Genomic DNA, 57350 nt, shown 5'->3' with positions numbered 1-57350 from the left:
AAGCCATGAGTCAGGCAGAACAACCCCTGATCAGCCATCTGGTGGAGCTGAGAACCCGCCTGTTGCGGTCGGTGACGGCCATCCTGCTGGTCTTTCTGGCGCTGATCTACTTCTCCAACAACATCTACGACTTTGTGGCGCAGCCGCTGTTGAGCCAGCTGCCGGCAGGCACCAGCATGATAGCGACGGATGTGGCGACCCCCTTCCTGACGCCTATCAAGCTGACGCTGGTGGTCTCCTTCTTCGTGGCGATTCCCTATCTGCTCTATCAGGCCTGGGCCTTCATCGCCCCCGGTCTGTACCAGCATGAACGGCGCCTGATCATGCCGTTGGTGGTCTCCAGTGCGCTGCTGTTTTACGCGGGGATGGCGTTTGCCTATTACGTGGTGTTCCCGCTGGTATTCGGCTTCTTCACCAGTACCGCCCCCGCCGGGGTGACGGTGGCGACCGACATCGCCAGCTATCTGGACTTCGTACTGACCCTGTTCTTCGCGTTCGGGGTGGCGTTCGAAATTCCGGTGGCCACCATCCTGCTCTGCTGGACCGGGGTAACAAGTCCCAAGAGCCTGCGGGAGAAGCGTCCCTACGTTATCGTCGGGGTGTTTGTGGTCGGCATGCTGCTGACGCCGCCCGATGTCTTCTCCCAGACGCTGCTCGCGATACCCATGTGGGGCTTGTGGGAGCTGGGTCTCTTCTTCGCCCGTTTCTACGTGAAAGAAGAGAGCGAAGAGAAGCAGGAACAGACTGAAGAGGGGAGCTAAGGCTCCCTTCCTCTTTTCATGCTCCCGTTCGAGGCGTATGGTAAGGCCCCATTCGGTAGATGGTTTTCAAATACCTGATATGTATTCCTTTTGTCTGGAACTCTTCATCCCATGATCGATATCGGTTTAAACCTGACCAGCAGCCAGTTTGCCGGCGAGCAGGCTGAGCTGGTGGCCCGTGCTCGTGCTGCCGGAGTGGAAGCGCTGATCCTGACCGGTACCGATCTGGAAGGCAGCCACGAGAGCGCCGAGTTGGCCGCCCGCTGGCCGGGCTACTGCTTCTCCACTGCCGGGATCCATCCCCATGACGCCAAGAGTGTCGATGAGGCGACCCTGCCCGCCCTGCGCGAGCTGGCGGCGCTGCCGCAGGTGGTGGCCATCGGCGAGTGTGGGCTCGACTACAACCGCGACTTCTCCCCCCGCCCGGTGCAGGACGCGGTATTTGACGCCCAGCTGGCGCTGGCCGCCGAGCTCGGGATGCCGGTGTTTCTCCACTGCCGCGATGCGCACGCCCGTTTCATCGAGATCCTCCATCCCTGGTTGCCGAAACTACCGGGAGCCGTGCTGCATTGCTTCACCGGTTCCGATGAAGAGCTGGACGAGTGTCTGGCGCTGGGGCTGCATATCGGGGTGACTGGCTGGCTCTGCGACGAACGTCGCGGCCAGTTGCTGCGCGAGCAGGTGGCCCGCATTCCGGCTGGCCGCCTGATGATCGAGACCGACGCCCCCTATCTGGTGCCGCGGGATCTGAAACCGCGCCCGAAACGCAACGAACCTGCTTTTTTGCCGCACATCGCCCAGGTGGTGGCGGCCTGTCGTGGTGAAGCGCCCGAGGCCTTGCTGGCCCACACCCGGGCCACCTCCGCCGCGTTCTTCCAACTTCCTCTCCAGGAGTGATTCATGGCTACAACTCTTCCGGGCGCCTTTCCGGGCCGCCGCCTGCGCCGTCTGCGCAAACATGATTTCAGCCGTCGTCTGGTGCGCGAGAACGTACTGACCGTCAACGATCTCATCTATCCGGTGTTCGTGCTGGAGGGGGAGAACCGTCGGGAAGCCGTTCCCTCCATGCCGGGGGTGGAGCGTCTCTCCATCGATCTGCTGCTGGAAGAGGCTGCCGAACTGGTAGAGCTGGGCGTGCCCGCCATTGCCCTGTTCCCGGTCACCCCGCTGGAGAGCAAGAGCCTGATGGCGGAAGAGGCCTACAACCCGAACGGACTGGCCCAGCGCACCGTGCGTGCTCTCAAGGCCCGCTTCCCGGAGCTGGGGGTCATCACCGACGTGGCGCTCGATCCGTTCACCACCCACGGTCAGGACGGCATCATCGATGACGAAGGCTATGTGCTGAACGACATCACCACCGAGATCCTGATCAAGCAGGCGCTCTCCCATGCCGAGGCCGGGGTAGATATAGTCGCGCCGTCCGACATGATGGATGGCCGCATCGGTGCCATCCGCGCTGCACTGGAAGAGAACGGCTTCATCAACACCCAGATCATGGCCTATTCCGCCAAGTACGCCTCCTGCTACTACGGCCCGTTCCGCGATGCGGTCGGCTCCGCCGGTAACCTTGGCAAGAGCAACAAGGCTACCTACCAGATGGATCCGGCCAACAGCAATGAAGCCCTGCACGAAGTGGCGCTGGATATTCAGGAAGGGGCCGACAGCGTGATGGTCAAGCCGGGCATGCCCTATCTGGACGTGATCCGTCAGGTGAAGGATCAGTTCGGCGTGCCGACCTTTGCCTATCAGGTGAGTGGCGAGTACGCCATGCACATGGCAGCGATCCAGAATGGCTGGCTGAAAGAGAAGGAGTGCATCATGGAGTCCCTGCTCTGCTTCAAGCGGGCCGGGGCCGACGGCATCCTTACCTACTTCGCCAAGCGCGTGGCGCAGTGGCTGAAGGAAGATGCCCGCTAAGCGGGATGAAGGGAATAAACGAGAGGGGGAGCCGATGGCTCCCCCTCTTTGTTATGGCTGGCTGATTACAACTTGGTCCAGGCATCGCTCCAGGCAGTGCCGGTACCCGGTGCATAGTGGCTGCTGGAGCCGCCACACCAGCCGCTGTAGGGCCAGGGTTTGCACTCATAGTTGCCACCGGCATTGCTGACCCGATCACCGGCCTGATAGCTGGTGTTGGGGGCGTAGGCCGGGTAGTCACCATCGTTGCCGCCGTTGTCGCTTTCTTCAGCCAGGGTGACCGGGAAGCGCTGCACCACCGGCTGCTGGCCATCTGCCAGACCGCTGATCACGACTTCGTAGCTGCCATCGGTCACATTGCTACCCTGCAGTACCAGAGGGCTGGTGCCGTTCACCTTGCTGCTGTTGGTGCCATGGCTGCGGCCGTTCTGCTCCAGAGTTGCAGAGATCTGCACCGGGTTGGCGGTGGTGATGTTGAAGCGGATGGTGACCTGACCGTTGACAATGGTGTAGTCGGAACCCATGGCGCTGACGGTGAAGTCGCTGCTGCCGATCACCGGCGGCTTCTCGCCACCATCGCAGTCGCTGTCTCCCTGCAGACGCCAGACGCCCCACTCACCGGTCGTACCCGGCTCGTCGTTCTGGGTCCACCACTCGGCGCGCCAGCTCTTGCCGTTGTGGCTGACGATGTCGCCGCCGACGTAGGTCTTTTTGGCATCCCAGCTGTTCTGACAGATGGCGCCCTGCTCCCTGACGGTCACGTTGCGCAGCTGGGTTACCTGCTGGTTGGCACTGTCGCTCACCTGATAGGTGAGGGTGTAGCGGCCTACCTTGCTGCTGTCGACGTTGCCGCTGACCTGAATGTTGGCGGTCAGATCGCCATCTTCCTCATCGTGGGCGCTGACGCCGGCCATGGCGTTGAACGGCGTACCGAGCTCGATAGTGGTGTCCGCAATACCGGTAAAGACCGGCTTCATGCTGTAGACCTCGACGGTGCGAATCTGCTCGGTGGTCTGGTTGTCGCTGTCGCTCACCTTGTAGGTGAGGGGATAGAGGCCGATGCGCTGGGTATCGACGCTCCCTTCCACCTGGATCTGACCGGTCAGATCGCCATCTTCCTTGTCACTGGCGCTGACGCCGGCCAGCGGGTCAAAGCGGGTGCCGTGCTTGACGCGGGCATCGCTCAGGCCACTGAACACCGGCTTGCCGTTCTCGTCCGGCGGGGTGATGTTCTGATCGTGGATGAAGGGGCCGTAGCTCTTGATGAAGGCTTCGTTGTAAGCCTGACCGGCCGCGTTGCGACCCATGTCCCAGTTGATGGACCAGGTCATCACGCCGCGCAGGGGCTGACCCTGACTCTTGAGGCGGTTGAAGGCGTCGAAGAGATCCTGCGGATTCTTGACGTAACCGGTGGCGGCCGCATCGATATTGGCCGGGATACCGAATACCAGCTTGTCGTGGGGGATCTTGTAGTAGCCGCGGCTGCCGTTGATGAGAGAGTCCGCCATGTAGTAGATGAACTCCTCTTTCAGGGCATCGTTGTTCTGGGCGATCCAGCCTACCCCGTCGATCCAGATGCCGTCGCCACCCTGGTTGTAGAACTGGGGATTGATCCAGTCGTAGTAGCCTTCCAGTGCCCGCAGATAGGGGGTATAGAGACCGCTGGCGGTCAGGTAGGGGAACTCAGGCGCCATGGTGATGAGGAAGTTTTTCCCCTGCGCGCGGTAGTGGTCCTTGACCAGCCGCAGGGCAGCCGGGATCACGGTCTGGTTGTTGGCGGCAGTGATGGCGGACTGCTCCAGATCGATATCCAGACCGTCGAAGCCATAGGTCTCCACCAGACGGATGATCTCGTCGGCGAAGGCCTGCTCCTGACCGGTACGCAGCTCGATATGGGCATCGGCACCGCCCAGCGCCAGCAGCACGGAGCGGCCTTGGCTGTTCAGCAGGGCAATTTGCTCGATAAACTGGCTCTCGCTCATGCCGGTAGCCGGGTCGAGCTTGAAGGTGGGGATGGGATCGCTGCCATACACCTTCATGAAGGAGACATCGACCACGTTGTATTGCGGATTGACCTGGTCGAGCTTGACGCAGGGAGCGGTACCGCCCTGATAGCCAGAGCCACCGCACCAGTTGTGCCAGTAACCCACGACGACTCCGGATTGGGGATTGACCATGGCCTGACCGGCCGAGGCGGCCTGCGCCATGGGGGCGCCCATGCCGAGCAGACAGCCCAGCAGGGATAACTTCAATTTGTTCATCTTGATATCTCCATACAGTACAAACGGAGCGTACAGCTATGGCCGAACGCTCCTGGGGGCAGCCCCGCTGTCATAGGAAATCTCCCTTAGACCGGTGGCTTTGCGTCGTGCCCTTTCGGGTCACTTTGCCTTTTTCACCCGTTCTCCGTGCGGCACGGAGAATCAAGTGACCTGAGTAACAGGCTGCTTATGATATGCACTTAAAAACAAATTAATCAACGTATGTACATGATTTGTTTTAGTTATTAACTTATTGATTAATTATTTTCCAAGTATGGAAAAGGCCGGTGATAGTCTGTTGTGACGTACTCCTTTGTCGATTGGATTTGGTCTGCTCCCTTGTTGTTCGAGAGTTGAAAAAGCCGTAAAAAGAGCAAAAAAGTACCGATTATTCATGCTGTTGCCGTCCAGTGTCTGGCAGAGAGGTGTTTGAGCTCACAAAGAGGGGAAAACCGTGCCGACAGGCGGATTGAAGCTTGATTATTGCGTGACTTGGCCACATGTTAGAGAACCATGAAGAGCTGCTAAAGCGGTCTGTTCAAGACCAAACAAGAGGTAACCGGGATGAATAACCCTTTGCTGTCAATGGATTCGCTGCCCCCTTTCAGCCAGATCCAGCCTGATCATGTACAGCCCGCCGTGACGCAGGCCATCGCCGATTGCAAACAGAAGATCAAGGATGTGCTGGCGCACTCCGAGCCCCACACCTGGGACAGCCTGATCGCCCCGCTGGAAGAGGTCAACGACCGTCTGGCGCGGATCTGGTCACCGGTCAGCCACCTCAACTCCGTGCTCAACAGCGAACCACTGCGCGCGGCCCACGATGCCTGTCTGCCGCTGCTCTCCGAATTCCAGACCTATGTCGGTCAACACGAGGGGCTCTATCAAGCCTATCTGGCGCTCTCCGAGAGCGATGATTTCCCGCGGCTTGGCGGCGCCCAGCGCAAGGAGATCCAGAACACCCTGCGCGACTTCCGCCTCTCCGGTATTGGTCTGCCTGCCGAGGCGCAGCAGCGCTACGGCGAAATTCAGGCCCGCCTCTCCGAGCTGGCTTCCCGCTTCAGCAACAACGTGCTGGATGCGACCCAGGGCTGGCACAAGCTGGTGGCCGATGAGGCTGAGCTGGCCGGTCTGCCGGAGAGCGTGCTGGCGGCGGCTCGCCAGATGGCCGAGTTCAAAGGCAAGGAGGGGTGGCTGTTCACGCTGGATATTCCCTCCTACCTGCCGGTGATGATGTATGCCGACAACCGCGAGCTGCGGGCCGAGATGTATGAAGCCTTCACCACCCGCGCTTCCGATCAGGGGCCCAATGCTGGCAAGTGGGACAACTCCGCCATCATGACCGAGCTGCTCACCCTGCGCAGCGAGCTGGCCCGGTTGTTGGGCTTTGCCAACTATGCCGAGCTGTCGCTGGCGACCAAGATGGCTGACAAGACCAGCCAGGTGGTGGATTTCCTCACCGATCTGGCGGCCAAATCCCTGCCGCAAGGCAAAGCAGAGCTGGAAGAGATCCGCGCCTTTGCCGCCGAACAACACGGCCAGAGCGAGCTGGCAGCCTGGGATCTCGCCTACTACGCCGAGAAGCTCAAGCAGCACAAATTCTCCATCTCCGACGAGCAGCTGCGCCCCTACTTCCCCGCCAACAAGGTGGTGAAGGGGTTGTTCGAAGTGGTCAAGCGGGTGTTCGGCATGAAAGTGCGCGAGCGCCTCGGCATCGACACCTGGCATCCGGATGTGCGCTTCTACGACATCTTCGATAGCGAGGACGAACTGCGTGGTAGCTTCTATCTCGATCTCTACGCCCGCGAGCACAAGCGGGGCGGAGCCTGGATGGATGTCTGCCTGGGTCGTCGCTACCGTCAGGATGGGTCGCTGCAAAAGCCGGTCGCCTACCTGACCTGCAACTTCAACGGCCCGGTGGATGGCAAGCCTGCGCTCTTTACCCATGACGAAGTGGTCACCCTGTTCCACGAATTCGGTCACGGCATTCACCACATGCTGACCCGGATCGACGTGGCTGGCGTGGCCGGCATCAACGGCGTGGCCTGGGATGCAGTCGAGTTGCCAAGCCAGTTCCTCGAGAACTGGTGCTGGGAGTCGGAAGCGCTGGCCTTTATCTCCGGCCATTACGAGACCGGCGAGCCGCTGCCTGCCGATCTGCTGGAGAAGATGCTGACAGCCCGCAACTTCCAGGCCGCCATGCAGATGCTGCGTCAGCTGGAGTTCGCTCTGTTCGACTTCCGTCTGCATCAGGAGTTTGATCCGGCCAAACCGGACCAGATCCCGGCGCTGCTGGACGAGGTGCGCAGCCAGGTGGCGGTAATGACGCCGCCGACGTTCAACCGCTTCCAGCACAGCTTCTCGCACATCTTTGCCGGCGGTTATGCGGCGGGCTATTACAGCTACAAGTGGGCGGAAGTGCTCTCTGCCGATGCCTTCTCCCGTTTCGAGGAGGAGGGGATCTTCAACCCTGCGACCGGCCAATCCTTCCTGCAGAACATTCTGGAGAAAGGGGGCTCGAAGGAGCCGATGGAGCTGTTCCGTGCCTTCCGCGGCCGGGAGCCAAAGGTCGATGCGCTGCTGCGCCATAGCGGGATTGCTGCATAACCTTTCATCCCCGCCGTAGCGGTGAGCTTCAAGCAGATACGCTTTTGCGGCATAGTGGGATCAAGGCGTGATTTTTGCCATAAAAAGGGACCTTTTGGTCCCTTTTCTCATGCCTTTTTAATATCTTGCTGAATGCATGTTTGCACTGCCCGCGCCTCTTAAGTAGAGTCGTGTTCTACATCTTCAAGGAGAGAAAGCCCCTTGCCATGAGGCGAGCACTCGATTCCGTCTATCAAATCATCTCCAGTCTGGCTCATTCGAGTGGTCAGGGATATTTCGATACCTTTGTGAGTGAAATCGCCGCGGTTGTGATGGCTGATGTCGTCCTGATCACAGCATGGGAACCAAACGCTGCCCAATTCAGGGCGCAGGCCGCTTATCCCTCCTGTCTTGAACCCGAATCCCTGCAACTGCCGCTAACCGGCTCGCCCGATGCCATCACCTGGCATGAGGGAGAAGCCTGGTTCAGCGACCGTCTGCTCCAGCTCTTCCCCCATGTGCCCCTCGCACAGGAGTGGCAGCCTCAGGCCTATGCCGGCATCGTGCTCAAGAACGCCGATGGCGAGCCCATCGGCATCTGCAGCCTGCTCTATCGCCAGCCGCAGGCCAACATGGGTAAGGTGATGGGGTTGCTCAAGCTGCTGGGGCCGTTGGCCGGTCGCGAGCTGGCCCTCCTGCTGCAGCGAGCGCAGCAACCGCTGCCCGATTCGCCCCATATGCTGCAGAGCATGCTCTCCCATGCGCCGGTCGGGATCGGCAAGCTGGACCTTGCCGGGCGAATCCTCTGGGCCAATCCGGCCATCGAGAAGATGCTGGGATACCCGCTCGATGAGTTGCTCCATCGCACCATCTCCGACATCAATCATCCCGAAGACTGGATGCGCAGTGCCGAATACTATGAGCAGATCTATCGTGGCGAGCGCAGCAGCTTCACCCAGGAGAAGCGCTACTTCTGCAAGGGCGGGGAAGTGCTGTGGGGGCGGGTGACGGTGACCCTTATTCGCGATGCTCTGCAGCAGCCGGATTATCTGATGGTGCTGCTGGAGAATATCGATCCCCTCAAGCGCCACGCCGAACAGCTCAAGCTATCCCACCGGGTCTATGACAACCTCTCCGAGGCGATCCTGGTGTGTGATGACGACAGCCGCATCATCTCGGTCAACCCGGCGTTCGAGCAGATCACCGGCTACAGCAGCGAGGAGGTGTGTGGCCAGCGCCCCAGCATCCTCAAGTCCGGCCTGCACGATCAGACCTTCTATGCCGACATGTACCACGCGCTGGAGCGGGTGGGGGTGTGGCGCGGCGAGGTGTGGAACAAGCGCAAGAACGGCAAGCTCTACCCGCAGCAGCTGATGATCAGCACCCTGCGAGAAGGGGGAAAGATCCAGCAATATATCGCCATTTTCAGCGATCTTTCCCAGACTAAGCTCGCCGAACAGAAGATCGCGGCACAGGCCAACTACGACAACCTCACCAGCCTGCCCAACCGCTGGCTGTTTGGTCGCTGTCTCGGCCGTTTCTGCGAGCGGGGCGAACGCTTCGCCCTGATGGTACTCGACCTCAACAACTTCAAGGCGGTCAACAACAGCATGGATCACCATGCCGGTGATGCCTTGTTGCGGGAGGTGTCGGATCGGTTGGTGAGCCGGGTGCGCACCGAGGATCTGGTGGCCCGCATCGGTGGCGACGAGTTCGCCTTTCTGGTGCCGGGCATAGTGACCCGCCGTCAGGCAGAGGTGTTTGCCAAGCAGGTGATCGGCAGCTTCGCCCGTCCCTTCATGCTGGCGAATCAGCACCTCTACGTGACGGCGACTGTGGGGATGACCCTCTGCCCCATCGATGGCAGCGAGAGCGACGAGCTGCTGCGCAACGCCGAGCAGGCGCTGTTTGCCGCCAAACGGCAGGGGCGACTGATCGGCACCTACTGCTCCACCATGCGGGAAGAGGTGCGCCAGCGCCATCAGATGCAGCAGGATCTGGCGGAGGCGATCAAGCAGGAACAGCTGACCATGGCCTACCAGCCCATCTGGGACAACCGCAGCGGGCGGGTGGCCAAGCTGGAGGCGCTGGTGCGCTGGTATCACCCCCAGTGGGGACAGGTTTCACCGGCCGAGTTCATCCCACTGGCGGAAGAGGCGGGGCTGATCCAGGGGCTGGGTTCATTGGTGCTGTGGCAGTCGTGTCGGGATCTGGCGCGTTTGCAGCGCTCCGGTTTTCCTGATCTGCAGATGTCGATCAATCGCTCCACCATGGAGTTCCAGACCATAGATCCGGAAGCGAGCGAATGGCTCAAGGTGATCCACCATTTTGAGCTCGATCCTGCCGACATCGTCATCGAAATTACCGAATCTCTGCTGATGGAGAGCAGCGATCAGCACAGGGTGCGGATCGATGCCCTGCGCGAGGCGGGTTGCAAGCTGGCCATCGATGACTTCGGCACCGGCTACTCGGCGCTTAACTATCTGCGCACATTCCCGGTCGATCTGGTCAAGATCGACCGATCTTTCGTGCGCCATATCCCCTTCAACGAGCAGGATCGCATGCTGCTCGACGGCATCATCAACATAGTGCACAACCTCGGGATGCAGGTGGTTATAGAAGGGGTGGAGACTCGCGAGCAGCTCAACTTCCTCTGCCAGAAGGGGTGTGCCTTTACTCAGGGTTATCTGCTCAGCCGTCCGCTCGCCTACGACGATCTCACCGAATACTTGCAGCTCAACGACAAGAACATGTTTTTGCAGGCTCGTTCCAGCTGACTGTCACTGCGTCGGTTTCAATTTCTCCTGCTTGCCCCGCAGCGTCCGGTAATCCTCCCCGAGATAGCGTAGATAGATGCGATCCAGCACGCCCTCGTCCAGCATCTGCTGCAGCGCCTTGTTGTAGGCGGGCAAGCAGCTCTGCTCTCTGTTTGCCAAAGCAGAGATAGAGCGGGGTTGAATCGATAAAGGGGGTGAGGGCGCGGATCTTGACGTCCTGCTCCTTGGAGAGGATGGGGGCCGAGAAGTAATCCAGCACTATCATGTCGACCCGGCTCTTCTCCAGCATCAGCAGCAACTGTTTGTCGGAGTGGGCCTTGATGGGTTCCCAGCCGGTGAAGTTCTTGATCTTGTCCGTGTAGTCATAGCCCCTGACCATCCCCACTTTCAATCCCTTGGCCATCTCCCACGAGAAGGTTTGCAGCGGGCTGTCGGTGCGCACATAGGCGGCCAGCGGGTAGAAGGCGGTGGCAAGGTCAGAGTGGTAGCAGCCGGGCAGGGGAGCGTTGTCGAGAATGCCGTCCGCCAGCTCGGTGTTGACGTACTGTTCGCAGCGTCCCCAAGGCAGTTCGAGCAGGGTGAGGCTCATGCCGAGGCGGTGTGCTACTTCCTGATGGATCTCGACTGATATTCCCTCCATCAGGTTGCCCTGTTCGGCATAGGAGAAGGGGGGCCAGTCCACACCACAGACCTTGAGATGGGGGCTGCTCTGGGCGGCGAGCAGCAAGGCGATGAGCAGGTTCATGGGGTTTCCTCCCTACAGCGACGCGAATGGGCTGTGGTACACTCGGTTCACTGAACTTAGAACGCATCCAGAGACCATGCAAATCCTCCTCGAAGACCCCGCCAAGGCCGCGCAGGCAGACGCGCTGACCAGCCAGCTTGCCCAGATAGACCTTCCCCAGTTTGCTCTGGTGTTTACCCCGGAGCGGCTGGAGTTGCGCAAGCTGGATGAGCCCAAGCTGGGGGCCGTCTACGTGGATTTCGTCGAAGGCGCGGTCGCCCATCGCCGCAAGTTTGGCGGCGGTCGCGGTCAGTCCATTGCCAAGGCGGTGGGGCTCAAGTCGGGGGCGACTCCGACCGTGGTCGATGCCACCGCCGGGCTGGGACGCGATGCCTTCGTGCTCGCCTCTCTCGGCTGCCGGGTGACCATGATTGAGCGCAGTCCAGTGGTGGCCGCCCTGCTGCAGGATGGGCTGGCACGAGCCGCAGAAGACTCCGAGATTGGCCCTTGGGTACGCGAGCGGATGCAGCTGTTGCACGGGCCTGCGGTCAATACCCTGCTGGGGCTGACCGAACGGCCCGAGGTGATCTACCTCGATCCCATGTTCCCGCACAAGCAGAAGTCGGCGCTGGTGAAAAAAGAGATGCGGGTATTCCAGTCGCTGGTGGGGCCGGATCTCGATGCCGATGCCCTGCTGCCAGCAGCGCTCCAAATGGCAGAGAAGCGGGTGGTGGTGAAGCGCCCCGACTACGCCGGCTGGCTCAACGAACAGAAGCCGAGCATGGCCATCGAGACCAAGAGCAACCGCTTCGATGTCTACGTAATGGCTGCGCTGGCGAGTTAAGCGGCGACCGGCATATCGTCCGGGCGACCAAAGAAGAGGGCCAACCTGATCGGGTTGGCCCTCTTGCTATTTATTGGCTGTCTGACTGGGCTGGTGGGGCGAAGCGGATCAGCTTCTCCTCTCCCTGCCAGCTGAGCGTCATGGTCGCCAGATCCGCCAGACTGAGCTGCTCGCCGCTGTGCAGCTGGAGATACTCCACCCCATCGCGGGCCTCTATGGTGCGGATCCGATCCGCCCACTCACGTCCGTCCCGACTGGTCAGCGCGACCGGCAACTGCCAGCTGGCGGCAATCTCCAGCCAGTCGTAGAGGTCACAGCTGATGGGTTGGTAATCCGGCATGGTCTGCTCCTTGAGAAGGCAGAGGGATCAGGCTTCCTGCAAACGGGTCGGCCAGCCCATCTTCTGCTGGCGCTCCACTTCAAAGCGCAGTTCGCTGGCGCGCAGGTAGTGCTCTTCGAGCCACCCTTTGGGCAGGGTCAGGGTGAGTGCATCCTCGTCCGCTTCCAGCGTGAAGCCGGGCACGGTTCCCTGGGTGCGGCGCATGCAGAGGATCAGGGCGATACGCAGGATGCGAGCCAGCCGGATCGCCTGACGAGCGGTGACCGCCCCCTGCTTCTCCAGCGGTTCCAGCTTGAATTCATCCCGCTGGTTGAACAGCAGGGCTGACAACAGCTTCTTCTGCGCGGGAGTGAAGCCCGGCATATCGATGTTGTCGATGATGTAGGCGGCATGTTGCGGCGCCTTCTTGTACTCGATACAAAGACCGATTTCGTGCAGCAGTGCCGCGTAGCGCAAGATCGGGCGACCATAGCGCTTGGAGAGGCGCCAGGCCGGCTGCAGCTGGGTGAACGCCTCGATGGCGGTATCACGCACCCGCTCGGCATGCTCCTTGTCCAGCTGGTAGCGGTTGATCAGGCTGTCGGCGGTGCGGTCACGGGCATCGCAGTCGTGATTGTTGCCGAGCAGGCCGTAGATCAAGCCTTCGCGCAGGGCACCACCCGCCAGGGTCATGCTCTCGATGTTCAGGGTTTCAAAGATGGCGATCAGGATGGCGAGGCCGGAGGGGAACACGGTCAGACGTTCGGCCGCCAGCCCTTCCAGCTGCAGCTGGTCGAGCTTGCCGCAGGCGATGGCCTGACCCATCAGCTCCTGCAGTTTCGGCAGGGTGACCCGCTCGCTCTTCCCCTGCGCCAGCATGATCTCCTGCAGCGCCTGTACCGTGCCGGAGGCACCGACGCAGGTGCGCCAGCCAAGGGCACGGTAATCATCCGCCACCTTCTCCAGCACGGCCTTCGCAGCGGTAATCGCCTGCTCGAAACGGGCTTCGGAGAGCTCGCCATCACCGAAGTGATTGTTGAGCCAGGTGACGCAGCCCATGTGCAGGCTGTTGAGCAGTTTCGCTTCGCTGTGCTCGCCAATCACTAGTTCGGTACTGGCACCGCCGATATCGATAACCAGTCGGTTGCCTTCCCCGGCGGAAGTCCAGGAGACCCCCTCATAGATGGTCTTGGCCTCTTCCTCGCCCGAGATGATCTCGATGCTGTGGTTGAGCACCCGTTCCGCTTCGCTGATGAACTCGTCGACGTTCGTAGCCAACCGCAGGGTGGCGGTACCCACTACCCGGATGTTGTCGGCCGGAATGTCCTGCAGCTGTTCGGCGAACAGGCGCAGACAGTCCCAGCCCCGCTCCATGGCGGTACGGCTGAGACGGAAGTCGGCATCAAGCCCGGCGGCGAGGCGAACCTTGCGTTTGACCTTGGCAACGGTGCGCAGGGCACCGGCGACCTCGCGCACCACCAGCATGTGAAAGCTGTTGGAGCCGAGGTCGATGGCGGCATAGAGAGGCGAGTTGTGCAACGGGCCTATCCTTTAGCTTTTGCGCGGCGGACGACGGCGGTTGTTGCTGTTGCCACCCTGGCGATCGCGCATGTTGCGGTTCACTGGTTGGCGGTTGCGGAACACCCGTTTCGGCGCGGTGACATCATCCAGCAGTGCTTCGCGATCATACTTGCTGACCGGGATCGGGTGGTGGATGTACTCCTCGATGGCCGGCAGGTTGAAGGCATAATCTTCACAGGCCAGGCTGATGGAGTGACCGCTCTTGCCGGCACGACCGGTACGACCGATACGGTGTACATAGTCCTCGGCATCGTCGGGCAGGTCATAGTTGAAGACGTGAGTCACGTCAGGGATGTGCAGACCACGGGCGGCCACGTCGGTGGCGACCAGAATGTCCAGCGCACCCTTGGTGAACTCTTCCAGGATCTTCATCCGCTTCTTCTGCGGCACGTCGCCGGTCAGCAGACCAACGCGGTGGCCGTCGTTTTCCAGCCAGGCATGGACGTCTTCACAGACATGCTTGGTGTTGGCGAAGACGATCGCTTTTTCCGGCCACTCCTCTTCCATCAGGGAGAGCAGCAGCAACATCTTGTCTTCGTTGGAGGGGTAGAACAGCTCCTCCTTGATCCGCACGCCGGTCATCTGCTCCGGCTCGACCTGCACATGTTCCGGGTGGTTCATGTGTTCGTAGGCCAGCTCCTGCACGCGTAGGGAGAGGGTGGCGGAGAACAGCATGCTCAGACGCTCGGTGGCGGGCGGCATGCGGCGGAACAGGAAGCGGATGTCCTTGATGAAGCCCAGATCGAACATACGATCCGCTTCGTCCAGAACCACGACCTGGATGTTGCTCAGGTCGATCACCTTGGACTTGAAGTAGTCGATGATGCGGCCGGTGGTGCCGATCAGGATGTCGACGCCCTGCTCCAGTACGGCCAGCTGCTTGTCGTAACCTTCGCCACCGTAGGCGAGGCCGAGTTTCAGGCCGGTAGAGGCGGAGATGCTGTCGGCATCGTTATAGATCTGTACTGCCAGCTCCCGGGTGGGTGCCATGATGATGGCTCTGGGTTGATTTACCAGACGGGGTTTGGTCAGTGGGTGGGTAAGAAGATAGTTGAAGGTGGCGGCCAGAAAGGCGATGGTTTTGCCGGTGCCTGTCTGTGCTTGCCCGGCGAGGTCATGGCCCTCTACCAGCAGTGGCAGGGACAGTGCCTGGATGGGCGTGCAATAATGAAATCCCTTTGCTTCCAGACCAGCCAGAACTTCGGGTTCGAGGCCCATTTGGGCGAATTTGTCGGTCGTTAAGTGTGTTTTGCTCATGGCGGTAGGTTATCAGGTTAGGCTTGCAATAATAAACAGGATCATTTCAAATAGGGCAACTATTGCCTTTATTGACGTGTCAATAAAGCCTTATTTACTGACTGGAGTTGGAGATGAGTGACAAGATTGTTCAGCTGAGCGATGCCAGCTTCGAGGCAGATGTAATCAAAGCCGATGGCGCCGTTCTGGTCGACTTCTGGGCCGAGTGGTGTGGTCCGTGCAAGATGATTGCCCCGATCCTGGAAGAAGTTGCCCAAGAGTACGAAGGTCGCGTGACCGTAGCCAAACTGAACATCGACCATAACTCTGATACTCCGCCCAAGTACGGCATTCGTGGTATCCCGACCCTCTTGCTGTTCAAGAATGGCGAAGTGGCAGCGACCAAGGTCGGTGCACTGTCCAAGACTCAGCTGAAAGAGTTCCTGGACGGCAACCTGTAATAATCGAAGAGGAGCGCATTGCAATAATGCGCTCCTTCTGTTTTATCACCTAGACGCTCATCCCGATTGGTGCTAGTTTATCGCTCGTTTGCTAACCTTTTTGCCTGACTCCATTGCTAGCCTGGCAAGTCAAATCCGATCAGCATCAATCCAGCAGACTGTCTCCTCATTTCAATCCTTGCTTACAGACTTTCACCACTATGAATCTGACTGAATTAAAGAACACTCCTGTGTCTGAGCTGGTCAAGCTCGGCGAATCCATGGGGTTGGAAAATCTGGCTCGGGCGCACAAGAAAGACATTATTTTCGCGATCCTCAAGGCGCACGCCAAGGGTGGCGAGGATATCTTTGGCGACGGTGTGCTGGAAATCCTGACCGACGGCTTCGGGTTCCTGCGCAGTGCTGACGGTTCTTACCTGGCGGGCCCGGACGATATCTACGTCTCCCCGAGCCAGATCCGCCGCTTCAACCTGCGTACCGGCGATACCATCTCCGGCAAGATCCGGCCGCCGAAAGAGGGCGAACGCTACTTCGCGCTGCTCAAGGTCAACGAGGTCAACTACGACCGTCCGGAAAACTCCCGCAACAAGATCCTGTTTGAAAACCTCACTCCGCTGCACGCCAACGAGCGTCTGCGCATGGAGCGGGGCAACGGTTCTACCGAAGACATCACTGCTCGCGTACTGGATCTGGCCTCCCCGATCGGTAAAGGTCAGCGTGGCCTCATCGTCGCACCGCCCAAGGCCGGTAAGACCATGCTGCTGCAGAACATCGCCCAGAGCATCGCTTACAACCATCCTGACTGCGAACTGATCGTCCTGCTGATCGACGAGCGTCCGGAAGAAGTGACCGAAATGCAGCGCATGGTTAAAGGTGAAGTGATCGCTTCCACCTTCGACGAGCCGGCATCCCGTCACGTTCAGGTCGCCGAGATGGTGATCGAGAAGGCCAAGCGTCTGGTCGAGCACAAGAAGGACGTGGTGATCCTGCTGGACTCCATCACCCGTCTGGCCCGTGCCTACAACACCGTTATCCCGTCATCCGGCAAGGTACTGACCGGTGGTGTGGACGCCAACGCCCTGCACCGTCCCAAGCGCTTCTTCGGCGCCGCGCGTAATGTTGAGGAGGGCGGCAGCCTGACCATCATCGCCACTGCGCTGATCGATACCGGTTCCAAGATGGACGAGGTTATCTACGAAGAGTTCAAGGGTACCGGCAACATGGAACTGCACCTCTCGCGCAAGATTGCCGAGAAGCGCGTCTATCCGGCTATCGACATCACCCGCTCAGGCACCCGTAAGGAAGAGCTGCTCACCTCCGGTGACGAGCTGCAGAAGATGTGGATCCTGCGTAAGATTGTCCACCCGATGGGCGAGATTGACGGTATCGAATTCCTCATCGACAAACTGGCGATGACCAAGACCAACGACGAGTTCTTCGACGCCATGCGGCGCCAGCAGAAATAAATCAGGTCAGAAAATGACAAAACCGCGGCCAAGGTCGCGGTTTTTGTTTATCTAAATTTCGGCCGACTGGGTAGTATGAAGCTTCGATGTCACAAGGATAGAGACGTCATGAGACCCGTTTACTGGTTACTGCCGGGATTGCTGTTCGGTATCCCGGCCTTTGCGCAGAGCGTGCCAGAGCCTCCTTCAGTGGAGGCTGCCGAGCTGGGCACCGATTTGCGCTATCTGTCGAATTGCCTGCAACAGGGGCAGTTTGCCGCTGTCGATTCCCTGCTGGCGACCCAGAGCCGCGAGCAGCGGGAGTATTTGCTGCTGCAACTGCTGCGCAATATCAGCGTGACCCGGCCGGCGTCCCCCGAACTGCACGCCTGGGTGGCCGCCCAGGCTGACAAGGCCCCCCGGTGGTTGGTCGAGCAGCGGGTTGACGGCTTTCTGGTTCAGCAACCCGCCTACGATTTTGCCGCTCAGGCCCGGCTGCTGCTGGGTCAGTGGCAGCAACTGGCGTGGCAGGCTGATTATCGCCAGCAACTGGAGCAGGGCACCTTCGGTTTCAAGTCGATCTACTACCGCGGTAACCCCGAGCTAGCTCGTCAGCAACAGGCGCTGCTGCAGGCCCTCGATCAGCTGCCGGTTTCCCTGCTGCAGCGCGAGAGCCGGACGTTGGCAGCCCAGAACATCTATCTGCCTGACAACCGTCTACTGAGTTATCTGCTGCAGCGCACCGGCGAACCGGCACTCTACAGCCGCCTCTGGCGCCAACCGGTGGATCAGGATGCTCTGGCAGCGCTGGCCACCATCAACCGCTTTCATCAGGGCAATGAGGCCAGCGAGCTGCTAATTGCCGCGAGCACCAATCCCCATCTGAAAGAGCCGGCCCTGCGCCAGCTGAGCGCTCTATCCCCCCTGCCGCAACAGGCAAGAAGCTACCTGCTTGGTGAACTGGCCAACCGGCAGTATGGATCTCTGGTGGCCGATCTGTTGATGGAGGTGGATGAACCATTGCTGCTATCGGCACTGGCCAAACGCCTTGGTCAACATGATCAGAACCTCATGACACCGACTCTCTTCCCCGATTCGGGTACACCGGAGAGGCGGCCAGGGTTATAATGCCTCACCTCCTGAATCTGGTTGGGAACCTGCATGAAATACAAGGACTTGCGTGATTTCGTCGCGCAGCTGGAACAAAACGGACAACTCAAGCGGATTACCCGCGAGATAGACCCCTATCTGGAGATGACCGAAATCAGCGACCGCACCCTGCGTGCGGGCGGCCCGGCTCTGCTGTTTGAAAATCCCAAAGGCTACACCATGCCGGTGTTGACCAACCTGTTTGGTACCCCGGATCGGGTCGCCATGGGGATGGGTCAGCCCGATGTGAGCGCCTTGCGTCAGGTCGGGGTATGGCTCTCCTATCTGAAGGAGCCGGAACCGCCTCGTGGCTTCAAGGAGCTGATGGAGAAGCTGCCGATCTTCAAGCAGGTGCTCAACATGCCGACCAAGCGCCTCTCTTCCGCCCCCTGCCAGCAGGTGGTGCAGGAGGGGGATGCGGTCGATCTCGACCAGATTCCGATCCAGCACTGCTGGCCGGGCGATGTGGCGCCGCTGGTTACCTGGGGTCTCACCATCACCCGCGGCCCCTACAAGAAGCGGCAGAACCTCGGTATCTACCGCCAGCAGAAGATCGGCAAGAACAAGCTGATCATGCGCTGGTTGGATCATCGCGGCGGAGCCATCGATTTTCGCGAGTGGCAGGAGGCCCATCCGGGCGAGCGCTTCCCGGTGGTGGTGGCGCTCGGTGCCGATCCGGCGACCATTCTCGGCGCCGTGACGCCAGTGCCGGATACCCTCTCCGAATACGCCTTTGCCGGTCTGCTGCGCGGCAGCCGTACCGAGGTGGTAAAAGCCATCAGCTGTGACCTGGAGGTGCCCGCCAGCGCAGAGATCGTGCTGGAAGGCTATCTGGAGCCGGGCGAGATGGCGCCGGAAGGCCCTTATGGCGACCACACCGGCTACTACAACGAGGTGGACGAGTTTCCGGTGTTCACCATCACCCACATGACGATGCGCAAGGATGCCATCTATCACAGCACCTACACCGGTCGTCCGCCCGATGAACCGGCAGTGCTGGGGCTGGCGCTGAATGAGGTGTTCGTACCGCTGTTGCAGAAGCAGTTCCCCGAGATCGTGGATTTCTATCTGCCGCCGGAGGGGTGCTCCTACCGGATGGCGGTGGTCACCATCAAGAAGCGCTACCCGGGCCACGCCAAGCGGGTGATGCTGGGGGTCTGGTCTTTCCTGCGCCAGTTCATGTATACCAAGTTCGTGGTGGTGTGTGATGACGACGTCAACGCCCGCGACTGGAAGGATGTGATCTGGGCCATTACCACCCGGATGGATCCGGCCCGCGATACCACCCTGATCGAACACACCCCGATCGACTATCTGGACTTCGCCTCGCCCATCTCCGGCCTGGGCTCCAAGATGGGGCTGGATGCTACCAACAAGTGGCCGGGGGAGACCAATCGCGAGTGGGGTCAGCCCATCGTGCAGGACGAGGCGGTGAAGCAGAAGATCGATGCCATCTGGGATGAGTTGAATATCCTCGGTTGAGGCGAAAATGGCCCGTTTGCTGCAAAAATGGATGAGATCCGCAGCGATTTGGGTATCCTCGACCAATGGGGCCAGCAGTGCTGGTCATCACCTGACAGTGAAACAATGAGCGAAGCGGGTCGAGCGAGCCCGCCACAAGGACAAGAATGCAACGTATCAAATGCCGCGTAGAGGAACTGCGCGAATATGTCGACACCATCTGGCATGTGGCCCTGACGCCGCAGCAAGAGGTCAGCTTCAAGCCGGGCCAGTATCTGCTGGTGGTGATGAGCGATTCGGACAAGCGTCCCTTCTCCATCGCCAACTCGCCGACCCGCCCGGGCGTGCTGGAGCTGCAGATCGGTGCGACTCCCGAGAACGCCTATGCCGGTCAGGTGCTGGCCCGCATGCGCGAACAGGGGGAGATCGAGGTCGAGCTGCCCGCCGGCAAGGCTTTCCTGCGCAACGAATCCCCCCGCCCGCTGATCCTGATGGCTGGCGGCACCGGTTTCTCCTATGCCAAAGCGATTCTGGAATACCTGATCGACAGCGGCAGCAAGCGTCCGGTCTTCTTCTACTGGGGCGTGCGTCAGGCGCACTGGCTCTACGAGCTGGAGCAGATGCAGCAGTGGGAGCGCGACTACGCGCCGCTCACCTTCATCCCGGTGGTACAGGAGCCGGAGAGTGACTGGAGTGGCCGTACCGGTCTGGTGCACAAGGCGATCATGGATGACTTCGTCAGCCTCCATGAGTACGACATCTATGTCGCCGGTCGCTTCGAGATGGCGGGAGCCGCCCGCGAGGAGTTCAAGATCCTCGGTGCCGAGCCGGAACGCATCTTCGGCGACGCCTACGAGTTCATCTGACAACCCGTTTGTGCTGCCAAAACCCCCGGTCAAGCCGGGGGTTTTGCTATGGTAGCGCGACCAGATCTGGATATTGTGGAGTTCGTCATTCAAGTCCATTTTTTTTCGCAATTTCAGGTATGAATGGCTACTAATTCCCTGCAGCTGGTGGCATCTTTGTGCGTGATTGTCGGCGGCAGGATAAGGATATCCCGGGATGGGGCGAGGAGGCGCTGTGTTAAGCGAAGAGGGAAGATCATCGACAGAAGATGCAAGGGGAGAGCAGGGCTCTGCGGAGCCAGCGGCGACCCTGATCTCCTCTTCCCGTATTGGTGAACTGACCCGGCTGCAGGCAGAAATTGCCGCCCTGAAGCATGAAAACAGCCTGCTGCAGGAGAAGCTCAATGCCGCCCTCGATGGTACCGGCATCTGCCTCTGGCAGGGGATTATTCCGACCGGCGAACTGCGGGTATTCAACCTGCAGAACTTTCAGGCCGGTGACATGGCCCCCCACTTCGACCAATGGAGCGCCAAGCTCCACCCCGACGATCGCGCCCACGCCATGGGCAGCTATTTCGATCATCTCGAGGGGAAAACCCCCTTCTACGAAGTCGAATACCGCACCATCAACCCGCAAGGGGAGGTCACCTGGCTCTGGGATCGGGGGCGGGTGGTCGATCGGGATGTCGATGGCAAGCCACTGCGGATCATGGGTTCCCATATCGACATCACCCAGCGCAAAGCCTATGAACAGAGGCTGGCCGAGCGGGCCAACAGTGATGCCCTGACCGGCCTGCTCAACCGGCAGGGGTTTGGCAAGGCGTTTGCTCAGCAGCAACATGACGGAGCAGGCGCGCTGCTCTTTATCGATCTGGACGATTTCAAGGGGATCAATGACCAGCTAGGTCATGCCTGTGGCGATCAGGTTTTGCAGCAGATGGCGGAGTGGTTGCGTCTCATCATGCCGGGTTCGGCCCTGTGCGGTCGCTACGGTGGCGACGAATTTGTGGTGCACCTCAGCCGGGAGGTCTCAAGCCATGCCCTGGCCGAGCTGGCCGATGCCCTGATTGGCCGGATGCAAAGCTATGTGCCCAGACCCGGTTGTTCGCAACGGGTCGGGCTCAGTATCGGCATCGCTTTGTGGGAGGGGGCATCGCTGTCGTTTCGTCAGGCACTTGAGGTGGCCGATCAGGCGATGTATGAGGCGAAGGCGCGCGGCAAACGGGCCTGGCACTTGCTGCGGGTGTGACGACAACCCGAGCCCCGTAAAGCAGAAACCCCAGCCATGCTGGGGTTTCCGTTATTCGCCTTTGGCGCCGAGCTGCTCTTCGAGTTGAGCCAGCTTGCTTTCGAGGGCGGCCAGTTTTTCCCGGGTACGCAGCAGAACCTTGGTCTGCACGTCGAACTCTTCACGGCTTACCAGATCCAGCTTGTTGAGCTGTGCCTGCAGTACCTGACGGATCTTCTTCTCGGCCTCTTCGCCCATACTGCGGATGCCGGGCGGCAGGGAGTTGTGTACCTGTTTGGCGATCTCTTCCAGTTTCTTCGGGTCGATCATGATGTCCTCCTTAAGCGTTGGTGGACATTCTACCGACAATTCCCATATTTTGCCGAGATCGCGGCAGCTTTTTACCATTGAGCCAGCGAACTTCGTAAGTGGCCAACAGCTCCCTGCTCAAGCAGTAACTGCGCAGACCATAAAAAACGCCGCCCTTCGGGGCGGCGTTGTTGTTTCTGCAGCAGCTGAAAAATCAGCCCGGCTGGTGGTTGCGATCAAGCCAGCCTTGCAGCAGGCCGACCAGCAGACCGGTCAGATGGGCGATATTGGCGGTGCTGGTGCCGAGCATGTCGAAGAAGCCGAGCACCATCCAGAACAGCATAAAGCCCATCAGCGCCGGTGGCAGAGTGAGGCCACAGGCCGGTTGCAGCTTGCTGCGCAGCCAGCAGTAGCCGAGCAGGGCATAGACCACGCCGGAGAGGCCGCCAAACAGCGGGCCGCTGGCGAAGAACTCGGCGATATTGGGCAGGGCGGCGCCCACCAGCAGCAGGATCAGCAGCTTGCCGCTGCCAAGACGCTGCTCGATCTGACCACCGAGATACCACCACCAGAGCAAGTTGAACACCAGATGGAGCACCGAGAAGTGGATGAAGGCCGGGGTAAAGTAGCGCCACGCCTGCCAGTCGGTGAACTGGGCCAGAGTCGGGTGAAATGCCAGCTCGTCGTAGATGGGCAGACCGATGGCATCGATCCCGTAGATGGCGAGACAGGCGATGATCACCACCAGCGTCAGTGGCCCCGCCTGATGGAGGAAATCGGTGACGGGATCCGTCATCCCCTTGCTGTAGTCGATGCGGGCATCAGCCCGGCCGGACTGCCAGGAGGCCTCCATATAGCGGGGGTGGTTCGGCTCGGCGAGGAAGCGTTTCACCTCCAGCTGGGCCTGAGCGAGGCGCTGCTCGTCAGCCAGCCAGATGGTGACCCCCAGCTCGGACTGGGTCAGCTCGCAGGAGATGCCCAGCGTCGCCAGATAGTCCACCAGCGCCTGCGCCATGCGGGCGTTGTCGAGCACCAGCAGCTGGATCATGCCTCGCCTGCCTCGATGGGAAACTCCCGGCGCCACGCCTCGAAGCCGCCATCCAGACTGTAGACCTCATCGTACCCCTGTTGCAGCAGGTATTGGGCGGCGCCCTGACTGCTGTTGCCGTGATAGCACATCACGATGACCGGGGTGTCGAACTCCACCTCGTTCATAAAGCGCACCAGGGTGCCGTTGGTGAGGTGGAAGGCGCCGACCGCGTGGGCCGCTTCAAATGATTGCGGGTCGCGAATATCCACCAGACGGGCTTCACCCGCGCTCAGTTTCTGGTGGGCATCATGGGCACTGATATGGGCAAACTGGTCCATTGAGATGTCCTGCGAATAGGTTGATTACGGGTCAGTGTACCGCAAGCCGTGGCGCAAACTAACCCCACAAAAGATAAGGGAGCCTGTGGCTCCCTTGTCGATATGGCATGCAGGTCAGTGGGTTAACCGCCGAGATAAGCCTGCCGCACCGCCGGGTTGGCCAGCAGTGCCGCTCCCGTGTCCTGCAGCACCACGCGGCCGTTCTCCAGCACATAGCCGCGGTCGGCCAGCTTGAGCGCTTGGTTGGCGTTTTGCTCCACCAGAAAGATGGTCATCCCCTTCTGGCGCAGCTGCTCTATGGTGTCGAAGATCTGCTGGATGACGATGGGGGCCAGCCCCAGCGAGGGCTCGTCCAGCAGCAGCAGGCGAGGCTTGCTCATCAGGGCGCGGCCAATGGCCAGCATCTGCTGCTCGCCGCCGGACATGGTGCCGGCGCGCTGCTCCAGTCGCTCATGCAGGCGCGGGAACAGGGTAAACACCTGATCCAGCAGGCCATGCTGCTCGGCCTTGTCGACAAAGAAGGCGCCCATCAGCAGGTTCTCTTCCACCGTCAGGCGGGCAAAGATGCGGCGCCCCTCCGGCACCACGGCGATATCCTTGCGCATGATGCGGGCGGTGGAGAGCGAGTCTATCTGCTCCCCCTCGAACCAGATGGAGCCGCTGCTGGGCTTGGGTTCGCCACAGAGGGTCATCAACAGGGTGGTCTTGCCCGCGCCGTTGGCGCCGATCAGGGTGACGATTTCCCCCTCTTTCACCTCAACGCTGACATCGTGCAGTGCCTGAATTTTGCCGTAGTGGGTCGATACGTTGCGAAGTTCTAACATCTTGTGTTCCTTACGACTCGCCCAGATAGGCCTTGATCACTGCCGGATTGTTGCGGATTTCGTCCGGCTTGCCGTGGGCCAGCGGGGTGCCCTGACTGACCACGAAGATGCGGTTGGAGATACCCATCACCAGCTTCATATCGTGTTCGATCAGCAGCACCGAGACCCCGAATTCATCCCGCAGGGTCATGATGAGCTCATCCAGCTCGTCGGTCTCCTTCGGGTTGAGGCCGGCGGCCGGTTCATCCAGCATCAGCAGCTCGGGGCGGGTCGCCATGCAGCGGGCGATCTCGAGCCGCCGCTGCTGACCGTAGGCCAGGTTGCCGGCGGCGCGGTTGGAGAGATCCTTGAGCCCCACCTTATCCAGCCAGAAGGCGGCCTGTTCCAGCCCCTCCTCCTCGGCACGGCGGAAGGAAGGTGTCTTGAACAGCCCGGCCAGAAAGCCGGTGTTGAGGTGCCTGTGCTGGGCAACCAGCAGGTTCTCCACCGCTGTCATCTCCTTGAACAGCCGCACATGCTGGAAGGTGCGCACAATCCCCTTACGGGCGATGAGGTGACCGGGCAACCCCTGGATCTCCTCACCTTTGTAGCGGATGGTGCCGCCGCTCGGGCGGTAGAAGCCGGTCAGGCAGTTGAAAATGGTGGTCTTGCCTGCGCCATTGGGGCCGATGATGGAGATCACCTCGCCCTTGTCGATATCCAGCTTGACCCCGTTGACTGCCAGCAACCCTCCGAAGCGCATCGACAGATCAGAGACTTCCATTAACTTCTGATGAGTACTCATTTCTTCAACTCCAGATGCGGACGGGTCATCGGCAGCAAGCCCTGTGGCCGCCAGATCATCATGAACACCATCAAGAGGCCGAACATCAGCATGCGGTACTCGTTGAATTCGCGGGCCAGCTCGGGCAGTACAGTCATCACGATGGCAGCCAGCACCACCCCGATTTGCGAGCCCATACCGCCCAGCACCACGATGGCGAGCACGATGGCCGACTCGATAAAGACGAAGGATTCCGGGCTGATAAAGCCCTGCCGGGAGGCAAAGAAACTCCCCGCGAAGCCTGCGAAGGTGGCGCCGATGGTGAAGGCGGTCAGCTTGATGATGGTGGGGTTGAGCCCCAGCGATTTGCAGGCGATCTCGTCTTCCCGCAGCGCTTCCCAGGCGCGGCCCAGCGGCATGCGCAGCAGGCGGTTGATGACGAACAGGGTGGCGATCACCAGCACCAGCGCCATCAGATAGAGAAAAATCACCTTGTGGTTGGCGTTGTAGGCGATGCCGAAGAACTCGTGGAAGGTCTCGAAGCCACCATCCTTGACGGTGCGGTTGAACTCCAGCCCCCCCAGCGTCGGCTTGGGAATGCCGGAGATGCCGTTGGGGCCGCCGGTCAGGCTGGTCATGTTGTTGAGCAGGATGCGGATGATCTCGCCAAAGCCGAGGGTGACGATGGCCAGATAGTCCCCCCTCAGCCGCAGCACCGGGAAGCCGAGCAGGAAGCCGAACAGGGCTGCCAGACCACCGGCGATAGGCAGACACTCCCAGAAGCTCAGTCCGAAGTAGTTGTTGAGCAGGGCGTAGCTGTAGGCGCCGACCGCATAGAAGCCGACATAGCCGAGATCGAGCAGACCGGCGAGGCCGACTACCACGTTCAGACCCAGCCCCAGCATGATGTAAATCAGGGTGAGAGTGGCCAGATCGATGGCGCCGCGAGAGGCCATAAAGGGCCAGCTCACCGCAAACAGCAGTACCAGAATGGCGGTGGTGTTGTAGAGGCGCGGTGCTTCTTCCTGACTCGGCAGCACCAGCTTGCCGAAGCCGACCGAGAAGCCGCTTATGGAGGCCTGGAACAGCTTGGCAATCTGGCCGCGCAGCAGCTGGAACCAGAATACGAGGGTGGCGCCGCCCAGCAGCCAGGCCAGCGACACATCGAGGCGACTCACCACCAGCAGACGGGAGCCATCGGTCTCCAGCTTGAAGCCGAGCAGCCAGAAGGAGAGCACCAGCAGCACCAGGCTGGCGATGCAGGCATGGATGAATTGGCGTTTCATCATACTTTCTCCACTTCCGGGCGGCCCAGAATGCCGGTCGGCATAAAGAGCAGCACAAAGATGAGCAGGGCGAACGCCATCACATCCTTGTATTCGGTGCTGAGATAGCCGGCGGTGAGCGCTTCCACCACGCCGAGCAGCAGACCGCCCAGCACTGCGCCGGGAATGCTGCCGATACCGCCCAGTACCGCGGCAGTGAAGGCTTTCAGCCCGGCCATAAAGCCGAGATAGGGGTTGATGACGCCGTAGTACATGCCGAGCAGTACCCCGGCAACGGCGGCCAGCGCGGCCCCCAGCACGAAGGTGATGGAGATGACCACGTGGGTGTCTATCCCTAACAGGTTGGCCATCTTGATATCTTCCGAGCAGGCGCGGCAGGCGCGCCCCATGCGGGAGCGGCCGATGAACTGGGTCAGTGCCAGCATGGTCACGAAAGTGATGACGAAGATGATGAGCTGCATATAGGAGAGGCTGGCCTGAAAGCCGTCAGCCTCGCCCAGGGTCCAGCCGCCGGAGATGAGGCTGGGCATGGCGATATCCCGCGAGCCCTGTGCCATTCGCATCATGTTCTGCAGGAAGATCGACATGCCGATGGCGGAGATGAGGGGGATCAGCCGGTTGCCACCGCGCAGCGGCCGGTAGGCGACCCGCTCTATGGTCCAGCCATAGGTGCCGGTGATGACGATGCTGACCAGAAAGGCGCCGCCCAGCAGCAAAACGGTGCTGTCGATGCCCATCATCATGAGCCCCGCCATCACCATGAAAGCGACATAGGAGCCGATCATGTAAACCTCGCCGTGGGCGAAGTTGATCATGCCGATGATGCCATAGACCATGGTGTAGCCGATGGCGATCAACGCATAGGTGCTGCCTATGGTTAACCCGTTCAGCAACTGCTGAACGAGATAAAGGAGGTGTTCGGACATACTGCGTTCCCTGTACTTGCCCGCAAAGAGAGGAGGGGGCGAGTCGGCTCGCCCCCGATCGGCAGATTATTTGAGTTGGGTAGAGGTACCGTCAGCGTGCCACTGGAACACACCGAATTCGAAGCCTTTCAGGTCGCCGTTCGGTGCCCAGTTGAGCTGGCCCATCACGGTATCGACCGGCGCAGCCTTGATGGCGGCAGCAACGGCAGCCGGATCCTCGTCACCCGCCTTGGCGATACCGGCAGCCAGGGTTTGCACCGCGGCATAGGTAGTCCAGACGAACGGGCCGGAGGAGTCCTGACCCTTGGCCTTGAATGCCGCAACCAGCGGGGCGTTGGCCGGCACCAGATCATACTTGTTCGGCAGGGTTACCAGCAGGCCTTCGGAAGCCGGGCCACCGATGGCGGAGATGTCCTTGTTGCCCACCCCTTCCGGGCCCATGAACTTGGCCTTCAGACCCTTCTCGCCAGCCTGACGCAGGATCAGACCCAGCTCCGGGTGATAGCCGCCGTAGTAGACGAAATCGACGTTCTCTTTCTGCAGCTTGGCGATCAGGGCGGAGAAGTCCTTGTCACCGGCAGTGATGCCTTCAAACGCGACGACCTTGACGCCAGCCTTGTCCAGCGCCGCTTTCACGCTGGAGGCGATGCCTTCGCCATACTGCTTCTTGTCGTGGATAACGGCGACGCGCTTGGGTTTGACCTGCTCGATGATGTATTTGGCGGCAGTCGGGCCCTGATCGCTATCCAGACCGATGGTGCGCAGGGTCAGCTGGTAGCCACGCTCGGTGATCTTGGGGTTGGTGGAGGCGGGGGTGATCATCAGGATCCCCTCGTCTTCATAGATGTCGGAGGCGGGCAGGGTGTTGTCGGAGCAGAGGTGGCCGACCACGAATTTGACGCCGTCGTTCACTACCTTGTTGGCGACCGCGACGGCCTGCTTGGGATCGCAGGCATCGTCATAGACGATCGCTTCGATCTGCTTGCCCTTGATGCCGCCTGCCTTGTTGATCTGCTCGACCGCCATCTTGCCGCCGGTGAACTGCATGTCACCATACTGGGCGACCGGACCGGTGACCGGACCGGCGATGCCGATCTTGATGGTATCGGCGGCATGGGCCATGGAAACTGATCCAAACAGAGCCAAAGAAACCGCTGCCTTTACTGCCATTCTTCCAAAATTATTCATTGATTCATCCTTTAATCAGTGGATTGTTTCATTCCCGTGTGCCTTTCCGGATCCAGGTCCTGCATGTCCGGCAGTAGATAAGGTTCTATCATTCCTCGCGGGGCAATAACAAGATGTTAAAGATACTAACCAGAGGGGGTTGCGAGCGGGTATTTTGAAATAAATGACCTGTTTTAAAATGGCATTTAGAGTTTAATTTTGAAAGTTGATGTTAACATCTCGATAACCAGAGGCGGTCTGGATAAACGCCAGAGGATTAATCTGACGATATTTTACCCTGATGCTGCTCCCATTTTGACCACAATCCGTTTGCGCAAACAAAAATGAGCGCCTAAATTAGCCAGCATTGACAATTCCGTGGCAGAGCTCGTTAAAACCAAGCCTTTATTCGGGAAATCTGCTAATGTTCCGCCTTTGAAAGTCAGGAGACAGAGATGGCAACAATCAAGGATGTCGCCTCCCGTGCAGGCGTATCCATCTCCACCGTCTCACATGTGCTCAACCACACTCGCCGGGTCAGCGAAGACGCGACCCAGAAAGTGATTGAGGCGGTGGCAGAACTCAACTACGCGCCCAACTCGGTAGCGCGCAGTCTTAAAATAAATTCGACCAAAACCATCGGCATGCTGGTCACCACCAGCGTGAACCCCTTCTTTGCGGAAGTGGTGCAAGGGGTGGAAGCCTACTGCTTCGAGCAGGGCTACAGCCTGATCCTCTGCAACACCGAAAACCAGCCGCCCCGTCAGCAGCACTATCTGCGCATGCTGATGGAGAAGCGGGTGGATGGCCTGCTGGTGCTTGGTACCGATATCGACGCTCAGCTGCGCGACATGCTGCGTATCCACAAGAACGTGCCGCAGGTGGTGCTGGACTGGGGAACCGAGTGCGATTTCGCCAACGTTATCAATGACAACGCCCGCACCGGTGCGCGCATGGCCATGCGCTATCTGATGGAGCAGGGCCACCGCGACATCGTCTGCATCACGGGTCAGCTCTCCAAGCCGACCACCCAGCAGCGACTGGACGGGGTGCGCGATGCGCTGGGCGAACACGGTCTGACCCTGAAAGAGGAGCAGATCTTTGAAGGGGATTACGAGAGCCAGAGCGGTTTCGATGCCATGCAGCGCATCCTGACCCTGCAGCCTCGCCCGACTGCGGTCTTCGCCTTCGACGATCCCATGGCGATCGGCGCCATCTGCGCTGCCTGGGAGGCCGGGATCAAGGTGCCGGACGATATCTCCATCATCGGCTACGACGATGTGGAGATGGCGCGCTTCTCAAGCCCGCCGCTGACCACCATCCGCCATCCGAAGGCCGAACTGGGCCAGCTGGCGGTGAAGCATCTGGTCAGCCGGATCCGCAACAAGGAGCTGGAAGTGGAGTCGATGACGGTACAGCCGGAGCTGATCGTTCGTCGCTCGGTCAAGCCGCTGCGCTGATCCTGCCCTGTTTGCAACGAGAAACCCCCTCCATCGCGAGGGGGTTTCTGTTTTTACGAGCCAGCAAGGCAAGGGCGTGTCAGCTCTGTTTTATTGCGGGATCAGCCGGTAGACGGGCTCTTCATGCAGGCAGCCTGATTGCGTGAGTGCTTATACCAACGGACACCCTCGGGTGTCCGTTTTGTTTTGGCGTCAAGTTGGCTGCGGGCCGGGGAGACTTACTGGATAGAGACCGACAGGGTATGGGGCACCTGCTCGCCACGGCGTGCTGTGGCGCGCATCTGATAGACCTGGATCAGATACTTGCCCGAGGCAGGCAGCTTGCCCTGCCACTGCTCGCCGACTGCGCCCGAGCTGAGCGCTTCGGCCTGACCGGGCACGGCGCCGGGGGCAAAGACATTGAAGTTGGCATTGCTGCTGCCGGAGATGCCGACCGTCATGGTCTGGCCCGCTTTGGTGACCAGCGTGTAGTTGATGGTGTCATAGCCTGTGAAGGTGCCCTTGACCTCGGCGCTGTGAGCCCCCTTGGCGAACTGCACCGGCACGGTCGTCACCTTGTCGGCCGCCTGAGCACCGGTTGCCATGGCCAGAGTCAGCAAGGCGACCATTATGGATCTCTTCATCTCTCAGCCCCCTGTTTATTAACTTCATAATCAACAAAGCCTGCGGTTTCATGCCGGTAGCTTACCAGACGCGGCGTCATGACCCGGCAGCATCACCCAGTGTGGTCGTTTATGGCCAACGGGGCGCTATCTTTATGCGGCCAGCTATCCCATGGAGGCAAACGGATATGTGAGCCGGGCCGTGCTCCTGATACAGGCCGATCCGCAAAGAGGTCGTTTGGCCGCTAAGATGAGGTGAAGAGGAAAAATGGGAAATTAACCCTCTAAACTCAACACTGACACCGAACATGGACATGGACTCAAACTGACGAGGACGTTGTATGTTGTATCGCTGGCTTGCCCTCTACTCCCTTCGAACCTTCACCCTGTGGTGCGTTGCCCTGATAGTGCTCACCCTGTTTGCGACCAGCGTGCTGGATCAGCGCTTGAGCCGACAGCTGGCCGCCATGGATGAAGAGACCGCCCACCTCAATAGCTCCCAGAACCTGTTGCAGGAGCTGCGCTACCACACCACCCAGATCCAGCAGTTTCTGACCGATGCCTCCCTGACCGGTGATGACGGCTCGATGTCCGAGGCCCGCAGCCACTCTGACGCTGCGCAGGCACTGTTGCCTTCACTGATGGAGGACAAGCTTGATCTGCGGCAACTGCTGCAACAGCAGATGGCGGTAGGCCAGCAGATGGTTACCGCCTATCAGCAGCAGGGGGCCGAGGCGGGCAACCGGGTGATGAAAGCTGATGGTAGTGGCTTTGATGCAGTTTCCGCCTCCATCGCCGAACAGGTTGGCGGGGCGTTGCAGCGCCATGGGCAGGAGCTGGCCGACAATCGCGCATCCAACCTCGCGCTGCAAGAGAGTTTCGAAACCCAGATGGTGGCACTGCGTCTGCTCACCTGCCTGCTGGTGCTCGCCATTCTGGGCGTTCTGCTGCTCAAGGTATTGGTGCCGCTCAAGCAGCTGGATCGCAATCTCGAGAACCTGGCCCACGGCAGCAAGAACCTCACCTTTCGCCTGCCGGTGGTGGGAAAGGACGAGTTCGCCCGACTGGCGGTGACGTTTAACGACTTTATCGGCGATGTGGACCACATCATTGCCACCGTGCTGGGGGTGGCGGAGCAGAACAACCGCAAGAGCGGGGGCCTCAAGGAGCAGACTGACCGCACCCGGCAGGGGATGGTACAGGTGCAGACCAATACCGACATGCTGGCCACTGCCATCAACGAGATGGTCAGCACGGTGCAGGAGATCGCCCGCAACACCGAAGAGGCGCGGCTGGAGACTGAGCAGACCCAACGCGAGGCGCTTACCGGGCAGGGGCGGGTCGAAGAGGCGATGAGCATGATCCGCAAGGTGGCCAGCGGCATGGAGCAGGCGGCTGGCACCATCAACCGGCTGGAGCAGGAGAGCAACCAGATCGGCGAGATCGTCAACGCCATCCGCGCCATCTCCGAGCAGACCAACCTGCTGGCCCTCAACGCCGCCATCGAAGCGGCCCGCGCCGGTGAACAGGGGCGCGGCTTTGCGGTAGTGGCCGACGAGGTGCGCACCCTGGCGAGCCGTACCCAGAACGCCACCGTCGAGATCCAGCAGAAGATTGAGCAGTTGCAGCGACGCACCAGCGAAGCAGTCAGCACCATGCACGAGACCACCCGTCAGAGCGAACAGGCGGTGGTGCAGGCGGGTGAAGCGGGGCAGACCCTGCATGCCATCGTTTCGGCGGTCGAGCGCATTACCGGGCTCAACACCCAGATTGCCACCGCCGCCGAGCAACAGTCACAGGTGGCGGAAGAGACCAACCGCAGCGTAGTGGAGGTGGCCGATATCGCCCACCAGACGCTGGGGCTTACCTTGCAAAGTGCCCGCAGCGCTAAGGAGGTGGGCTTTGGCAGCGAAGAGATCCGCCTGCTCGGTAGCCAGTTCAAGGTCAGCCATCGCGTCGAGCAAGCGAATAACGAGGATATCGTTCACTGGAGCGAAGCGTTCAGCGTGCAGGTGGCCGAGGTTGACCGGCAGCATATCGGCCTGTTCGATGCCATGAACCAGCTCTACCACGCCATTCAGGATGGCAGTGGCGGCGATCAGGTCAAACAGCGGCTCGACCGGCTGGTGGGGCTGGCCAAACAGCACTTGCTGGACGAAGAGAAGCTGATGGAGCGGGCCGGATACAGCCAGCTCAGCGCCCACAAGGGGGTGCACGTCAAACTGCTGCAGGATCTGGATCGCCATCTGGTCAGCTTTGCCCGTGGCGAGCCCGATGCCGACTTGCACGTCGTCATGTTCCTCAAGAGCTGGCTGATCGACCATATCTTCCGGGTCGACAAACAGTACGTTCCCGAGCTGCATGCCGCCGGGATCCACTGATCCCGACGCTTGCCCAACGCAACCAAACGAATCGAGGCGCCCATGGCGCCTCGATTCGTTGATAGCAAAGCAGGAATCGCGGCAGCCGCTTACAGGCTGGTGAAATCCACTTCGGGCAGGGTTTCGAAGCCGGGGCGGGCAAACAGATAGCCCTGCATCAGGCTGATGCCTATCTCCCGCAGGCAGGCCATCTCTTCGCGGGTCTCGACCCCCTCCGCCAGCGGGGTGATCTGCAACTCGGCAAACAGGGCCAGACAGTGGCGCACTATGGCTTGCCGGATCGGGTCATGGTCGATGCCGCGCAGCAGGTGCATATCGAGCTTGACGATGTTGGGGCGAAAATCGGCCAGCAGGCTCAGGCCCGAATAACCGGCGCCAAAGTCATCGATCGCCGTCTTGAAGCCGAGCGCCTGATAGTGATCGACGATGCCGCGAATATGGCGGTTATCCAGCACCTGCTCCACCTCGGTGAATTCGAACATGATCTGCTCGATGGGAAAGAGATGCTCGCGGGCCGCCTGCAGGGTGGTGCGGATGCAGCGCTCCGGGCGGTAGACCGCATTGGGCAGAAAGTTGATGCTCAGCATGCCCCGCATATCGAGCCGGGCGGCCAGCGCGATGGCCTTGATCCGGCACAGCTGATCGAAGCGGTAGCGATTGCCATCGTTGACCCGGGCAATCACGCTCTGCGCCGGCTCGTTGTTGAGCCCCCGCACCAGCGCCTCATAGCCGAAGATGGTGCGCTTGCTGCAATCGACGATGGGCTGAAAGGCCATGGTGAAATCGAAGTCGAGATCTGCTTTCTCCTGACACAGCTGGCAGATGGCGGGGGACGGGGCGGCAGGTATATCCATGACTCTCCTCTCGGGGCGTGGCGGCGCTGGGGACTGACTCAAATGATAACAGCTTGGCTCAGTCGGCAGGGTAATTCCCCGGTAATACGCAGAACTCCCCCTGAAGAACCAAACGTGGCCCCGTTTTCTGCAAGATATGCGGCAAGGGCGGATGAGTGGGGGCTCCGCTTATTTGCCAGAGATCGGGCGATGCCCCGCTGGCACCTGTTATCGCCGCTGGTGGCCGCCAACTCCGCCAAGGTAGTCGGTATAAACGTAATTTATGGATTTTCGAATAATGACCCAATTTTTACTTATGCATGCTTGCTGTGTGCCCTGATGCCGCAGCGTGGCCCATCCACGGCCCGCAAAGGGCAATGGCCGATCTTTGGCAAACGGCATAGAGCGCCAGCCAATGCCCTGTAGGTTCGATTAGTGCAGCGTAATCGGACGCACGAGAGGCTTTGATTGCGGTTGTTGCCGTACAGCAGGGGCGGCCAGGGGGAGAATTCGGCTGGCCGTTATGGCGGGAGAATTGATTTACGCGAACGTCCGATTACGCCTGACGGCTAATCGAACCTACGGGTTGCCCCCTTCTCCCCTTGTGGGAGAAGGGTTGGGGATGAGGGGATGTTATGCCAATCTAAGGTCAATGCTGGGCTTATCGATGTTCGGCACCGACCGGTATGCTCCGCAAGCCACCGCTTTCTGTAGGTTCGATTAGCGCAACGTAATCGGACGAACGAGAGGATTTAGTTGCGGTTGTTGCCGTACAACAGGGGCGGCCAACTGGAGGTGAGAATTTGGTTGGTTGTGATGGCGGGAGAATCAATTTACGCGAACATCCGATTACGCCTAACGGCTAATCGAACCTACGGGCTTGATACCTGTGATATGTGGATAGGCGATTGAAATGCGCAGCGTTAAAATGTTTAATCTCATTTGGTGATCTCATTAGATATGGTGTCTTGTGTATAAAAAAATAGTAGGCGCAAGAAAAGATGTATTTCAAACAACAGCACTATGGCTTGCCATTTTAGTCCCGATTGTGTTGTCAGCTTTACTGTGGTTTGGGATATCGCATTTTGCCGCATTCGGTGTGTTTTTATCGGACATGTGGGCAACAATGAAATTGCCAATAGCTATAGCTTCTTTATCTATTCCATTAGCAACGTGGGTTATCGCAAATCATAGTTCAGCAAGAGTAACAGAAACGTTAGCCAATCAAGATCGTAAGCAATTATCAGATATTTATTTTGAACAAGAGAAGTTATTTGAGCGTATTTTGATTAGGAAAATTAAGCATTTGAACTTCAGGTACATAACGGCTGAGGATTTACCTGTTATTCATGCAACAATATTCGATTATAAAAATCTTCATAAAAATGGTTTTTTAAAAATAAGGTCAGACCTAAGTGATAAGATCAGAGAAATTACAGAAATAAACAGAGGAAACAGTCTTTTTTTCTATGACTCTTTTATAGAGGAAAAGAATGGCGGAAATGACTCTATTAGAATGCAGAATTTAACTTGTAGCTATATAGATATGTTAGCGAATAACTTAATGGTTCTTGCGGGTCATGTTGGCTGCAGAATGATCAAGGTAAATGACACTAGTCTTGAAACGTTATGCTCTGCATTTTTTGAGATTGAACATCTGGTTTCTGAAATAAAGAATTTTATAACAGATGACATTGAAGATTCATTTCTCACGGAAGATGACTATGAGTTATTTAATGCAATAATGGTTGTAACTGCAGAATATCATGGCGGTACGCCAGCAGAGTTGACAATCAGTAAAGTTGTTGAGTCTACGCATATGAAGGTTGTAATCAAACATTTCGCTAGTTCAGATTTACGTCGATTTGTATTTTCAGTGATGGATAAAATAATAAATGTTGTTAGAGAAACATCCAGCCATTTGAATATCATTCAGAGTGATGAAGAATATCTTTCATTGAAAATATTTCACAATAACCCTTCAGATTTTATAAAAGTATTTTTTACTAAACTCAATGATGAAAATGAATCTGTTGTTGGGGTTGTCTCAGTTGAGTGGAAAGATGAAAAGTACGATATCAGCGTAGTTTTTAAAGATGAAAAATATAATATAGGGCATAGTTTAAAAGAACAGGATCGATTCATTGCCGCGCTTCAATATCTCTCCAAGACTTTATATTTAACAAGCTCAGATGAAGAACCATTACATTCTTAGTCGGCAATAAAAAACGGCGCCATTGAGGCGCCGTTTTTAATATCACTCAACCCAACCAATATCACTGCAGCAGGGAGATATCCGCGACTTGCAGGAACAGGTTGCGCAGGTTGTTCAGCAGTGCCAGACGGTTGGCCTTGAGGGCTTCGTCGTCGGCCATCACCATCACCTCGTTGAAGAAGGTGTCGACCGGCTCGCGCAGGGCGGCCAGACGGGTGAGGGCAGCCTGATAGTCACCGGCAGCGAACAGCGGGGCCAGTTCGGCTTGCAGTTCGGCAACCTGGGTGGCCAGCGCCTTCTCGGCGGCATCGACCAGCAGTTCCGGTTTGACGGCAGTCGGCAGTTCGCCTTCGACCTTGGCCAGAATGTTGCTCACGCGCTTGTTGGCGGCAGCCAGTGCCAGTGCGGCATCCAGCGTGCGGAAGTGGCTGACGGCCTTGACGCGACGATCGAAGTCGAGCGGACGGGTCGGGCGGCGGGCCAGTACGGCCAGCACCACGTCGGCACCGATGCCTTCGTCCTGATAGGCGGCGCGGAAGCGGCCCAGCATAAAGTCGACCACGTCGGTGACGACGGTTTGGTTGGTCAGCTTGTCGCCGTAGACGCGTACCGCTTCTTCAACCAGTTCAACCAGATCCAGATCCAGCTGCTTCTCGGTCATGATGCGCAGGGCACCGATGGCGGCGCGACGCAGGGCGAACGGGTCCTTGTCACCCTTCGGCAGCATGCCGATGCCGAAGATACCGGCCAGGGTGTCGAACTTGTCGGCCAGCGCGACGGCGCAGGCAACCAGACCGGACGGCAGGGCATCGCCGGCAAAGCGCGGCATGTACTGCTCGTTGAGGGCCACGGCAACCGCTTCGTCTTCGCCATCGTGACGGGCGTAGTGCATCCCCATGACACCCTGGGTGTCGGTGAACTCGCCGACCATGTTGGTCATCAGGTCACACTTGGAGAGCAGACCGGCACGCTTGGCCTGAGTGACGTCGGCGCCGATACGCTCGGCAATAAAGCCGGCGACGGTCTCGATACGCTCGACCTTGGACTTGACGGTGCCCAGCTGTTGCTGGAACAGCACGGTTTCAAGGCGCGGCAGGCGGGAGGCCAGAGTCTGCTTGAGATCGGTCTTGAAGAAGAACTCGGCGTCAGAGAGACGGGGGCGAACCACCTTCTCGTTGCCGCTGATGATCTGGCTCGGGTCTTTGGACTCGATGTTGGTGACGAAGATGAACTTCGGCAGCAGCTTGCCGTTCTTGTCGTAGACCGGGAAGTACTTCTGGTCACCCTTCATGGTGTGTACCAGCGCTTCAGCGGGAACGGCCAGGAACTTCTCTTCGAAGTTGGCGGTCAGCACTACCGGCCACTCGACCAGTGCGGTCACTTCTTCCAGCAGGGCGTCGTCCAGATCGGCCACGCCACCGAAGGCGGCAGCGGCCGCTTCGACGTCAGCCTTGATCTTGGCCTTGCGCGCCATGAAGTCGGCAATCACCATGCCGCGCTCCTGCAGGATCTGCGGGTATTGGCTGGCGTTGTCGATGGTGAACTCGGGCTCGCCCATAAAGCGGTGACCGCGGATGGTGCGGGCAGAGTCGATACCCAGAATGTGAGCGGGAACCAGATCCCCATCCAGCAGCAGGGTCACGGTGAACACCGGACGCACGAACTGGATGGTCTTGTCGCCCCAGCGCATCATTTTCGGGATGGGCAGCTTGGCCAGTGCTTGGCTAACCAGCTCGCCCAGCAGATCTTTGGCCGGACGGCCTTCGACCTTGGCGGTGTGAACCAGCCACTCACCCTTGTCGGTGACCAGACGCTCCGCCTGATCAACGGTGATGCCGTTGCCACGGGCCCAGCCTTCGGCAGCCTTGGTCGGCTTGCCTTCGGCATCGAACGCCTGAGAGACGGCCGGGCCGCGCTTCTCGACGCTCTTGCTCGGCTGTTCGCCAGCCAGCTCGCTGACCTTCAGCGCCAGACGGCGCGGTGAGGCAAACCACTCGACGTCGCCGAAGGCCAGATCGGCCTTGGTCAGTTCGCTTTTGAGGTTGTCGGCAAAGGCTTCGGCCAGGGAGCGCAGGGCTTTGGGCGGCAGCTCAGCAGTACCGATCTCTACCAGAAATGTATGTTGTGCCATGTCCGTTCCTTAACCTTGCTTGTTCTCACTGCGCTGACACATAGGGAAGCCCAGCGCTTCGCGGGAGGCGTAGTATGCCTCTGCCACGGCCTTGGTCAGGGTGCGAATGCGCAGGATGTAGCGCTGACGCTCGGTGACCGAGATGGCCTTGCGGGCATCCAGCAGGTTGAAGGAGTGAGCGGCTTTGAGGATGCGCTCGTAGGCAGGCAGCGGCAGCGGTTTTTCCAGTGCCAGCAGATTCTGGGCTTCCTTCTCGTACTGCTCGAAGCAGTGGAACAGGAACTCCACATCGGCGTGTTCGAAGTTGTAGGTGGATTGCTCCACTTCGTTCTGGTGGAACACGTCGCCGTAGGTGGTCTTGCCCAGCGGGCCGTCAGACCAGACCAGATCGTAGACGCTGTCTACGCCCTGAATGTACATGGCCAGACGCTCGAGACCGTAGGTGATCTCGCCGGTGACCGGCTTGCACTCGAGGCCGCCAACCTGCTGGAAGTAGGTGAACTGGGTCACTTCCATGCCGTTCAGCCACACTTCCCAACCCAGACCCCAGGCACCCAGTGTCGGGTTTTCCCAGTTGTCTTCCACGAAGCGGATGTCGTGGATTTCAGGATCCATGCCCAGCTCTTTCAGGGAGCCCAGATAGAGTTCCTGAATATTGTCGGGGGAAGGTTTGATGATTACCTGGAACTGGTAGTAGTGCTGCAGGCGGTTCGGGTTTTCACCGTAGCGGCCGTCAGTCGGACGGCGGGACGGTTGCACGTAAGCGCAGGCGATGGGCTCCGGGCCCAGGGCACGCAGACAGGTCATGGGGTGGGAAGTACCGGCACCCACTTCCATATCCAGTGGCTGAATGATGGTACAGCCCTGGCGGGACCAATAGTCCTGCAGCTGCAGGATCAGGCCCTGAAAGGTTTTGACATCGAATTTTTGCATAATTTTTTTCGCGCGAAATGAAAATCAGAGCAAGATTTGCTGAATGTGAACCGAGGGAGTATACCGTCTGGCATGGTCGGATAATAGGCGAAATTGCAGCGGATTCGCGGGATGGTGCAGTGCTCTGGCTGGTCGGGCGGGATGTCCGGTATATGATGTGAGCAGTGCCGCCTGCAGAGTGGGTTGGGTAGGAGAAACCGCTGAAATAACGAGGGAGAGGAAATGGAACTGCGCTGCGCCTGGGTGACCAAAGACCCGGAATACATTGAATACCATGACAAACAGTGGGGCAGGCCGGTCTATGACGCCCGCGAGCTGTTTGCCAAGCTCTGCCTCGATGGCCAGCAGGCGGGGCTGTCGTGGATCACCATCCTCAAACGTACCGAGAGCTATTACCGCGCCTATGCCGACTTCGATCCTGCGTTTATCGTGCAGTTCGACGAGCAGGATGTGGAGCGGCTGATGCAGGACACCGGCATTATCCGCAACCGGCTCAAGGTGCAATCGATCATCAAAAACGCCCGCGCCTATCTGGCGCTGGAGGCCGAAGGCATCGACTTCGTGGATTATCTGTGGGGCTTTGTCGGCGGCGCCCCTATCGTCAACCAGCGCCAGGGCAATGGCGACATTCCTGCGACCTCACCGGAGTCGGATGCCATGTCCAAGGCGCTCAAGAAGCGTGGCTTCACTTTCGTCGGCAGCACCATCTGCTACGCCTTTATGCAGGCGGTGGGGATGGTGAACGATCATCTGGTCAGCTGCCCCTGCCATGCCGAATGCCTGCAGGCCGCCCGCCAACCCCGCACATAGTTCTGCCAAACCAGCCCCGAAAACAACAATGCCAGTCATGGCTGACTGGCATTGTCCTGCTTCCGGCAAGGTGAAGGGGGTTACTTTACCCCCGCCTTGATCATGCAGTCGCTGTACTGCTTGTCCACCCGGAAGATGTGGTTGAGCAGCCAGTTCTTGAGGAAGATGATCATCTCCATATTGCGCTCCTGCTCGTCGCCCCCTTCGCGGCGGATCAGGGCGCCCAGCTCGGCCAGCAGTTTGACGTGCTCCTGCTTGTGGCGTTGCAGATCGGGGTAGCAGGCCTGCTCCATGCTCTTCTCTTCATCGGCAAAGTGCTGGGTTGCCAGCTTGAGCAGCTCGTCCAGCCGCTGTTTGCGCTGCTGGGGCGAGCTGTTGTCGCGGACGGCGTGGTAGAAGCGGTTCATCGCCTCGAACAGCCCCTGATGCTGACGGTCCACGCTCGGCACGTTGACCATAAAGGATTCGTTCCAGTGCAGCAGATCTTGCTCGTTACCATTGTGGGGGTTTGAGTTGACCTCGAACTGATCGCTGACCAGACGGATCTCCTCATTGGCCTGATTGAGATCCCGGGTGTGGGTGCGGCTCTCGCGCGAAAGATCCAGACACTCGCGGGCGATGTTGGCGACCAGCATGACGTTGCGGTTGGTCTCTTCGGTCACCTTGGCCTGCTGTTCCGCCGCTGTAGCGATCTGGCCGTTCATGTCGGCAACCCGGGTGATCGCCTCGACGATGGCGTTCAGGGTCTCGCCGGTGCCGGCCGCCTGATTGACCGCCTGCTCGCTGACATTGCGGGTAGTGTGCATGGTGTTGACCGCATGGCGGGTGTTGTTCTGCAGCGCCTCGATCCGCTGCTGGATATCGACAGTGGCCGCCTGGGTACGGATGGCCAGCTGGCGCACCTCGTCGGCCACCACCGCAAAGCCGCGTCCCTGCTCGCCGGCCCGGGCCGCCTCGATGGCCGCGTTGAGGGCCAGCAGGTTGGTCTGTTCCGAGATGGTACGGATCACCTGCAAGATGTTGCCGATCTGGGTGCTCTCCTGATCCAGCTGGGTCACTTCCCCTGCCGATTGCTCGATATGGTCGGCAACCTGACGGATCAGGGCGATGGTCTGGCTCACCTGCTGCTGACCATCGTGGGCCTGCTGCTGGGTGAGCAGGGTATCCTGACTGGCCTGCTCGGTGTTGTGCTCGATATTGTGGACGGTAGCGGTCATTTCGTTGATGGCGGCCGCCAGCATGTCGGTGTTTTGCTGGGCTTGCTGCATGCTGTTGAAGGTGCTGCCGGAGTGGTTCATCAGCAGTGCCATCTTGTCATGGGTCTTGTGGGAAACCTGCTGCACCGAGCCGATCAGGCTGTCGATATTGTCGAGGAAGCGGTTGAACACCTTGGCCAGATAGGCGAATTCGTCCTGCCCCTGAATGCGCAGCCGGAAGGTAAGATTGTGGCTGCGATTGGCCAGCTCGACCAGCTGTGCCATCAGCTGCTGCAGGGGCTGCACGGTTTTGAGGTGGATCAGCAGCAGCATCAGCATGATAACGGCCAAGCTGACGAGCAGCAGGATCATATCCTGGCTCTGCAGGGTCTGGTTCTGATTTTCAATGGCGCGCTCCTGCTGCTGCAGTTGTTGCCGCTGCTGTTCGAGCGCCTGTTCGACGGCGCCGGAGATGCTATCGGTCAGTGCATCGAACCCCTGATCCGGCTCCTTCATCAGGCGGTTGCCTGCATCACGTCCCTCTTTGAGATAGGCATCGACCATCCGCTTGCCCACTTCCAGCTGACGGGTCAGCAGGGGGGTGAGGGCACTCTGCAACCCGGGCAGGGTGTCGAGTAGCTGACGAGCCGCCTGCGCATGCTGCTCTGCCTCGCCGATGGAGTCCTGCTCCCCCGATACGGCTGCATCGGTGAGGAATTGTTGTACCTGGGTGGTGTGGTAACGCAGCTCCTGCAGCGCTATCTGGACGTTGGTGATCTTGATGACTTCGCCCGGCAGCAGTCCGAGCTGGCTGGTCAATGTGCTGCGCCAGATGTTGCTCAAAATCATGGTCAGCAAGATGATGAGGCTTGCCCCCAGCAGCAGGCGCCGGATAGAAATATTGCGAAGCAGTGAAGACATGGAACCCTCGGATGCCCTATTGACAGTACCTTCAATAGTAGTCAATGGGGCCACCCTACGGCCTGCCTTTAATCACATATCCATTCTCTTCGTCAGGTTTTCCCCTCTGGTTCAGGGAAGATCCAGTTCAATCACCGATACTGCCCTTTTCTGCCCGGTGTGACTCTCTTTCTGCTGACGTCACACCTTGGCACACCTCTGGGGTAGAATGCCGCCCTTCAGTTTATCGAGTTGTTTTTTTGAGGTTTTTTCATGCATTTCAAGACTCTGGTTCCCGCAGTTGCACTGGCCGTTGCCCTGAGTGGCTGTACCACCAACCCCTACACTGGCGAATCCCAGACCTCCAAGGGCGCTTGGGGCGCGCTGGCCGGTGCCGCTGCCGGTGCCGCAGTAGGCGCGCTCTCCTCCAGCAAGGGTGACCGCAAGAAGGGTATCCTGACTGGCGTAGCCGCCGGTGCGGCGTTGGGTGGTGGTATCGGTTACTACATGGATGTGCAGGAGGCCAAGCTGCGCGAGAAGCTGCAGGGCACTGGCGTCAGCGTTACCCGTAATGGCAACGAGCTGATCCTCAACATGCCGAACAACGTCACCTTCGACAGCTCCAGCTCCCAGCTGAAAGCGGCTGGTGCCAACACCCTGTCCGGCGTGGCCATGGTGGTTGCCGAGTTCGACAAGACTCGCCTGAACGTAGTCGGTCACACCGACAGCACAGGTTCCCGCGATCTGAACATGAAGCTCTCCCGTGAGCGCGCCGATGCCGTTGCTGCCCAGCTGATTGGTCAGGGCGTTGCAGGCAGCCGTATCGCTACCACAGGTGTTGGCCCGGATCAGCCTATTGCAACCAACAGCACCGCAGCCGGCAAAGCCCAGAACCGCCGCGTCACCATTACCCTGACCCCGACTGCCTAAGTCGTTCGGGTTTCGGTAACGAAAAGGCCCCGCCAGTGATGGCGGGGCCTTTTTATTGGTGCCGCTGCAAGCAATGGCACCTTGTTCTTTGCTCCCTTCTCCCCTTGCGGGAGAAGGGCTGGGGGATGAGGGGGATAAGCCTCTTAGACCGCCGCAGTCAGCTGCACTTCCACCTTGTAGCCTTCATGGGCCAGACGGGCCTGTACACAGGCGCGTACCGGTGCGGTGCCAGCCGGGATCCAGGCATCCCACTGCTCGTTGAAGGCGGCGATGTCGCCAATGTCTTTGAGATAGATGTTGGCCATCAGGATCTTGTCGACGCCGGAGCCGTTGGCTTCCAGCAGGCGTTGCAGACTGGTCAGCACTTCGCGGGTCTGCTGGTGGATGTCGGCCTCTTCGCTGACGGGGACTTCCACCACATAGAGGGTGCCGTTGTGAATGACGACGTCAGACCAACGCTGGGTGGTGCCGATTCGGGTAATGGTTGTCATGGCGTGCTCCGGAAACGGGGGATTATTGACCCTTGCGGATCAGATAACGGTAGGGGGCCTGCTCTGTCTCGCTGGCGACCAGAGTGTGATCCATAAAGCGGCAGAAACTGGGGATGTCGCGGGTGGTTGAGGGATCGTCGGCACTGACCAGCAGGGTCTCCCCGTCAGCCATCAGCCGTACTTTTTTACGCACCATCATCACAGGCTCCGGGCAACGGAGCCCGATTGCGTCCAACTCGTGAGTTGCATCGCAGAATAAATCACTCATCTATCATCAACCTTCAACCTATTCGGCTGCCAATGATACTCAGGGCTAAAAAATAAGCAAACCATTGGCCTGTGCAACAGCATATGTAACCAAAATGTTATTGCAGGCTATCCAGCGCCTGCCGGACGAGTAATATAAAAATTGAACCATATTCAACAAGGAGGTGAATATGCAGGTCTCCTACGGCAGATTGCAGGCCTATGCAGGCATGGGGTTCTTGTCCTTCGCCATGATAGTGATGGGCAGCCCGATCGGGAATACCGGTACCTGGTTCGGTTCCATGGTGATGGTCGGGCTGGGGCTCTGGATTGAGCTCAGCGATTACTATGACGAGGATGAGGACGAAAACGATCAATCCTGACTTGATGACGATTCAACAACAAAGGCGGAGCAATCCGCCTTTGTCATTTCTGCCGTTTGGCAATTTGCCCGGATCAGCGGGTCGAGCGCATCGCCCGCTCCAGATGCAGCGCCGTCTGCTGCGGATTGGCTTTGGGGTCGTTGAAGAAGTTGCTCAGCACATCCAGAATCGCCTGACGCATATTGGTGGGAGTGGCCATCCCCTCTGCCATGCTGGGCAGCAGATTGTCCTGTTGCTCGGCGTGAAGGAAATCCTGATAGGAGCGGATGGCGCAGCGATCAAACTTGCTCATGTTTGGTTTGGTCAGCGCCGGAATCGACCCCTTTACCCGGTTGAACTCCTCCTGAAACTTCGGCGTCATCAGCAGCTGGGCCAGCTCCCCCTGCGCCTGCAGCTGGGCTGGATCCCGCTGTTTGAACATGGCGATGGAGTCGAGGTTGTAGCTGAATAGCCCGGTGCTGCCGGGGCTCGGCAGGCATTCGATATCTTCGCCCGGCCGGTAGTTGCCGGCGAGCAGCTCCCCCTTCACCCAGTCCCCCATCACCTGCATGGCGGCGCCGCCGCTCTCCAGCAGATTGGTGGCCTGATGCCATTTCAGTCCGGCGTACTTTTGCGGGACGTAGGCGCGCAGCTGCTGGAAGCGGGTCAGTACCCGTACCATGTCGGGGCCGGTCAGGGTGGCGCTGTCCTGTTCCACAAAGGCTTTGCGATAGAACTGCTTGCCCCCTTCACCGAGCGCCACCGTTTCAAACAGGACGGCCAGCTGCCAGGGCTCGTTGCCGATGGCGAGCGGAGTGATGCCCCGTTTTTTAAGCTTGTCGGCGACCGTCACGAACTGGGCCCAGTCGGTGGGAGGGGTGAGCTTTTGTTGCTCGAACACCTTGCGGTTGAGCCACAACCAGTTGACCCGGTGGATGCCGGTCGGCACCGCCATCAGGGCGCCGTTCTGGCTGAGGGTGGCCCGCACCATAGGCGGCATCTGGCTGTACCAGCCGAGGTGCTCCGCCATGGGGGTGAGATCGCGCAGAAAGCCGAGCCCGGCCCACTCCTTGAGTTCATACCCCTTGAGGTGGGCGGCCTCCGGCGGGTTGGCAGCCAGTGCCCGGCTTTTCAGCACCGTCATGGCACTCTTGCCGCCACCGCCCTGCACTGCAAAGTCGTTCCACTGGTTGCCCTTGGCGATCCACTCCGATTTGAGCACTTCGACCGCCTGTGCTTCGCCGCCGGAGGTCCACCAGTGCAGCACCTCCACCTGGGAGGCACAGGCAGAACCGGAGAGCAGGGCGAGCAGGGGGAGAGGGAACCACTTCATGAGAAGACTACCTTGGCAGTGAGAGGGTGGCCTGCAGGCCACCTTGCGGACGATTTTCCAGCACCAGATCGCCGCCGTGAGCGTGGGCGATGTTGCGGGCGATGCCGAGCCCGAGGCCGGTACCGGCCTGATCCGTGCTGAGCCGGTAATAGGGCTCGAAGATGCGCTCGAACTGGTCATCCGGCAGGCCGGGCCCCTCATCCATGATGAACAGGATCAGCATCTCCTCGTCATCCATGATGATGATGCGTACCCGCTGGCCATATTTGATGCCGTTGTCCACCAGATTGCCGATGCAGCGCTTGAGAGCCAGCAGCTTGCCGCGGTAGGGCCACTTGCAGTGCCCCTCGATGGTGAGGCGTTCGTCGTGGAGGTTGAGCGATTCGGCCATCTGCTCCAGCAGGGCGTTGATGTCGATCTCCTCGATGTTCTCGTGGATGTCGGTCTCTTTGACCGTCTGCAGCGCCCCTTTCACCATCAGCTCCAGTTCGTCGAGATCCTTGTTGAACTTGGCGATCTGTACCTCGTCGTCGAGCAGTTCGACCCGCAGCCGCAGCCGGGTAATGGGGGTCTTGAGGTCGTGGGAAATCGAGCTGAACAGTCGCTCTCTATCATCGATATAGCGGCGGATGCGGTGCTGCATGATGTTGAAGGCGCGGGTGGCCGCCACGATCTCGGAGGCACCCTCCTCCTTGAGCGAAGGCTGGTCGATATCCTTGCCGAGATTGACCGCCGCCTTGGCCAGCCGGCGCAGCGGCCGGGTCTGCCAGCGCACTAGCATAAAGGTGAAGAAGCAGAGGAACACCGTCATCAGGGCGATGAAGCGCACCTGATTGCTTGGCATGACGGTGTCATCCAAGGTCATGTAGGGAGCGGGTAGCAGGGCCGCCAGATAGAGCCACTCCCCCTTTTCTATTTCGATCTGGGTCACCAGCACCGGCGGATTGATGGGCTCGAGCGACAGGGTGTAGCGCGCCCAGGAGGAGGGGAGATCCGCCAGCAGGGTGTCGTTGTTGAATACGTGGAGATCTTCGGGCCGCGAGAAATCCACCTTGATCGCCATGGCATCGGAGAGCTTGCGGGTCAGCACTCCCTCCACCTCCTCCAGCACCAGCGTCTTGCGTTCGCTGTCGGGGATGGCGTTGATGTGGATCTCCTCTGCGTTCAGCGAGACAAAGAAGCGGCTGCCGCCCATGTTGCGCAGCTGGTCGAGGGCGATGTGACGATATTGCAGCGGCAGGGATTTGAAGAAGTTGACGGTGGAAGCGGCAGACATGGCGAGGTTGCGGGTGGTGCTGAGCATCCCCTCCAGCTCTCGCTTCTGGATCTGCTGCATCCAGATGCCGGTCAGAATGGTCTGGGAGAGCAGGATGGCCAGCAACAGCAGCAGGATCATCCGCGACAGCAGAGAGCGGGGCACCAGCGCCCCCCAGGACCACTTGTTGCTCATGGCAGTTCGTGTACCTCGGCAATCAGCATGTAGCCGCTACCGCGAATGGTCTTGATGATGCGCGGACTCTTGCCGTTGTCGCCCAGCTTCTGGCGCAAGCGGCTGATCTGCACGTCGATGCCGCGCTCCATCGGCAGGCTTTCGCGACCACGGGTGGCATCGGAGATGGTGTCGCGATCCAGCACCACGCCGGGTTGCTGCAGGAACATGCCGAGCAGCATGGCATCGCTGCCGGAGAGATCCAGCAGGCTGCCATCTTCGTGGGTCAGCTGGTGGCTCAGGGTGTCGAGGGTCCACTCGGCGAAGCGCAGGCGGCGGCTCGGCTCTTTCTCTTTTTCCGGCTGGCGAAATTCGGCGCGGCGCAGCAACGCCTTGATGCGGGCCTGCAGCTCGCGCGGGCTGAAGGGCTTGGCGATGTAGTCATCGGCGCCGAGCTCGAGGCCGATCACCCGATCCGCTTCGTCGGAGGCCGCAGTCAGCATGATGATGGGCACCTGGGAGGTGCGACGGATCTGCTGGCAGAGGGTAAAGCCATCCTCGCCGGGCATCATGATGTCCAGAATGATCAGGTCCGGGCTGTGCTGGGCGAGCTGCTCGCGCATCTCGTTGCCCTCTGCCGCCGTCAATACCTGAAAGCCCGCCCGGGTCAGGTATTCATTGAGCAGCTCGCGGATCTCTTGGTCGTCATCGACGATCAGCAGTTGTTTGCTCATTGACATATGTATGTGCATCCACCCATTTTTTTGTGCAGATTGAACCTGTCGGGGGAGCAAAAAGCAAGCAAGCCCCCCATCTAATGTGAGGTTTGGAGCAATAACCACCCATTGCCGGGTTTAAAACGAAAAAAGGCCGACCCAAACGGGACGGCCAATACCCAGCATCCGACTACAGGCCAGCACCCCGTGTGGCGATGGCCTCAGATTTGAAAAGGGGCCGGTAATGCCGGCCCCGAAAACGTTGATATTCGATCGAGTTGCTTGTGGATCACACCCGTTCGAATACGGTGGCGATGCCCTGACCCAGACCGATACACATGGTGGCAACCCCCAGCGTGGCATCCTTCTCCTCCATCAGATTGATGAGGGTGGTGGAGATGCGCGCGCCGGAGCAGCCGAGGGGGTGACCCAGCGCAATGGCGCCGCCGTTGAGGTTCACCTTCTCGTCCACCTGATCCTGCAGACCCAAATCCTTCACACAGGGCAGGGACTGGGCGGCAAACGCCTCGTTCAGCTCGAACAGGTCGATGTCGCCGATGGTCAGGCCGGCCCGTTTGAGCGCCTTCTGGGTGGCCGGTACCGGGCCGTAACCCATGATGGCGGCGTCGCAGCCGGCGATGGCCATGGCACGTACCTTGGCGCGCGGCGTGAGGCCGAGGGCCTTGGCACGATCCGAGCTCATCACCAGCATGGCGGCGGCGCCATCGGACAGGGCCGAGGAGCTGCCGGCGGTGACGGTGCCGTTGACCGGGTCAAACACCGGGCGCAACTGGCTCAGGGTTTCGACCGTGGTCTCCGGGCGGATCACCTCGTCGTAGTCGTAGAAGAAGCGGGCGCCGCTGGCGTCATGGCCTTCCAGCCCGACGATCTCCTTGGCAAAACGTCCTTCCACGGTGGCGGCATAGGCACGGCGATGGGAGCGGGCGGCAAACTCGTCCTGCTGCTGACGGCTGATGCCGTGCAGCTTGCCGAGCATCTCGGCGGTCAGCCCCATCATGCCGGAGGCTTTCGCCACCGATTTGGCCATGCCTGGGTGGAAGTCAACGCCGTGGCTCATCGGCACGTGACCCATGTGCTCAACGCCGCCGATGATGAAGATGTCCCCATCACCCACCTGAATGGCGCGGGAGGCATCATGCAGCGCCTGCATGGAGGAGCCACACAGACGGTTGACGGTGACCGCCCCCACCTGCTTCGGAATGCCGGCCAGCAGGGCGGCGTTGCGAGCGATGTTGAAGCCCTGCTCCAGGGTCTGCTGCACGCAGCCCCAGTAGATATCCTCGATCTCGTTCGGGTCGAGATTGGGGTTGCGCAGCAGGATGGATTTCATCAGGTGCGCGGACAGATCTTCTGCACGCACGTTGCGGAAGGCGCCGCCCTTGGACCGGCCCATCGGGGTCCGGATACAGTCGACAATGACTACGTCTTTCATGAATGGATCTCCTTTCCGCAATCAGTAGAAGGTTTTGCCCTGGGCGGCCATCTCGCGCAGCTTGTCGCTGACGCGGTAGAGCGGGCCCAAATCGGCATACTGGTCGGCCATGGCCACGTAGCGATCCAGACCAATGGTGTCCAGATAGCGGAACACGCCGCCGCGGAAGGGAGGGAAGCCCAGACCGTAGACCAGCGCGATGTCGGCTTCGGCTGGTGTGGCGACTATGCCCTCTTCCAGACAGAGCACCACCTCGTTGATCATCGGGATCATCATGCGAGCGATGATGGCTTCCTTGTCGAAATCCTGTTTCGGCTTGGCAATCGGGGCCAGCAGCTCGTAGCTAGCTGCGTCGGCCACCTTCTTCGGTTTGCCCTTCTTGTCCTGTTCGTAGGCGTAGAAGCCCTTGCCGTTCTTCTGGCCGAAGCGGCTGACCTCGTACATCACGTCGATGGCGGTACGGCCTTCCTTGCTCATGCGTGCCGGGAAGCCCTGCGCCATCACATCACCGGCATGGTGACCGGTGTCGATGCCGACCACGTCCAGCAGGTAGGCGGGGCCCATCGGCCAGCCGAACTCCTTCTCCATCACCTTGTCGACGGCGGCGAAGTCGGCGCCATCGGCGACCAGTTTGTTGAAGCCGAAGAAGTAGGGGAACAACACGCGGTTGACGAAGAAGCCCGGGCAGTCGTTGACCACCACCGGGGACTTGCCCATCGCGGCGGCGTAGGCCACCACACGGTTGATGGTTTCATCGGATGTCTGCTCGCCGCGAATGATCTCCACCAGTGGCATGCGGTGCACCGGGTTGAAGAAGTGCATGCCGCAGAAGTTCTGCGGGCGCTTCAGCCCCTTGGCCAGCAGGGATATGGGGATGGTGGAGGTGTTGCTGGCGAGCACGGCGTCTTCGCCAATGATCCCTTCTACTTCGCCCAGTACGGCGGCTTTCACCTTGGGATTCTCGACCACGGCTTCGACCACTACGTCCACGCCTTTGACGTTGTCATAGCTGAGGGTCGGGGTAATGGCGGAGAGCACCTGGCCCATCTTGATGCCGTCGATGCGGCCCTTTTCGAGCTGGCCGTTGAGCAGCTTGGTGGCTTCGCCCATGCCAAGTGCCAGCGCCTTCTCGTTGATGTCCTTCATCACCGCCGGAATGCCCTTGCTGGCAGACTGGTAGGCGATGCCGCCCCCCATGATGCCAGCACCCAGTACGGCAGCATGGCCGGTGGCCTTGCTCGCCTGCTTGGCAGCCTTCTTGGCCAGCGCCTTGATGTGTTGATCGTTCAGGAAGATGCCGACCAGCGCCTTGGCCACGTCGGTCTTGGCCAGCTTGATAAAGCCCTGCGCCTCAACGGCCAGCGCTTCGTCACGGCCCATGCCTGCGGCGGCCTCGACGGTTTTCACCGCTGTCATCGGCGCCGGATAGTGTTTGCCCGCCACGGCGGCAACCATGCCGGCAGCGGTGGTGAAGCTCATCATGGCTTCCAGTTTGGAGAGGCGCAGCGGCGCTTTTTTGGCGGCGCGACGGCTCTGCCAGTCCAGTTTGCCCGCGATGGCGTCTTTGATCATCTGCAGCGCAGCGCTGTGCAGCGCGTCGGGGGCGACCACGGCGTCGATGGCTCCCACCTTGAGGGCGTCATCGGCACGGTAATCCTTGCCGGTGGTGATCCACTCGAGCGCGTTGTCGGCGCCGATCACTCGCGGCAGACGGACTGTGCCGCCAAAGCCAGGCATGATGCCGAGTTTGGTCTCGGGCAGGCCGATTTTGGCTGTGGTATCAGCCAGACGGAAGTCGGTGGAGAGGATGGTCTCGCAGCCGCCGCCGAGCGCGTGGCCCTTGATGGCTGAGAGGGTCGGTACCGGCAGATCTTCGATGGCATTGAAGATGTCGTTGGCCTTTTTCAGCCAGCCGAGCAGATCTTCCTGCGGCAGATCGAACAGTTCCAGGAATTCGGTAATGTCGGCACCGACGATAAAGGCGTCTTTGCCAGAGGTGAGGATCAGACCTTTTAGTTCACGTTCTTGTTGTAATGCGGCGATCGCTTCGCTCAGGGAGAGCAGGGTAGCGCGATCCAGCTTGTTGACTGAACCCGGGGCATCAAACCTCAGTTCGGCAATGCCGTTTTCGAGGTAGCTGACCGACAGGGTTTCGCCTTGGTAGATCATGAGAGTGTCTCCTTGTTCCCACTCAGTGGGGAGTGGTGCTCCTTTATCCCCAGGAGGGGGTGAGGCTCACTATTGATCCAAAATGAGACAGTTTCAACACCTATTTAAAACATTTGTTTAACAGATCTCGAGTAAAAGCTCCTCATCACAAAACCGGCAAAAGAGAGGCGCCTTGCGGCGCCTCGGATGGATGTGAGTCTGTTATCAACTGGCCAGTTCCGGCCGGTTGCGATACTGGTTCAGCACCTCGGGATCGGCGAGGGCGTGGGTGTTGTTGACTGGTCTGTTGTGTACCACTTCCCGCACCGCCAGTTCGACGATCTTGCCGGACTTGGTGCGAGGGATGGCATCCACCTGCAGGATGCGGGCAGGCACGTGGCGGGCGGTGCAGTGTTGCTTTATTTGCTTGCGAATGCGCTCGCGCAGCGGTTCGTCCAGCTTGCAACCCGCCTTGAGCTTGACGAACAGCACCACCCGCTCGTCCTGTTGCCACTGCTGGCCGATGACGATGCTCTCCTCCACCTCGTCCAGCTGCTCGACATAGCGGTAGATCTCGCTGGTGCCGATCCGCACGCCGCCCGGGTTGAGGGTCGCGTCGGAGCGGCCGTAGAACAGAATGCCGCCGGTCGGGGTCAGCTCGATCCAGTCGCCATGGCACCAGATGTTGTCGAACCGCTCGAAGTAGGCGGCGTGGTACTTGTCGCCGTTTTCGTCGCCCCAGAAGTAGATGGGCTGGGCCGGAAACGGCTTGGTGCAGACCAGCTCGCCCTTCTCCCCCTGCACCGGCTGGCCCGCTTCGTTGAACACCTGCACCGCGAGGCCGAGTCCGCGCCCCTGACTCTCGCCGCGATAGACCGGGCTGAGGGGGTCGCCGATGACAAAGCAGGAGCAGATATCGGTGCCGCCCGAGATGGAGCTGAGTTGCACATTCTGTTTGATCTGCTGATAGACGTAGTCGAACCCCTCAGGCGACAGCACAGATCCGGTGCTGCAGATCAGCCGCAAGTGCGGCAAGTCGTGGCTCTTGATGGGGGCATAACCCTGCTTGTGCAGCGCGTCGAGATACTTGGCCGAGGTGCCGAACAAGCTGACCTGTTCGTCGCGGGCCAGATCCCACAGCACGTTGCCATCCGGGTAAAACGGCGAGCCATCGTAGAGCACCAGAGTGGCGCCGGAGGCGAGGGCGCTCACCAGCCAGTTCCACATCATCCAGCCGCAGGTGGTGAAGTAGAAGATCCGCTCCCCCGGTTTGATGTCGCAGTGCAGCTGGTGCTCTTTCAGGTGTTGCAGCAGGGTGCCGCCGATGCCGTGCACGATGCACTTGGGTTTGCCGGTGGTGCCGGAGGAGTAGAGGATGTAGAGCGGATCGTTGAAGGCCCTGGCCTCAAAGGTGAGCTGGGCGCCGTGCTGATTCGCCAGCAGTTGCTGCCAGTCGTGACCAAGCTGTAGCGGGTTGCCGAGCAGGGGGATCATCACCGTCTGCTCTATGCTGCCGAGCTGGCTCACCACGCTGGCGACCTTCTGCTGAATGTCGATCTCCTTGCCGTTATAGCGATAGCCATCCACGGCAAACAGCACTCGCGGCCGGGTCTGGCCGAAGCGCTCCACCACGCTGGCCTCGCCAAAGTCGGGGCTGGTGGAGGTCCAGATCGCGCCAAGGCTGGTGGTTGCCAGCATGGCCACCACGGTTTCCGGAATATTGGGCAGATAGGCGGCAACCACATCGCCACGACCAATCCCCTGATTGCGCAGCCATTGAGCCAGCCGGGCCACCTGATCACTCAGTTCACGCCAGCTAAGAGTGCGGCTTGGGCTCCCTTCGATGCGGGAGATGATGGCCGGGCTCTCGTCCTGGCGGCGCAGCAGGTTCTCGGCGAAGTTGAGACGGCTGTCGGGAAACCAGCGGGTACGCTGCATATCCTGACGGTTCTCCGCCACTATGTTGCCGAGCTCGCCCTTGACGCCGCAGTGCTGCCACACCAGCGGCCAGAAGCGGGTGGTCTTCTCCACCGACCATTGGTAAAGCTGCGGATAGTTCTGCAGTTGCAGGCCGTGGAAGCGGTTCACCTCAGCCATAAAGCGGTAGAGGTTGGATTGCTGCATCCCGAGCGGATCCGGTTGCCACAGGCAGAGGTTGTCCATGAGTAATCCCTGACTTCATGTATCTACCGGCAGTGTATTGAATTGTTTTTGATTTGTTAACGACTGGTTCTCTGTTGATAACAAACACGTTTGTAACGTATGCGTTACCTCACGAAGCGGCAGCTTGACGGGTCGAGCCGCCAAGCGCTTGATGTTATGCTGCAATCACATTCACCTCGGAGCAGGACGCCATGAGCAGCTACAGCCAACTTTTTGCCCAGCATCTCGACACTTTGCAGCAACGCACCCGCGATATCCTGCAGCAACAGGGACTTGGCGGGCTGGCCATCCACTCCGGCCAGACCCACCGCATCTTCCTCGATGATCAGGATTACCCGTTCAAGGTAAACCCGCACTTCAAGGCCTGGTTGCCGGTGCTGGACAATCCCCACTGCTGGCTGCTGGTGGACGGGGTGAACAAACCGGTGCTGCTGTTCTATCGTCCGGTCGATTTCTGGCACAAGGTGGCGGATCTGCCCAATGCCTTCTGGGTCGAGTTCTTCGATATCCGTTTCCTGACCCGGCCGGAACAAGTCGCCGATCATCTGCCAGCCAACAAGCAGGAGTGGGCCTATCTGGGCGGTCATCTGGAAGTGGCCGAGCTGCTGGGGCTAACCCAGCCCAATCCCGAGGCGGTGCTCAACTACCTGCATTATCACCGTGCCTACAAGACCCCCTACGAGCTGGAGTGTCTGCGCGAGGCGAACCGCATCGGTGTCCGTGGTCATATCGCGGCCAAGGACTCCTTTATGGCAGGGGCGAGCGAGTTCGAGATCAATCTGGCCTATATGAAGGCGGTCGGGCAGGGGGCCAACGAGGCGCCCTACGGCAATATCGTCGCCATAAACCGCAATGCGGCCATCCTGCACTACACCCATCTCTCGGCCGTGCGGGTGCCGGATGCTGAGCGTTACTCCTTCCTGATCGATGCAGGTGTCGATTTCCACGGTTATGCCTCCGATATCACCCGTACCTGGGCGTGGCGGCGCGGCGAGTTTGCCGATCTCATCGCGGCGCTGGATGCGCAGCAGCAGGAGATCATCGGCGAGATCAAACCGGGCCGTCGTTACAGCGAGCTGCATCTGCAGATGCACCACAAGCTGGCGCGCCTGTTGCAAGCGACCGAGCTGGTGGATATGTCGGTGGACGAGATGATCCACACCGGGGTGACCAACGTTTTCTTCCCCCATGGTCTAGGTCACTTCCTTGGCCTGCAGGTACACGATGCGGGCGGTTTCATGCAGGATGAGCGCGGCACCCATCTGGCGGCTCCTGAGCAGTTCCCCTATCTGCGTTGCACCCGGGTGATGGAGGTGGGCCAGGTGTTCACTATAGAGCCCGGTCTCTACTTCATCGACAGCCTGCTGGAGCCGCTGCGTCAGGGCGAACAGGGCAAGCGGGTCAACTGGAACAAGGTGGAGGCGCTGCGTCCGTTTGGTGGCATCCGCATCGAAGACAACGTGGTGCTGCATGCCAACGGGGTGGAGAACATGACCCGGCAAGCAGGGCTCTGATGGCGGCAGCCTATTCCATTCCGGCCGCTCCATTGGAGCTCAGCGAAGAGATCAAGAAGAGCCGTTTCATTACCCTGATTGCCCACACCCCGACCGTCGAGGCGGCCAAGGGGTGGGTCAACGAGATCAAGCGTCAACATCCGACCGCTCGCCATCACTGCTGGGCCTTTGTGGCGGGCGCGCCACAAGATAGTCAGGTCTATGGCTTCAGTGACGATGGCGAACCGTCCGGTACCGCGGGCAAGCCTATCCTCGCTCAGCTGATGGGCTCGGGGTATGGAGAGATCTGTGCCGTCGTGGTGCGTTACTACGGTGGTATCCAGCTTGGTACCGGCGGTCTGGTCAAGGCCTATGGTGGTGGCGTGGGGGCAGCCCTCAAGCAGCTGGTGACCGAACTCAAGGTGCCGCGAACTCCTTCCTCCATTCATTGCGACTATGGCGACATGGGCGTGGTCGAGTCACTGATCAGCAGCCACAACGGCGAACTGCTGGCTGCCGATTACGGCCAGCAGGTCACCCTGCAGGTGGCGTGGGAGTCTGCAGTCTGGGAGCGGGTTGACCGCGAATTAACCGACAGAACCCATGGACGGGTATCCCTTCAGCCTTTAGATGGCTAGAATCCATCGCTCTTTATCGTTTTGAAGTAGGAGCCGGAATGCACACCCTGAGCATTATTCGCATCGTTGGCCTGCTGGTTGCGCTATTCAGCTCGACCATGCTGCTGCCAGCGCTGGTTGCGTTTGGTTATCGGGATGGGGGTGGCGCCGAGTTCATCAAATCTTTCCTCATGGCCCTGTTGCTCGGGGTCGCGCTCTGGTTTCCCAACCGTTATCACAAGAAGGAGCTCAGAGCGAAAGAGGGTTTCCTCATTGTGGTGCTGTTCTGGGTGGTGCTGGGTAGCGTGGGGGCTGTGCCCTTTATTCTGAGCGATGCCCCGCATATGTCGGTGTCCGAGGCATTCTTTGAATCTTTCTCCGGCCTGACCACCACCGGCGCCACTGTGCTGACCGGGCTGGACAATCTGCCCAAGGCGTTCCTTTTTTACCGCCAGCTGCTGCAGTGGCTGGGGGGCATGGGGATCATAGTGTTGGCGGTCGCCGTGTTGCCGCTGCTGGGTATCGGGGGCATGCAGCTCTATCGTGCCGAGATCCCGGGCCCGGTCAAGGATACCAAGGTGACGCCGCGAATCGCTGAAACGGCCAAGGCGCTCTGGTTTATCTACCTGCTGCTGACCGCGCTCTGTGCCCTGGCCTACTGGCTGGCAGGGATGACGTTGTTCGATGCGGTGTGTCATTCGTTTTCGACCCTGTCGGTCGGTGGTTTCTCTACCCACGATGCCAGCATCGGTTTTTTCAACAGTCCGGTCATCAACCTGATTACCGTGGTGTTCCTGCTGCTGGCCAGCGTGAACTTTGCGCTCCACTTTACTGTCTTTTCCCATCGTCCGGTTCGGCTCGGGCGCTACCTCTATGACGCGGAGCTCAAGGTTTTTCTGGCCATCCAGGTGACCCTGGTGATGATCTGCTTTATCGCCTTGCTGACCCACGGGCACTACGCCACCTGGCAAGAAGCGCTCAACCACGGTCTGTTCCAGGCGGTCTCTCTGGGCACCACCACCGGCTATAGCACCACCACATATGCAGACTGGCCCTCTTTCCTGCCCATGCTGCTGATGTTCTCTGCCTTTATCGGCTGTTGTGCGGGCAGTACCGGTGGCGGTATCAAGGTGATGCGTTTCATGATCCTCTTTATGCAGGGGATGCGTGAACTGAAGCGGTTGGTTCACCCCAGAGCTATCTATACCCTGAAGCTGGGGAAGCGGGCTGTGCCCGAGCGTATCGTCGAGGCGGTGTGGGGCTACTTCGCCACCTATATCATCCTCTTCTTTATATTCATGTTGCTGTTGCTGATGACGGGGTTGAATGAAGTGACCGCATTCACCGCCGTGGCGGCTGCTTTTACCAACGTAGGCCCGGGGCTGGGAGAGGTCTCAGCCAATTTCGGGAATATTTCACCCGCTGCACAATGGGTACTGGTGTTGGCCATGTTGTTTGGTCGATTGGAAATTTTTACGCTTCTGGTACTGTTTACCCCTGCATTCTGGCGTAGTTGAGGTTGTTATGGACAAGATTCTGGTGCTTTATTCCTCTAGGGACGGTCAAACCCGTAAAATCATCGATGTCATGCTGGAGGATATGCCGGGATGCGAAGTGGTGATGCATGATTTGCACACCCTGCCCAAGTGCAATCTCAGCAAGTACAAGAAGGTGTTGATCGGCGCTTCTATCCGCTATGGCAACTTCCACCCCAGCCTGCTCAGTTTTATTCATGCCCACCATGAACAGCTGGAGGTCGCCAATGCCGCCTTCTTCTGCGTCAACCTGACCGCTCGCAAGCCCGAGAAGCAGACGCCGCAAACCAACGCCTATATGAAGAAGTTTCTGCGCCTCTCGCCTTGGAAGCCGAAAACCCTGGGGGTGTTTGCCGGTGCGCTGCAGTACTCTCGCTATAACTGGTGGCAGACCCGCATTATCCAGCTGATTATGAAGATCACTGGCGGCAGTACCGATACTACCAAGGACCTCGAATTTACCGATTGGGAAAAGGTGCGCAGCTTCGCTCGCGAATTCTGGTCAAAAAGGTAGCAACCTGATGTGAATTCAGGGTTTATTACCCGAAAGAGCCTCGCCGAAGCGGGGCTTTTGTTCAATTAAACAACGCTTGAACCGGAAAACTGCAAAAAGTGCCATTTTTTGCAGTTTTCCTCTTGTCATCGCGGCGCAGCTCCCTATAATGCGCCCCTACCAGCACGGCGGAACACGCCGGACTGATGAGCTAGCTTCCTAGTGAAGTGGGCGCCGAAAGA

The 57350-nt window shown here is 59.6% G+C and carries 48 protein-coding genes, 1 pseudogene and 1 riboswitch (1 of these 50 running past the window's edge); of the genes and pseudogenes, 23 read left to right on the top strand and 26 right to left on the bottom strand.

Annotated features, from left to right (window positions below):
• The 4 genes from tatB to hemB form a co-directional block, all read left to right on the top strand.
• Positions 1-9, top strand: the 3' portion of a protein-coding gene (gene tatB / locus LG31_RS0102250) for a Sec-independent protein translocase protein TatB (protein WP_033112885.1). Its footprint begins 441 nt before the window's first position; 9 of the gene's 450 nt are visible here — the last part of the coding sequence; its start codon lies beyond the left edge, outside the window; it ends in the stop codon at positions 7-9.
• Complete coding sequence (gene tatC / locus LG31_RS0102245) at positions 6-761, top strand: twin-arginine translocase subunit TatC (protein ID WP_033112884.1); 756 nt, start codon at positions 6-8, stop codon at positions 759-761. Before tatB ends, tatC begins: the two co-directional genes overlap by 4 nt.
• A gap of 111 nt (positions 762-872) precedes the next feature.
• Positions 873-1658, top strand: a complete 786-nt coding sequence (locus LG31_RS0102240) for a TatD family hydrolase (protein WP_033112883.1) — start codon at positions 873-875, stop codon at positions 1656-1658.
• Between the two features lie 3 nt (positions 1659-1661).
• Positions 1662-2678, top strand: a complete 1017-nt coding sequence (hemB, locus tag LG31_RS0102235; RefSeq protein WP_033112882.1) for a porphobilinogen synthase — start codon at positions 1662-1664, stop codon at positions 2676-2678.
• Between the two features lie 65 nt (positions 2679-2743).
• On the opposite strand, the gene LG31_RS21750 is transcribed toward hemB, so the two are convergent.
• The gene (locus tag LG31_RS21750; RefSeq protein ID WP_033112881.1) at positions 2744-4939 is read right to left on the bottom strand and encodes an immunoglobulin-like domain-containing protein; all 2196 of its coding nucleotides are present in this window, start codon (positions 4937-4939) and stop codon (positions 2744-2746) included.
• Positions 4940-4993: 54 nt separating this feature from the next.
• Positions 4994-5079, bottom strand: a riboswitch (cyclic di-GMP riboswitch).
• A gap of 424 nt (positions 5080-5503) precedes the next feature.
• Between LG31_RS21750 and prlC the strand changes: the two genes are divergently transcribed.
• Both prlC and LG31_RS0102220 read left to right on the top strand, forming a co-directional pair.
• A complete protein-coding gene (gene prlC, locus LG31_RS0102225) occupies positions 5504-7546 on the top strand; it encodes an oligopeptidase A (RefSeq protein WP_033112880.1) in 2043 nt (680 codons plus the stop codon).
• Positions 7547-7752: 206 nt separating this feature from the next.
• Positions 7753-10302, top strand: a complete 2550-nt coding sequence (locus LG31_RS0102220) for a putative bifunctional diguanylate cyclase/phosphodiesterase (protein ID WP_033112879.1) — start codon at positions 7753-7755, stop codon at positions 10300-10302.
• A 3-nt stretch (positions 10303-10305) separates the two neighbouring features.
• Here the strand turns inward: LG31_RS0102220 and LG31_RS0102215 are convergent.
• Positions 10306-11047: pseudogene (locus LG31_RS0102215) on the bottom strand (substrate-binding periplasmic protein).
• 76 nt (positions 11048-11123) lie between these two features.
• On the opposite strand from LG31_RS0102215, the gene LG31_RS0102210 reads away from it, so the two are divergent.
• Entirely contained in the window at positions 11124-11870 is a 747-nt protein-coding gene (locus tag LG31_RS0102210; RefSeq protein ID WP_033112878.1) for a class I SAM-dependent methyltransferase, read from the top strand.
• 70 nt (positions 11871-11940) lie between these two features.
• On the opposite strand, the gene LG31_RS0102205 is transcribed toward LG31_RS0102210, so the two are convergent.
• The 3 genes from LG31_RS0102205 to rhlB are packed head-to-tail and all read right to left on the bottom strand — an operon-like array spanning position 11941 to position 15027.
• The gene (locus LG31_RS0102205) at positions 11941-12210 is read right to left on the bottom strand and encodes a Rho-binding antiterminator (protein ID WP_033112877.1); all 270 of its coding nucleotides are present in this window, start codon (positions 12208-12210) and stop codon (positions 11941-11943) included.
• 27 nt (positions 12211-12237) lie between these two features.
• Positions 12238-13728, bottom strand: a complete 1491-nt coding sequence (gppA, locus tag LG31_RS0102200; protein ID WP_033112876.1) for a guanosine-5'-triphosphate,3'-diphosphate diphosphatase — start codon at positions 13726-13728, stop codon at positions 12238-12240.
• 12 nt (positions 13729-13740) lie between these two features.
• The gene (gene rhlB, locus LG31_RS0102195; protein WP_033112875.1) at positions 13741-15027 is read right to left on the bottom strand and encodes an ATP-dependent RNA helicase RhlB; all 1287 of its coding nucleotides are present in this window, start codon (positions 15025-15027) and stop codon (positions 13741-13743) included.
• Positions 15028-15140: 113 nt separating this feature from the next.
• Here rhlB and trxA point away from each other — a divergent pair, with 113 nt between their 5' ends.
• The 6 genes from trxA to LG31_RS0102165 all read left to right on the top strand — a co-directional run bounded on the left by trxA (position 15141) and on the right by LG31_RS0102165 (position 21616).
• The gene (gene trxA, locus LG31_RS0102190) at positions 15141-15467 is read left to right on the top strand and encodes a thioredoxin TrxA (RefSeq protein WP_005339416.1); all 327 of its coding nucleotides are present in this window, start codon (positions 15141-15143) and stop codon (positions 15465-15467) included.
• A gap of 200 nt (positions 15468-15667) precedes the next feature.
• Positions 15668-16933: a transcription termination factor Rho gene (gene rho, locus LG31_RS0102185; protein ID WP_005339417.1), complete on the top strand. Its 1266-nt coding sequence runs from the start codon at positions 15668-15670 to the stop codon at positions 16931-16933.
• A gap of 108 nt (positions 16934-17041) precedes the next feature.
• A complete protein-coding gene (locus LG31_RS0102180) occupies positions 17042-18040 on the top strand; it encodes a hypothetical protein (protein ID WP_033112874.1) in 999 nt (332 codons plus the stop codon).
• Positions 18041-18073: 33 nt separating this feature from the next.
• Positions 18074-19543 carry a 4-hydroxy-3-polyprenylbenzoate decarboxylase gene (gene ubiD / locus LG31_RS0102175; protein WP_033112873.1) on the top strand — a complete coding sequence of 490 codons (1470 nt, stop codon included), beginning with the start codon at positions 18074-18076 and terminating at the stop codon, positions 19541-19543.
• Between the two features lie 146 nt (positions 19544-19689).
• Positions 19690-20388: an NAD(P)H-flavin reductase gene (fre, locus tag LG31_RS0102170; protein WP_033112872.1), complete on the top strand. Its 699-nt coding sequence runs from the start codon at positions 19690-19692 to the stop codon at positions 20386-20388.
• Positions 20389-20602: 214 nt separating this feature from the next.
• Entirely contained in the window at positions 20603-21616 is a 1014-nt protein-coding gene (locus LG31_RS0102165) for a GGDEF domain-containing protein (protein WP_050513383.1), read from the top strand.
• 51 nt (positions 21617-21667) lie between these two features.
• Here LG31_RS0102165 and ubiK read toward each other — a convergent pair whose 3' ends face one another.
• The 8 genes from ubiK to LG31_RS0102125 form a co-directional block, all read right to left on the bottom strand.
• Positions 21668-21925, bottom strand: a complete 258-nt coding sequence (gene ubiK / locus LG31_RS0102160; RefSeq protein ID WP_033112871.1) for a ubiquinone biosynthesis accessory factor UbiK — start codon at positions 21923-21925, stop codon at positions 21668-21670.
• A 193-nt stretch (positions 21926-22118) separates the two neighbouring features.
• A complete protein-coding gene (glpG, locus tag LG31_RS0102155; RefSeq protein ID WP_033112870.1) occupies positions 22119-22952 on the bottom strand; it encodes a rhomboid family intramembrane serine protease GlpG in 834 nt (277 codons plus the stop codon).
• Positions 22949-23272, bottom strand: a complete 324-nt coding sequence (glpE, locus tag LG31_RS0102150) for a thiosulfate sulfurtransferase GlpE (protein ID WP_033112869.1) — start codon at positions 23270-23272, stop codon at positions 22949-22951. Before glpE ends, glpG begins: the two co-directional genes overlap by 4 nt.
• Positions 23273-23394: 122 nt before the next feature.
• The gene (locus LG31_RS0102145; protein ID WP_033112868.1) at positions 23395-24096 is read right to left on the bottom strand and encodes an ABC transporter ATP-binding protein; all 702 of its coding nucleotides are present in this window, start codon (positions 24094-24096) and stop codon (positions 23395-23397) included.
• A gap of 10 nt (positions 24097-24106) precedes the next feature.
• Positions 24107-24880, bottom strand: coding sequence for a high-affinity branched-chain amino acid ABC transporter ATP-binding protein LivG (gene livG, locus LG31_RS0102140; RefSeq protein WP_033112867.1), 774 nt, complete (start codon positions 24878-24880; stop codon positions 24107-24109).
• Entirely contained in the window at positions 24877-26145 is a 1269-nt protein-coding gene (locus LG31_RS0102135) for a high-affinity branched-chain amino acid ABC transporter permease LivM (RefSeq protein WP_033112866.1), read from the bottom strand. Before LG31_RS0102135 ends, livG begins: the two co-directional genes overlap by 4 nt.
• Positions 26145-27071 (bottom strand): high-affinity branched-chain amino acid ABC transporter permease LivH, encoded by a 927-nt coding sequence (gene livH / locus LG31_RS0102130; RefSeq protein ID WP_033112865.1) that lies wholly within the window; start codon positions 27069-27071, stop codon positions 26145-26147. Before livH ends, LG31_RS0102135 begins: the two co-directional genes overlap by 1 nt.
• A gap of 66 nt (positions 27072-27137) precedes the next feature.
• Positions 27138-28259, bottom strand: coding sequence for a branched-chain amino acid ABC transporter substrate-binding protein (locus LG31_RS0102125; RefSeq protein ID WP_033112864.1), 1122 nt, complete (start codon positions 28257-28259; stop codon positions 27138-27140).
• Between the two features lie 434 nt (positions 28260-28693).
• On the opposite strand from LG31_RS0102125, the gene LG31_RS0102120 reads away from it, so the two are divergent.
• Positions 28694-29698: a substrate-binding domain-containing protein gene (locus tag LG31_RS0102120; RefSeq protein ID WP_033112863.1), complete on the top strand. Its 1005-nt coding sequence runs from the start codon at positions 28694-28696 to the stop codon at positions 29696-29698.
• A gap of 218 nt (positions 29699-29916) precedes the next feature.
• On the opposite strand, the gene LG31_RS0102115 is transcribed toward LG31_RS0102120, so the two are convergent.
• The gene (locus LG31_RS0102115) at positions 29917-30321 is read right to left on the bottom strand and encodes a hypothetical protein (RefSeq protein WP_033112862.1); all 405 of its coding nucleotides are present in this window, start codon (positions 30319-30321) and stop codon (positions 29917-29919) included.
• 320 nt (positions 30322-30641) lie between these two features.
• On the opposite strand from LG31_RS0102115, the gene LG31_RS0102110 reads away from it, so the two are divergent.
• Complete coding sequence (locus LG31_RS0102110; RefSeq protein ID WP_050513382.1) at positions 30642-32681, top strand: bacteriohemerythrin; 2040 nt, start codon at positions 30642-30644, stop codon at positions 32679-32681.
• Between the two features lie 89 nt (positions 32682-32770).
• Here the strand turns inward: LG31_RS0102110 and LG31_RS0102105 are convergent, their stop codons facing one another.
• Complete coding sequence (locus LG31_RS0102105) at positions 32771-33535, bottom strand: EAL domain-containing protein (RefSeq protein WP_033112861.1); 765 nt, start codon at positions 33533-33535, stop codon at positions 32771-32773.
• A 949-nt stretch (positions 33536-34484) separates the two neighbouring features.
• Between LG31_RS0102105 and LG31_RS0102100 the strand changes: the two genes are divergently transcribed.
• Positions 34485-35729 carry a hypothetical protein gene (locus tag LG31_RS0102100; RefSeq protein WP_152598275.1) on the top strand — a complete coding sequence of 415 codons (1245 nt, stop codon included), beginning with the start codon at positions 34485-34487 and terminating at the stop codon, positions 35727-35729.
• Positions 35730-35790: 61 nt separating this feature from the next.
• Here the strand turns inward: LG31_RS0102100 and glyS are convergent, their stop codons facing one another.
• Both glyS and glyQ read right to left on the bottom strand, forming a co-directional pair.
• The gene (gene glyS, locus LG31_RS0102095) at positions 35791-37860 is read right to left on the bottom strand and encodes a glycine--tRNA ligase subunit beta (RefSeq protein ID WP_033112859.1); all 2070 of its coding nucleotides are present in this window, start codon (positions 37858-37860) and stop codon (positions 35791-35793) included.
• Positions 37861-37869: 9 nt separating this feature from the next.
• On the bottom strand, positions 37870-38793 hold the full coding sequence (glyQ, locus tag LG31_RS0102090) for a glycine--tRNA ligase subunit alpha (RefSeq protein WP_005339464.1): 924 nt from the start codon (positions 38791-38793) through the stop codon (positions 37870-37872).
• 222 nt (positions 38794-39015) lie between these two features.
• Here glyQ and LG31_RS0102085 point away from each other — a divergent pair, with 222 nt between their 5' ends.
• Complete coding sequence (locus LG31_RS0102085; RefSeq protein WP_033112858.1) at positions 39016-39603, top strand: DNA-3-methyladenine glycosylase I; 588 nt, start codon at positions 39016-39018, stop codon at positions 39601-39603.
• Positions 39604-39683: 80 nt separating this feature from the next.
• On the opposite strand, the gene LG31_RS0102080 is transcribed toward LG31_RS0102085, so the two are convergent.
• On the bottom strand, positions 39684-41720 hold the full coding sequence (locus LG31_RS0102080; protein WP_033112857.1) for a bacteriohemerythrin: 2037 nt from the start codon (positions 41718-41720) through the stop codon (positions 39684-39686).
• Between the two features lie 252 nt (positions 41721-41972).
• On the opposite strand from LG31_RS0102080, the gene LG31_RS0102075 reads away from it, so the two are divergent.
• A complete protein-coding gene (locus LG31_RS0102075; RefSeq protein WP_033112856.1) occupies positions 41973-42629 on the top strand; it encodes an OmpA family lipoprotein in 657 nt (218 codons plus the stop codon).
• 143 nt (positions 42630-42772) lie between these two features.
• On the opposite strand, the gene LG31_RS0102070 is transcribed toward LG31_RS0102075, so the two are convergent.
• On the bottom strand, positions 42773-43120 hold the full coding sequence (locus LG31_RS0102070; protein WP_033112855.1) for a RidA family protein: 348 nt from the start codon (positions 43118-43120) through the stop codon (positions 42773-42775).
• Between the two features lie 22 nt (positions 43121-43142).
• Entirely contained in the window at positions 43143-43388 is a 246-nt protein-coding gene (gene tusA / locus LG31_RS0102065) for a sulfurtransferase TusA (RefSeq protein WP_005342448.1), read from the bottom strand.
• Between the two features lie 169 nt (positions 43389-43557).
• On the opposite strand from tusA, the gene LG31_RS0102060 reads away from it, so the two are divergent.
• Positions 43558-43749, top strand: coding sequence for a hypothetical protein (locus LG31_RS0102060; RefSeq protein WP_005339471.1), 192 nt, complete (start codon positions 43558-43560; stop codon positions 43747-43749).
• Positions 43750-43822: 73 nt separating this feature from the next.
• Here LG31_RS0102060 and LG31_RS0102055 read toward each other — a convergent pair whose 3' ends face one another.
• From LG31_RS0102055 to LG31_RS0102030, 6 genes are all read right to left on the bottom strand, one after another.
• A complete protein-coding gene (locus tag LG31_RS0102055; protein WP_033112854.1) occupies positions 43823-45061 on the bottom strand; it encodes an ABC transporter substrate-binding protein in 1239 nt (412 codons plus the stop codon).
• Positions 45062-45068: 7 nt separating this feature from the next.
• Complete coding sequence (locus tag LG31_RS0102050) at positions 45069-46511, bottom strand: ATP-binding protein (protein WP_033112853.1); 1443 nt, start codon at positions 46509-46511, stop codon at positions 45069-45071.
• Positions 46508-47230, bottom strand: a complete 723-nt coding sequence (locus tag LG31_RS0102045) for a response regulator (protein ID WP_033112852.1) — start codon at positions 47228-47230, stop codon at positions 46508-46510. The genes LG31_RS0102050 and LG31_RS0102045 overlap by 4 nt, the downstream gene beginning before the upstream one ends.
• A gap of 265 nt (positions 47231-47495) precedes the next feature.
• Positions 47496-48659, bottom strand: coding sequence for an acetyl-CoA C-acyltransferase FadA (gene fadA / locus LG31_RS0102040; RefSeq protein WP_033112851.1), 1164 nt, complete (start codon positions 48657-48659; stop codon positions 47496-47498).
• Positions 48660-48680: 21 nt separating this feature from the next.
• Positions 48681-50828, bottom strand: coding sequence for a fatty acid oxidation complex subunit alpha FadB (gene fadB / locus LG31_RS0102035; RefSeq protein WP_033112850.1), 2148 nt, complete (start codon positions 50826-50828; stop codon positions 48681-48683).
• Between the two features lie 204 nt (positions 50829-51032).
• Entirely contained in the window at positions 51033-52970 is a 1938-nt protein-coding gene (locus LG31_RS0102030; protein WP_033112849.1) for an acetoacetate--CoA ligase, read from the bottom strand.
• A 191-nt stretch (positions 52971-53161) separates the two neighbouring features.
• Here LG31_RS0102030 and pepQ point away from each other — a divergent pair, with 191 nt between their 5' ends.
• Genes pepQ through hemG form a run of 4 tightly spaced genes read left to right on the top strand, consistent with a single transcriptional unit; the run spans position 53162 to position 57129 of the window.
• The gene (pepQ, locus tag LG31_RS0102025; RefSeq protein WP_033112848.1) at positions 53162-54484 is read left to right on the top strand and encodes a Xaa-Pro dipeptidase; all 1323 of its coding nucleotides are present in this window, start codon (positions 53162-53164) and stop codon (positions 54482-54484) included.
• Entirely contained in the window at positions 54484-55101 is a 618-nt protein-coding gene (locus LG31_RS0102020) for a YigZ family protein (protein WP_033112847.1), read from the top strand. The genes pepQ and LG31_RS0102020 overlap by 1 nt, the downstream gene beginning before the upstream one ends.
• A 38-nt stretch (positions 55102-55139) precedes the next feature.
• On the top strand, positions 55140-56597 hold the full coding sequence (locus LG31_RS0102015; RefSeq protein WP_033112846.1) for a TrkH family potassium uptake protein: 1458 nt from the start codon (positions 55140-55142) through the stop codon (positions 56595-56597).
• Positions 56598-56604: 7 nt separating this feature from the next.
• On the top strand, positions 56605-57129 hold the full coding sequence (gene hemG / locus LG31_RS0102010) for a menaquinone-dependent protoporphyrinogen IX dehydrogenase (RefSeq protein ID WP_033112845.1): 525 nt from the start codon (positions 56605-56607) through the stop codon (positions 57127-57129).
• Positions 57130-57350 lie beyond the last annotated feature (221 nt).

The organism is Aeromonas lacus, from assembly GCF_000764665.1.
Taxonomy (GTDB): Bacteria; Pseudomonadota; Gammaproteobacteria; order Enterobacterales; family Aeromonadaceae; genus Aeromonas; species Aeromonas lacus.
Note: the sequence above shows the minus strand (reverse complement) of the source record. Positions and strands in the feature narration are given on the sequence as shown.

Excerpts from the sequence above, each read along its gene's own strand:
- rhlB (WP_033112875.1), bottom strand. The coding sequence starts at position 15,027 with ATGAGCAAAACACACTTAACGACCGACAAATTCGCCCAAATGGGCCTC.
- LG31_RS0102050 (WP_033112853.1), bottom strand. The coding sequence starts at position 46,511 with ATGAGCAACAAGTGGTCCTGGGGGGCGCTGGTGCCCCGCTCTCTGCTG.
- tatC (WP_033112884.1), top strand. The coding sequence starts at position 6 with ATGAGTCAGGCAGAACAACCCCTGATCAGCCATCTGGTGGAGCTGAGA.
- LG31_RS0102045 (WP_033112852.1), bottom strand. The coding sequence starts at position 47,230 with ATGTCAATGAGCAAACAACTGCTGATCGTCGATGACGACCAAGAGATC.
- glpG (WP_033112870.1), bottom strand. The coding sequence starts at position 22,952 with ATGATCCAGCTGCTGGTGCTCGACAACGCCCGCATGGCGCAGGCGCTG.
- trxA (WP_005339416.1), top strand. The coding sequence starts at position 15,141 with ATGAGTGACAAGATTGTTCAGCTGAGCGATGCCAGCTTCGAGGCAGAT.
- LG31_RS0102060 (WP_005339471.1), top strand. The coding sequence starts at position 43,558 with ATGCAGGTCTCCTACGGCAGATTGCAGGCCTATGCAGGCATGGGGTTC.
- LG31_RS0102080 (WP_033112857.1), bottom strand. The coding sequence starts at position 41,720 with ATGTCTTCACTGCTTCGCAATATTTCTATCCGGCGCCTGCTGCTGGGG.
- glyS (WP_033112859.1), bottom strand. The coding sequence starts at position 37,860 with ATGGCACAACATACATTTCTGGTAGAGATCGGTACTGCTGAGCTGCCG.
- livH (WP_033112865.1), bottom strand. The coding sequence starts at position 27,071 with ATGTCCGAACACCTCCTTTATCTCGTTCAGCAGTTGCTGAACGGGTTA.
- LG31_RS0102085 (WP_033112858.1), top strand. The coding sequence starts at position 39,016 with ATGGAACTGCGCTGCGCCTGGGTGACCAAAGACCCGGAATACATTGAA.
- LG31_RS0102070 (WP_033112855.1), bottom strand. The coding sequence starts at position 43,120 with ATGACAACCATTACCCGAATCGGCACCACCCAGCGTTGGTCTGACGTC.
- glpE (WP_033112869.1), bottom strand. The coding sequence starts at position 23,272 with ATGGACCAGTTTGCCCATATCAGTGCCCATGATGCCCACCAGAAACTG.
- LG31_RS0102125 (WP_033112864.1), bottom strand. The coding sequence starts at position 28,259 with ATGAATAATTTTGGAAGAATGGCAGTAAAGGCAGCGGTTTCTTTGGCT.
- LG31_RS0102110 (WP_050513382.1), top strand. The coding sequence starts at position 30,642 with ATGTTGTATCGCTGGCTTGCCCTCTACTCCCTTCGAACCTTCACCCTG.
- glyQ (WP_005339464.1), bottom strand. The coding sequence starts at position 38,793 with ATGCAAAAATTCGATGTCAAAACCTTTCAGGGCCTGATCCTGCAGCTG.
- hemB (WP_033112882.1), top strand. The coding sequence starts at position 1,662 with ATGGCTACAACTCTTCCGGGCGCCTTTCCGGGCCGCCGCCTGCGCCGT.
- ubiD (WP_033112873.1), top strand. The coding sequence starts at position 18,074 with ATGAAATACAAGGACTTGCGTGATTTCGTCGCGCAGCTGGAACAAAAC.
- LG31_RS0102105 (WP_033112861.1), bottom strand. The coding sequence starts at position 33,535 with ATGGATATACCTGCCGCCCCGTCCCCCGCCATCTGCCAGCTGTGTCAG.
- fre (WP_033112872.1), top strand. The coding sequence starts at position 19,690 with ATGCAACGTATCAAATGCCGCGTAGAGGAACTGCGCGAATATGTCGAC.
- LG31_RS0102120 (WP_033112863.1), top strand. The coding sequence starts at position 28,694 with ATGGCAACAATCAAGGATGTCGCCTCCCGTGCAGGCGTATCCATCTCC.
- LG31_RS0102030 (WP_033112849.1), bottom strand. The coding sequence starts at position 52,970 with ATGGACAACCTCTGCCTGTGGCAACCGGATCCGCTCGGGATGCAGCAA.
- hemG (WP_033112845.1), top strand. The coding sequence starts at position 56,605 with ATGGACAAGATTCTGGTGCTTTATTCCTCTAGGGACGGTCAAACCCGT.
- LG31_RS0102220 (WP_033112879.1), top strand. The coding sequence starts at position 7,753 with ATGAGGCGAGCACTCGATTCCGTCTATCAAATCATCTCCAGTCTGGCT.
- ubiK (WP_033112871.1), bottom strand. The coding sequence starts at position 21,925 with ATGATCGACCCGAAGAAACTGGAAGAGATCGCCAAACAGGTACACAAC.
- fadA (WP_033112851.1), bottom strand. The coding sequence starts at position 48,659 with ATGAAAGACGTAGTCATTGTCGACTGTATCCGGACCCCGATGGGCCGG.
- LG31_RS0102240 (WP_033112883.1), top strand. The coding sequence starts at position 873 with ATGATCGATATCGGTTTAAACCTGACCAGCAGCCAGTTTGCCGGCGAG.
- prlC (WP_033112880.1), top strand. The coding sequence starts at position 5,504 with ATGAATAACCCTTTGCTGTCAATGGATTCGCTGCCCCCTTTCAGCCAG.
- tusA (WP_005342448.1), bottom strand. The coding sequence starts at position 43,388 with ATGAGTGATTTATTCTGCGATGCAACTCACGAGTTGGACGCAATCGGG.
- rho (WP_005339417.1), top strand. The coding sequence starts at position 15,668 with ATGAATCTGACTGAATTAAAGAACACTCCTGTGTCTGAGCTGGTCAAG.
- fadB (WP_033112850.1), bottom strand. The coding sequence starts at position 50,828 with ATGATCTACCAAGGCGAAACCCTGTCGGTCAGCTACCTCGAAAACGGC.
- pepQ (WP_033112848.1), top strand. The coding sequence starts at position 53,162 with ATGAGCAGCTACAGCCAACTTTTTGCCCAGCATCTCGACACTTTGCAG.
- LG31_RS0102020 (WP_033112847.1), top strand. The coding sequence starts at position 54,484 with ATGGCGGCAGCCTATTCCATTCCGGCCGCTCCATTGGAGCTCAGCGAA.
- LG31_RS0102075 (WP_033112856.1), top strand. The coding sequence starts at position 41,973 with ATGCATTTCAAGACTCTGGTTCCCGCAGTTGCACTGGCCGTTGCCCTG.
- LG31_RS0102180 (WP_033112874.1), top strand. The coding sequence starts at position 17,042 with ATGAGACCCGTTTACTGGTTACTGCCGGGATTGCTGTTCGGTATCCCG.
- LG31_RS0102115 (WP_033112862.1), bottom strand. The coding sequence starts at position 30,321 with ATGAAGAGATCCATAATGGTCGCCTTGCTGACTCTGGCCATGGCAACC.
- LG31_RS0102135 (WP_033112866.1), bottom strand. The coding sequence starts at position 26,145 with ATGAAACGCCAATTCATCCATGCCTGCATCGCCAGCCTGGTGCTGCTG.
- livG (WP_033112867.1), bottom strand. The coding sequence starts at position 24,880 with ATGAGTACTCATCAGAAGTTAATGGAAGTCTCTGATCTGTCGATGCGC.
- LG31_RS0102210 (WP_033112878.1), top strand. The coding sequence starts at position 11,124 with ATGCAAATCCTCCTCGAAGACCCCGCCAAGGCCGCGCAGGCAGACGCG.
- LG31_RS0102055 (WP_033112854.1), bottom strand. The coding sequence starts at position 45,061 with ATGAAGTGGTTCCCTCTCCCCCTGCTCGCCCTGCTCTCCGGTTCTGCC.
- LG31_RS0102145 (WP_033112868.1), bottom strand. The coding sequence starts at position 24,096 with ATGTTAGAACTTCGCAACGTATCGACCCACTACGGCAAAATTCAGGCA.
- LG31_RS21750 (WP_033112881.1), bottom strand. The coding sequence starts at position 4,939 with ATGAACAAATTGAAGTTATCCCTGCTGGGCTGTCTGCTCGGCATGGGC.
- LG31_RS0102015 (WP_033112846.1), top strand. The coding sequence starts at position 55,140 with ATGCACACCCTGAGCATTATTCGCATCGTTGGCCTGCTGGTTGCGCTA.
- LG31_RS0102205 (WP_033112877.1), bottom strand. The coding sequence starts at position 12,210 with ATGCCGGATTACCAACCCATCAGCTGTGACCTCTACGACTGGCTGGAG.